The organism is Geodermatophilus sp. URMC 64 (assembly GCF_053502555.1).
The window spans coordinates 3,265,121-3,322,791 of the sequence record NZ_CP199955.1; the positions used below are offsets into that span (position 1 = coordinate 3,265,121).

General features: G+C 74.4%; 53 protein-coding genes (2 of these 53 running past the window's edge). 11 read left to right on the plus strand and 42 right to left on the minus strand.

The window, feature by feature from the left end; translation table 11 throughout:
• The 12 genes from lgt to ACWIYF_RS15930 form a co-directional block, all read right to left on the minus strand.
• On the minus strand, nt 1-805 hold the 5' portion of the coding sequence (lgt, locus tag ACWIYF_RS15875) for a prolipoprotein diacylglyceryl transferase (protein ID WP_448623787.1). The gene continues 164 nt to the left of window position 1, outside the view; only the first 805 of its 969 coding nucleotides appear in the window; its start codon is at nt 803-805; its stop codon lies beyond the left edge, outside the window.
• Nucleotides 802-1,611, minus strand: a complete 810-nt coding sequence (trpA, locus tag ACWIYF_RS15880; protein ID WP_448623788.1) for a tryptophan synthase subunit alpha — start codon at nt 1,609-1,611, stop codon at nt 802-804. The genes lgt and trpA overlap by 4 nt, the downstream gene beginning before the upstream one ends.
• The gene (gene trpB, locus ACWIYF_RS15885) at nt 1,608-2,957 is read right to left on the minus strand and encodes a tryptophan synthase subunit beta (RefSeq protein WP_448623789.1); all 1,350 of its coding nucleotides are present in this window, start codon (nt 2,955-2,957) and stop codon (nt 1,608-1,610) included. The genes trpA and trpB overlap by 4 nt, the downstream gene beginning before the upstream one ends.
• 43 nt (nt 2,958-3,000) lie before the next feature.
• Entirely contained in the window at nt 3,001-3,834 is an 834-nt protein-coding gene (gene trpC, locus ACWIYF_RS15890; protein ID WP_448623790.1) for an indole-3-glycerol phosphate synthase TrpC, read from the minus strand.
• A 161-nt stretch (nt 3,835-3,995) separates the two neighbouring features.
• On the minus strand, nt 3,996-4,634 hold the full coding sequence (locus tag ACWIYF_RS15895; protein WP_448623791.1) for a Trp biosynthesis-associated membrane protein: 639 nt from the start codon (nt 4,632-4,634) through the stop codon (nt 3,996-3,998).
• On the minus strand, nt 4,631-6,130 hold the full coding sequence (locus ACWIYF_RS15900) for an anthranilate synthase component I (protein ID WP_448623792.1): 1,500 nt from the start codon (nt 6,128-6,130) through the stop codon (nt 4,631-4,633). Before ACWIYF_RS15900 ends, ACWIYF_RS15895 begins: the two co-directional genes overlap by 4 nt.
• Entirely contained in the window at nt 6,127-6,498 is a 372-nt protein-coding gene (gene hisI, locus ACWIYF_RS15905) for a phosphoribosyl-AMP cyclohydrolase (RefSeq protein WP_448623793.1), read from the minus strand. Before hisI ends, ACWIYF_RS15900 begins: the two co-directional genes overlap by 4 nt.
• A gap of 47 nt (nt 6,499-6,545) precedes the next feature.
• Nucleotides 6,546-7,244, minus strand: coding sequence for a hypothetical protein (locus ACWIYF_RS15910; RefSeq protein ID WP_448623794.1), 699 nt, complete (start codon nt 7,242-7,244; stop codon nt 6,546-6,548).
• Nucleotides 7,241-9,406 carry an FAD-binding dehydrogenase gene (locus ACWIYF_RS15915; RefSeq protein WP_448623795.1) on the minus strand — a complete coding sequence of 722 codons (2,166 nt, stop codon included), beginning with the start codon at nt 9,404-9,406 and terminating at the stop codon, nt 7,241-7,243. Before ACWIYF_RS15915 ends, ACWIYF_RS15910 begins: the two co-directional genes overlap by 4 nt.
• A gap of 36 nt (nt 9,407-9,442) precedes the next feature.
• Entirely contained in the window at nt 9,443-9,898 is a 456-nt protein-coding gene (locus ACWIYF_RS15920) for a hypothetical protein (protein WP_448623796.1), read from the minus strand.
• Nucleotides 9,899-10,042: 144 nt separating this feature from the next.
• Complete coding sequence (locus ACWIYF_RS15925; protein ID WP_448623797.1) at nt 10,043-11,857, minus strand: ABC transporter ATP-binding protein; 1,815 nt, start codon at nt 11,855-11,857, stop codon at nt 10,043-10,045.
• Entirely contained in the window at nt 11,854-13,626 is a 1,773-nt protein-coding gene (locus tag ACWIYF_RS15930) for an ABC transporter ATP-binding protein (protein ID WP_448623798.1), read from the minus strand. The genes ACWIYF_RS15925 and ACWIYF_RS15930 overlap by 4 nt, the downstream gene beginning before the upstream one ends.
• A gap of 104 nt (nt 13,627-13,730) precedes the next feature.
• Here ACWIYF_RS15930 and ACWIYF_RS15935 point away from each other — a divergent pair, with 104 nt between their 5' ends.
• Nucleotides 13,731-14,345 (plus strand): TIGR03085 family metal-binding protein, encoded by a 615-nt coding sequence (locus ACWIYF_RS15935; protein ID WP_448623799.1) that lies wholly within the window; start codon nt 13,731-13,733, stop codon nt 14,343-14,345.
• Between the two features lie 44 nt (nt 14,346-14,389).
• Here ACWIYF_RS15935 and ACWIYF_RS15940 read toward each other — a convergent pair whose 3' ends face one another.
• The 7 genes from ACWIYF_RS15940 to ACWIYF_RS15970 all read right to left on the minus strand — a co-directional run bounded on the left by ACWIYF_RS15940 (nt 14,390) and on the right by ACWIYF_RS15970 (nt 23,876).
• Nucleotides 14,390-16,909 carry a polynucleotide kinase-phosphatase gene (locus ACWIYF_RS15940; RefSeq protein WP_448623800.1) on the minus strand — a complete coding sequence of 840 codons (2,520 nt, stop codon included), beginning with the start codon at nt 16,907-16,909 and terminating at the stop codon, nt 14,390-14,392.
• A complete protein-coding gene (locus ACWIYF_RS15945) occupies nt 16,906-18,321 on the minus strand; it encodes a 3' terminal RNA ribose 2'-O-methyltransferase Hen1 (RefSeq protein ID WP_448623801.1) in 1,416 nt (471 codons plus the stop codon). The genes ACWIYF_RS15940 and ACWIYF_RS15945 overlap by 4 nt, the downstream gene beginning before the upstream one ends.
• Nucleotides 18,322-18,406: 85 nt before the next feature.
• Nucleotides 18,407-20,995, minus strand: a complete 2,589-nt coding sequence (locus ACWIYF_RS15950) for a DUF4062 domain-containing protein (protein WP_448623802.1) — start codon at nt 20,993-20,995, stop codon at nt 18,407-18,409.
• A 45-nt stretch (nt 20,996-21,040) separates the two neighbouring features.
• Nucleotides 21,041-21,832, minus strand: coding sequence for an imidazole glycerol phosphate synthase subunit HisF (gene hisF / locus ACWIYF_RS15955; protein ID WP_448623803.1), 792 nt, complete (start codon nt 21,830-21,832; stop codon nt 21,041-21,043).
• A 52-nt stretch (nt 21,833-21,884) separates the two neighbouring features.
• Nucleotides 21,885-22,277 carry a RidA family protein gene (locus tag ACWIYF_RS15960; protein WP_448623804.1) on the minus strand — a complete coding sequence of 131 codons (393 nt, stop codon included), beginning with the start codon at nt 22,275-22,277 and terminating at the stop codon, nt 21,885-21,887.
• Nucleotides 22,274-23,005, minus strand: a complete 732-nt coding sequence (priA, locus tag ACWIYF_RS15965) for a bifunctional 1-(5-phosphoribosyl)-5-((5-phosphoribosylamino)methylideneamino)imidazole-4-carboxamide isomerase/phosphoribosylanthranilate isomerase PriA (RefSeq protein WP_448623805.1) — start codon at nt 23,003-23,005, stop codon at nt 22,274-22,276. Before priA ends, ACWIYF_RS15960 begins: the two co-directional genes overlap by 4 nt.
• A gap of 10 nt (nt 23,006-23,015) precedes the next feature.
• On the minus strand, nt 23,016-23,876 hold the full coding sequence (locus ACWIYF_RS15970) for a helix-turn-helix domain-containing protein (RefSeq protein WP_448623806.1): 861 nt from the start codon (nt 23,874-23,876) through the stop codon (nt 23,016-23,018).
• Nucleotides 23,877-23,913: 37 nt separating this feature from the next.
• Here ACWIYF_RS15970 and ACWIYF_RS15975 point away from each other — a divergent pair, with 37 nt between their 5' ends.
• On the plus strand, nt 23,914-24,462 hold the full coding sequence (locus tag ACWIYF_RS15975) for a TIGR03086 family metal-binding protein (RefSeq protein ID WP_448623807.1): 549 nt from the start codon (nt 23,914-23,916) through the stop codon (nt 24,460-24,462).
• A gap of 60 nt (nt 24,463-24,522) precedes the next feature.
• Here ACWIYF_RS15975 and ACWIYF_RS15980 read toward each other — a convergent pair whose 3' ends face one another.
• Nucleotides 24,523-25,338, minus strand: a complete 816-nt coding sequence (locus ACWIYF_RS15980; RefSeq protein WP_448623808.1) for a mycofactocin-coupled SDR family oxidoreductase — start codon at nt 25,336-25,338, stop codon at nt 24,523-24,525.
• A gap of 85 nt (nt 25,339-25,423) precedes the next feature.
• Between ACWIYF_RS15980 and ACWIYF_RS15985 the strand changes: the two genes are divergently transcribed.
• The 3 genes from ACWIYF_RS15985 (at nt 25,424) to ACWIYF_RS15995 (ending at nt 27,546) form a co-directional block, all read left to right on the plus strand.
• Nucleotides 25,424-26,023: a nitroreductase family protein gene (locus tag ACWIYF_RS15985; RefSeq protein WP_448623809.1), complete on the plus strand. Its 600-nt coding sequence runs from the start codon at nt 25,424-25,426 to the stop codon at nt 26,021-26,023.
• 124 nt (nt 26,024-26,147) lie between these two features.
• Complete coding sequence (locus tag ACWIYF_RS15990; RefSeq protein ID WP_448623810.1) at nt 26,148-26,510, plus strand: DUF1707 SHOCT-like domain-containing protein; 363 nt, start codon at nt 26,148-26,150, stop codon at nt 26,508-26,510.
• 7 nt (nt 26,511-26,517) lie between these two features.
• Nucleotides 26,518-27,546 carry a molybdopterin-dependent oxidoreductase gene (locus tag ACWIYF_RS15995; RefSeq protein ID WP_448623811.1) on the plus strand — a complete coding sequence of 343 codons (1,029 nt, stop codon included), beginning with the start codon at nt 26,518-26,520 and terminating at the stop codon, nt 27,544-27,546.
• On the opposite strand, the gene ACWIYF_RS16000 is transcribed toward ACWIYF_RS15995, so the two are convergent.
• The 3 genes from ACWIYF_RS16000 to ACWIYF_RS16010 form a co-directional block, all read right to left on the minus strand.
• Complete coding sequence (locus tag ACWIYF_RS16000) at nt 27,547-29,841, minus strand: M28 family peptidase (protein WP_448623812.1); 2,295 nt, start codon at nt 29,839-29,841, stop codon at nt 27,547-27,549.
• Nucleotides 29,842-29,906: 65 nt separating this feature from the next.
• Entirely contained in the window at nt 29,907-30,545 is a 639-nt protein-coding gene (hisH, locus tag ACWIYF_RS16005; RefSeq protein WP_448623813.1) for an imidazole glycerol phosphate synthase subunit HisH, read from the minus strand.
• Between the two features lie 25 nt (nt 30,546-30,570).
• The gene (locus ACWIYF_RS16010) at nt 30,571-31,434 is read right to left on the minus strand and encodes an endonuclease/exonuclease/phosphatase family protein (RefSeq protein ID WP_448623814.1); all 864 of its coding nucleotides are present in this window, start codon (nt 31,432-31,434) and stop codon (nt 30,571-30,573) included.
• 93 nt (nt 31,435-31,527) lie between these two features.
• Between ACWIYF_RS16010 and ACWIYF_RS16015 the strand changes: the two genes are divergently transcribed.
• Both ACWIYF_RS16015 and ACWIYF_RS16020 read left to right on the plus strand, forming a co-directional pair.
• A complete protein-coding gene (locus ACWIYF_RS16015) occupies nt 31,528-32,745 on the plus strand; it encodes a DUF222 domain-containing protein (RefSeq protein ID WP_448623815.1) in 1,218 nt (405 codons plus the stop codon).
• Between the two features lie 61 nt (nt 32,746-32,806).
• Entirely contained in the window at nt 32,807-33,253 is a 447-nt protein-coding gene (locus tag ACWIYF_RS16020; protein ID WP_448628762.1) for a MaoC family dehydratase, read from the plus strand.
• A gap of 1 nt (nt 33,254) precedes the next feature.
• On the opposite strand, the gene ACWIYF_RS16025 is transcribed toward ACWIYF_RS16020, so the two are convergent.
• The 4 genes from ACWIYF_RS16025 to hisD are packed head-to-tail and all read right to left on the minus strand — an operon-like array spanning nt 33,255 to nt 36,564.
• On the minus strand, nt 33,255-33,485 hold the full coding sequence (locus ACWIYF_RS16025) for a hypothetical protein (protein ID WP_448623816.1): 231 nt from the start codon (nt 33,483-33,485) through the stop codon (nt 33,255-33,257).
• Between the two features lie 4 nt (nt 33,486-33,489).
• Nucleotides 33,490-34,086: an imidazoleglycerol-phosphate dehydratase HisB gene (gene hisB / locus ACWIYF_RS16030; protein WP_448623817.1), complete on the minus strand. Its 597-nt coding sequence runs from the start codon at nt 34,084-34,086 to the stop codon at nt 33,490-33,492.
• A gap of 5 nt (nt 34,087-34,091) precedes the next feature.
• A complete protein-coding gene (locus tag ACWIYF_RS16035; RefSeq protein ID WP_448623818.1) occupies nt 34,092-35,204 on the minus strand; it encodes a histidinol-phosphate transaminase in 1,113 nt (370 codons plus the stop codon).
• Nucleotides 35,205-35,259: 55 nt separating this feature from the next.
• Nucleotides 35,260-36,564: a histidinol dehydrogenase gene (gene hisD / locus ACWIYF_RS16040; protein WP_448623819.1), complete on the minus strand. Its 1,305-nt coding sequence runs from the start codon at nt 36,562-36,564 to the stop codon at nt 35,260-35,262.
• 100 nt (nt 36,565-36,664) lie between these two features.
• Here hisD and ACWIYF_RS16045 point away from each other — a divergent pair, with 100 nt between their 5' ends.
• Nucleotides 36,665-37,513 carry an LON peptidase substrate-binding domain-containing protein gene (locus tag ACWIYF_RS16045; RefSeq protein ID WP_448623820.1) on the plus strand — a complete coding sequence of 283 codons (849 nt, stop codon included), beginning with the start codon at nt 36,665-36,667 and terminating at the stop codon, nt 37,511-37,513.
• Nucleotides 37,514-37,551: 38 nt separating this feature from the next.
• On the plus strand, nt 37,552-37,749 hold the full coding sequence (locus ACWIYF_RS16050; RefSeq protein ID WP_448623821.1) for a DNA-binding protein: 198 nt from the start codon (nt 37,552-37,554) through the stop codon (nt 37,747-37,749).
• Here the strand turns inward: ACWIYF_RS16050 and ACWIYF_RS16055 are convergent, their stop codons facing one another.
• Nucleotides 37,750-38,526, minus strand: coding sequence for a hypothetical protein (locus ACWIYF_RS16055; protein ID WP_448623822.1), 777 nt, complete (start codon nt 38,524-38,526; stop codon nt 37,750-37,752).
• 61 nt (nt 38,527-38,587) lie between these two features.
• Between ACWIYF_RS16055 and ACWIYF_RS16060 the strand changes: the two genes are divergently transcribed.
• Nucleotides 38,588-39,082: a nucleotidyltransferase domain-containing protein gene (locus tag ACWIYF_RS16060; RefSeq protein WP_448623823.1), complete on the plus strand. Its 495-nt coding sequence runs from the start codon at nt 38,588-38,590 to the stop codon at nt 39,080-39,082.
• Here ACWIYF_RS16060 and dnaE read toward each other — a convergent pair.
• From dnaE to lspA, 5 genes are all read right to left on the minus strand, one after another.
• A complete protein-coding gene (gene dnaE / locus ACWIYF_RS16065; protein WP_448623824.1) occupies nt 39,079-42,648 on the minus strand; it encodes a DNA polymerase III subunit alpha in 3,570 nt (1,189 codons plus the stop codon). The genes ACWIYF_RS16060 and dnaE overlap by 4 nt on opposite strands.
• A gap of 174 nt (nt 42,649-42,822) precedes the next feature.
• Nucleotides 42,823-43,269: a GNAT family N-acetyltransferase gene (locus ACWIYF_RS16070; protein ID WP_448623825.1), complete on the minus strand. Its 447-nt coding sequence runs from the start codon at nt 43,267-43,269 to the stop codon at nt 42,823-42,825.
• A complete protein-coding gene (locus ACWIYF_RS16075; RefSeq protein ID WP_448623826.1) occupies nt 43,262-44,065 on the minus strand; it encodes a CPBP family intramembrane glutamic endopeptidase in 804 nt (267 codons plus the stop codon). The genes ACWIYF_RS16070 and ACWIYF_RS16075 overlap by 8 nt, the downstream gene beginning before the upstream one ends.
• An 8-nt stretch (nt 44,066-44,073) precedes the next feature.
• Nucleotides 44,074-45,018: an RluA family pseudouridine synthase gene (locus ACWIYF_RS16080; RefSeq protein ID WP_448623827.1), complete on the minus strand. Its 945-nt coding sequence runs from the start codon at nt 45,016-45,018 to the stop codon at nt 44,074-44,076.
• A 43-nt stretch (nt 45,019-45,061) separates the two neighbouring features.
• Nucleotides 45,062-45,631, minus strand: a complete 570-nt coding sequence (lspA, locus tag ACWIYF_RS16085; RefSeq protein WP_448623828.1) for a signal peptidase II — start codon at nt 45,629-45,631, stop codon at nt 45,062-45,064.
• 338 nt (nt 45,632-45,969) lie between these two features.
• Between lspA and mqo the strand changes: the two genes are divergently transcribed.
• A complete protein-coding gene (gene mqo / locus ACWIYF_RS16090; RefSeq protein WP_448623829.1) occupies nt 45,970-47,475 on the plus strand; it encodes a malate dehydrogenase (quinone) in 1,506 nt (501 codons plus the stop codon).
• Here mqo and ACWIYF_RS16095 read toward each other — a convergent pair.
• From ACWIYF_RS16095 to ACWIYF_RS16135, 9 genes are all read right to left on the minus strand, one after another.
• Nucleotides 47,465-48,739, minus strand: coding sequence for a glycoside hydrolase family 32 protein (locus ACWIYF_RS16095; protein WP_448623830.1), 1,275 nt, complete (start codon nt 48,737-48,739; stop codon nt 47,465-47,467). The two genes, mqo and ACWIYF_RS16095, sit on opposite strands and share 11 nt — an antisense overlap.
• Entirely contained in the window at nt 48,736-49,962 is a 1,227-nt protein-coding gene (locus tag ACWIYF_RS16100) for a DUF4032 domain-containing protein (protein WP_448623831.1), read from the minus strand. Before ACWIYF_RS16100 ends, ACWIYF_RS16095 begins: the two co-directional genes overlap by 4 nt.
• Before the next feature lie 34 nt (nt 49,963-49,996).
• Nucleotides 49,997-51,097, minus strand: a complete 1,101-nt coding sequence (locus ACWIYF_RS16105) for a glycoside hydrolase family 36 protein (RefSeq protein WP_448623832.1) — start codon at nt 51,095-51,097, stop codon at nt 49,997-49,999.
• Between the two features lie 230 nt (nt 51,098-51,327).
• Complete coding sequence (locus ACWIYF_RS16110; RefSeq protein WP_448623833.1) at nt 51,328-52,260, minus strand: carbohydrate ABC transporter permease; 933 nt, start codon at nt 52,258-52,260, stop codon at nt 51,328-51,330.
• Nucleotides 52,257-53,240, minus strand: a complete 984-nt coding sequence (locus ACWIYF_RS16115; RefSeq protein ID WP_448623834.1) for a carbohydrate ABC transporter permease — start codon at nt 53,238-53,240, stop codon at nt 52,257-52,259. The genes ACWIYF_RS16110 and ACWIYF_RS16115 overlap by 4 nt, the downstream gene beginning before the upstream one ends.
• 82 nt (nt 53,241-53,322) lie before the next feature.
• Nucleotides 53,323-54,639 carry an ABC transporter substrate-binding protein gene (locus ACWIYF_RS16120; RefSeq protein WP_448623835.1) on the minus strand — a complete coding sequence of 439 codons (1,317 nt, stop codon included), beginning with the start codon at nt 54,637-54,639 and terminating at the stop codon, nt 53,323-53,325.
• Nucleotides 54,640-54,751: 112 nt separating this feature from the next.
• Nucleotides 54,752-55,876, minus strand: a complete 1,125-nt coding sequence (locus tag ACWIYF_RS16125; RefSeq protein ID WP_448623836.1) for an ABC transporter ATP-binding protein — start codon at nt 55,874-55,876, stop codon at nt 54,752-54,754.
• Between the two features lie 212 nt (nt 55,877-56,088).
• Complete coding sequence (locus ACWIYF_RS16130; RefSeq protein ID WP_448623837.1) at nt 56,089-56,679, minus strand: hypothetical protein; 591 nt, start codon at nt 56,677-56,679, stop codon at nt 56,089-56,091.
• 43 nt (nt 56,680-56,722) lie between these two features.
• A protein-coding gene (locus tag ACWIYF_RS16135; protein WP_448623838.1) for a potassium/proton antiporter crosses the window boundary here: on the minus strand, nt 56,723-57,671 show its 3' portion. Its footprint extends 563 nt past the window's final position; the window shows 949 of its 1,512 coding nt (coding positions 564-1,512); its start codon lies beyond the right edge, outside the window — the gene reads right to left on this strand; the stop codon is at nt 56,723-56,725.

Consider the following 57,671-nt stretch of genomic DNA (forward strand, 5'->3'; position numbering starts at 1 on the left):
TGATCACCTCGCGCGGCCGGCCGCGCTGCCAGACCAGGTACGCGACGGCCAGCAGGCCGACGACGATCGAGGTGAAGACGTTGAGCCGCAGGCCGAAGAAGTGCTCCGCGGTGTCGATGCGCAGCATCTCGATCCAGCCCCGGCCCAGGCAGTACAGCGCCACGTAGAGGGCGAACGCGCGGCCGTGGCCGAGCCGGAAGCGCCGGTCCGCCCAGACCACGATGCCCGCGGCGAGCAGGTTCCACACCAGCTCGTAGAGGAACGTCGGGTGGTAGGTGGCGACGTCCTCGTACCCGGCCACCCGGTGGGCCGGATCGATCTGCAGCGCCCAGGGCAGATCGGTCGGGCTGCCGTAGAGCTCCTGGTTGAACCAGTTCCCGAGCCGGCCGATCGCCTGGGCGACGAGGATGCCCGGGGCGATCGCGTCGGCGAAGGCCGGCAACGGGATCTTCCGGCGCCGGCAGGCGATCCAGGCGCCCACACCGCCGAGCGCGATCGCACCCCAGATGCCGAGGCCGCCCTCCCAGATGGCGAACGCCTTCAGCGGCTCGCCGCCCTCGCCGAAGTACGGCTCGGGGGTGGTGAGCACGTGGTAGAGCCGGCCGCCGACGATCCCGAACGGCACCGCCCACACGGCGATGTCGAGCACGTCACCGGGCGCGCCGCCGCGGGCCACCCACCGCTTCTCGCTGATCCAGCAGCAGACGACGATCCCGGCGATGATGCACAGCGCGTAGGCCCGCACGGGCAGCGGCCCGAGCTCCCAGACGCCCTGCGCCGGGCTCGGGATGGACGCGAGGGTCACGAGGTGCCCCGCCGGCGGACGCCCTCGGCGAGCTCGGCGGCCAGCCGGCCCGCGGCGGCGGTGGCGGCCGGCTCGTCGTCGGCGTCCAGCAGCACCCGCACGAACGCCGAGCCGACGATGACCCCGTCGGCGAACCCGGCCACCTCGGCGGCCTGGTCGCCGTTCGAGACGCCGAGGCCGACGCAGACGGCGAGGTCGGGCGCCGCGGCCCGGGTCCGGGCCACCAGCCGCTCGGCGGCGTCACCCACCGTGGCCCGGGTGCCGGTGACGCCCATCGTGGAGGCGGCGTAGACGAACCCGCGGCAGGCGGCCGTGGTCGAGCGCAGCCGGGCCTCGGTCGACGACGGGGCCACCAGGAAGACGCGGTCCAGGTCGTGCGCGTCGGAGGCGGCGATCCACTCCGCCGCCTCCTCCGGGATGAGGTCGGGCGTGATCGCCCCCGCTCCCCCGGCGGCGGCCAGGTCACGGGCGAACCGGTCGACGCCGTAGCGCTCGATGGGGTTCCAGTAGCTCATCGGCACCGGGACGGCGCCGGCGGCGGCCACCGCCTCCACGGCCCGCAGCACGTCGCGCATGCCGACACCGGCGCGGACGGCGACGTCCACCGCCTGCTGGATCACCGGCCCGTCCATGCCCGGGTCGCTGTAGGGGATGCCGACCTCGACGACGTCGGCGCCGTTCTCGACGGCGGCCACCATCGCCGCGATGGAGCCCGGCACGCTCGGGTAGCCGACCGGCACGTAGGCGACCAGCGCCGCCCGGTCCTCCGCCTTCGCCTTGGCGAGGACGTCCGCCAGCTGACTCACAGTTCCTCTCCCGCGTCCGGGCCGGCCACGGCCTCGTCGTTGGTCACGGCGCCCTCGGTGGGCTGCTGGTCGGTGTCCAGACCTGGGCCCGGGGCGGCGTCGTCGTGGTCGCCGAGCCCGAACCACCGCGAGGCGGTCTCGACGTCCTTGTCCCCGCGGCCGGAGAGGTTGACCAGCAGCAGGGCGTCCGGTCCCAGCTCGCGGCCGAGGACCAGCGCCCCGGCCAGCGCGTGAGCCGACTCGATCGCCGGGATGATCCCCTCGGTGCGGCAGAGCAGCGCGAACGCCTCCATCGCCTCGGCGTCGGTGACCGCGCGGTACTCGGCCCGGCCGATGTCGTGCAGGTAGGAGTGCTCCGGGCCCACACCCGGGTAGTCCAGACCGGCGCTGATCGAGTGCGACTCGATCGTCTGCCCGTTCTCGTCCTGCAGCAGGTAGGAGCGGGCACCGTGCAGCACCCCCGGCGTCCCTCCGGTGATCGTGGCGGCGTGCCGGCCGGTGTCGACGCCGTCCCCACCGGCCTCCAGGCCGACCAGCCGCACGCCCTCGTCGGGGACGAACGCGGTGAAGATGCCGATCGCGTTCGAGCCGCCGCCCACGCAGGCCAGGACGGCGTCGGGCAGCCGGCCCTCCCGCTCGAGCAGCTGGGCGCGCGCCTCGTCGCCGATGACCCGCTGGAAGTCGCGGACCATCGCCGGGAACGGGTGCGGGCCGGCGACGGTGCCGAAGACGTAGTTCGTCGTCTCGACGTTGGTGACCCAGTCGCGGAACGCCTCGTTGATCGCGTCCTTGAGGGTGCGCGAGCCGGTGGCGACCGGGATGACCTCGGCGCCGAGCAGCCGCATCCGGGCGACGTTGAGCGCCTGGCGGCGGGTGTCCTCCTCGCCCATGTAGATCGTGCAGGACAGGCCCATCAGCGCGGCCGCGGTCGCCGTCGCGACGCCGTGCTGGCCGGCACCGGTCTCGGCGATGACCCGGGTCTTGCCGATCCGCTCGGTCAGCAGCGCCTGACCCAGCACGTTGTTGATCTTGTGGGAGCCGGTGTGGTTGAGGTCCTCGCGCTTGAGCAGGACCCGCGCGCCGCCGGCGTGCTCGGCGAACTTCGGCACCTCGGTGATCGGGCTCGGCCGGCCGGTGTAGTCGCGCTGCAGCCGGTCGAACTCGGCGAGGAAGGCGGGGTCGACCCGCATGGCCTCGTAGGCCTCGGTCAGCTCGTCGAGCGCGGCGATCAGCGCCTCGGGCACGAAGCGGCCGCCGAAGATCCCGAAGTGCCCGGTCTCGTCCGGCCAGCTCGGGCGCGCCGGCACGAGTCGGTCCTCGGGCGGGTGCAGCGAGCTGGTCGTCATGCGCCGATTGTCCCGTGTGGGGGGCCCTTTGCGGCGCAGGGGGTCAGCGGGTGGTGCGGGGAGTCGCCGGGTGCGACCCGGCGGTGACCAGGTCGGCGACCGCCTGTCGGGCGTCGCCCGCGGTCACCAGCCCCTCCCCCACCAGGACGGCGTCGGCGCCGGCGGCCGCGTAGCTGATCAGGTCGTGCGGGCCGCGGACGCCGGACTCGGCCACCTTGACCACGCCGGAGGGCAGCCCGGGAGCGATCCGCTCGAAGGTCGACCGGTCGACCTGCAGGGTGGTCAGGTCGCGGGCGTTGACGCCGATCACCGAGGCGCCGGCGGCGAGCGCGCGGTCGGCCTCGGCCTCGGTGTGCACCTCGACCAGCGCGGTCATCCCGAGCGACTCGACCCGCTCGAGCAGGCCGAGCAGGGCGTTCTGCTCCAGGGCGGCGACGATCAGCAGGACGACGTCGGCCCCGTGTGCGCGGGCCTCGTGCACCTGGTAGCTGGAGACCACGAAGTCCTTGCACAGGACCGGGACGTCGACCGCGGCGCGGACCGCGTCGAGGTCGGCCTGCGACCCGCCGAAGCGGCGCCGCTCGGTGAGCACGCTGATGACCCGCGCGCCCCCGGCCTCGTACTGGCGGGCCAGCTCCGCGGGGTCCGGGATGTCGGCCAGGGCACCCTTCGACGGGCTCTGCCGCTTCACCTCGGCGATCACGCCCACGCCGGGGGCGCGCAGCGCGGCCAGGGCGTCGAGCGCCGGGCGGGCGTCGCGGCCGGCGGCCATGACCTCCGCCAGGGGCGTGAGCGCCTCGCGCGCGGCGACGTCCTCGCGGACGCCGGCCACGATCGAGTCGAGCACGTTGCCGTTGTGGCCGGGTGACACCGTCACGACGCCACCGTGCCGCGGAGTGGGCTTGCGCACACGCCTCCGGGGTTTCTCGAACTCTGCACGGGTACGTCCCCTCACCAGCCGGATCGGTGGACTCACTCTAGAAGGGGTCCGGGACCGCCCTGACCTGGGGGCGGGGCTGCGGCCTGCCCGCCGACCTGCTATTGCGTCCCGGAGCCGGGCGCGTCGGGCACCCGCCCGGGCGGGTCCGCGGTGGGGTCGAGGCCCCGGTCCAGCGCACGCCAGGCGTCCGCCGCGCGATCCTCCTCCGTCCGCTCGCGCGCCGGTCGTGCCGCGGCTGGTGCGCCCGGGCGCTCGTAGCGCCGTCCCATCGCGGGCCACGTGCGGCCCCGGAGGACGACGAGGACGCCGGTGCCGGCGGCGAGCAGGCCGGCGGCCAGGACGACGACCGGCCACGCGGGCGCGAGATCGGTGCGCGCGTCCGCGAGCGCGTCCCCGGGAACCGGCAGCCCGGCGGCGGCGACGTCGAGCCGGCCGGTGAGCGCGCCGATCCCCGACCAGGCCAGCCCCCCACCCGCGACGGCCAGCACCAGGCCGATGCCGGCCCGGGCGGCCCCGCGGACGGCGACCAGCGCGACGGCCGCGGCGAGCAGCAGCAGCCCCATCGCCGGCACCAGCGGCGCGGCGGCCGAGCCGGTCAACGCCCCGCCGACGGGCGGCAGCGGCGGCGGCCGGTCGACGGTCACCTCCGCCCAGCGCTGGCCGGCGGCGAACAGCGCCAGCCCGCCGGCGACCGCCGTCCCGAGGACCGCCGTCGTCAGCTGCCGTCCGGCACTCACCGGACCTCCCGGAGGCCCTCCGCCGTCGCGATCGCCGAGAGCACCGCCCGGGCCTTGTGCCGCGTCTCGGCCTCCTCGGTGGCCGGGTCGCTGTCGGCCACGATCCCGGCGCCGGCCTGCACGTACGCCCGCCCCTGGTGCAGAACCGCGGTGCGGATCGCGATCGCCATGTCCATGTCACCGCCGGCGTCGAGGTAGCCGACGGTGCCGGCGTACAGCGCCCGGCGGGTGGGCTCCAGGGACTCGATGATCTCCATCGCCCGCGGCTTCGGCGCCCCCGAGACGGTGCCCGCCGGGAACGTGGCGTCGAAGACGTCGAGGGCGTCGCGCCCGGGCTCCACCTGCCCGGAGACGGTCGAGACCAGGTGCATGACGTGGCTGTAGTGCTCGATCCGCATGAAGTCGGGCACCTCGACCGAACCCGGCACGCAGACCCGGCCCAGGTCGTTGCGCGCCAGGTCGACCAGCATCACGTGCTCGGCCCGCTCCTTGGGGTCGGCGAGCAGGTCGTCGGCGAGCTTGAGGTCCTCCTCCGGCGTCGCCCCGCGCGGCCGGGTCCCGGCCGGCGGGTGGACGACCGCCGAGGAGCCGGTCACCGTCACCAGCGCCTCCGGCGAGGAGCCCACGACGTCGAACGGCGTCTCCCGCCCCGCGAAGCGCAGCAGGTACATGTACGGCGACGGGTTGCTGGTGCGCAACACCCGGTACAGGTCGAGGGCATCGACGTCGGTGGCCAGCTCGAAACGCTGGCTGAGCACCACCTGGAAGGCGTCCCCGGCCCGGATGTGCTCGCGGATCCGCTCCACGCCAGCCTGGAACACCCCGGGGGCCATGTTGCTCTCCACCGGCGGCGCGTCGGCGGTCTCCAGGACGGCGACCCCCGGCGGGGTCGCCTTCACCAGGTCGGCGGCCATGGCGTCGAGCCGGGTCAGCGCGTCGTCGTAGGCGGCGGGCGAGCGGTCCAGCGCGTTGGCGATGAGCAGCACCGTGCCGTCGTGGTGGTCCAGGACGGCGAGGTCGGTCACCAGCATCATCGCCAGCTCGGGCATGCCGAGGTCGTCGGCGCTGCGCACCGGCAGCCGCTCGAGCCGGCGGACGACGTCGTAGCCGAGGTAGCCCACCAGCCCGCCGGTCAGCGGCGGCAGCTCCTCGGTCCGCGGCGAGCGCAGGGCCCGCGCCAGCGCGTGGACGGCGGCCAGCGGATCGGCCGGCAGGCCGTCGGTGAGCCCGGGGATCGGCTCGCCCAGCCACTGCGCGGCGCCGTCCCGCTCGGTGAGCACACCGGCGCTGCGCACGCCGACGAAGCTGAACCGCGACCACTGCTTGCCCTGCTCGGCCGACTCCAGCAGCACGGTGCCGGGGCGGCCCGCGGCGAGCTTGCGGTAGATGCCCACCGCGGTCTCGCCGTCGGCCAGCAGCCGCCGGGTGACCGGCACGACCGGCTGCTCGAGCCGCGCGAACTCCTCCCGGGAGGGACTCGTGACGCCGAGCCTCACGCCGCCACCTCCGCCGGCAGCGGCCGGTGGAAGCAGGAGCGCTCCCCGGTGTGGCAGGCCGGCCCCTCCTGGTCGACGAGGACGAGCAGCGCGTCGCCGTCGCAGTCCAGGCGCACGTCGCGGACCCACTGCCGGTGGCCGGAGGTCTCGCCCTTCACCCAGTACTCGCCGCGGCTGCGCGACCAGTAGGTCGCCCGCCCGGTGGTCAGGGTGCGGTGCAGCGCCTCGTCGTCCATCCAGGCGAGCATGAGCACCTCGCCGGTGTCGTGCTGCTGGACGACGGCGGCGACCAGGCCCCCGGGGTCGCGGCGCAGCAGCGCGGCGACGCCGGGGTCCAGGGCGGACTCGACGGGTGGGACGGCGGACATGGCGCCGATTCTCCCCGGACCGGGTCGGGGGCGGGTGCGCGGGCCGCTCAGGCCGGCGCCGCCGCCGCGTCGAACCAGCGGCGGCCGGAGCCCAGGAGCACCAGCCCGAGGCCGACCACCGGGCTCGCGGCGAAGAGCAGCGTGAAGGCGAGGAACGCGCTGCTCGGGTCGGCGCCGGGGATCTCGTCGGCGAGCGCGCTCAACCGGACCGCCCAGTACAGGCACAGCAGCACCTGCACGGCGAACCCGGCGACGAGCACCACCAGCGCCCGCCGCTTGCGGGTGTTGAGCGCCATCACCCCGCCGACGACGAGCAGCACGGCCGAGGCGACCTGGACGATCCCGAGGACGACGCCCTCGGTGGCCAGCGCGCCCATCTCGTCCGGGGCGGCGGACGGGTCCGCGTCGACCACCCCGGCGAACGAGGCGAGGAACACCACGTAGACCGAGGACAGCAGGACCAGCCCGCCCTGGGCGAAGGCGAGGACCCCGGCCGCGATGACCTGGCCCGGCTTCCTCGCGCGCGGCGGCGCCACCGGCCAGGGCGGCGGGTACCCGGGCGGGTAGGCGTAGGCCGGGGCGCCGTAGCCGTACGCCGGCGCCGTCCCGTGGCCGGGCGGCCCGTACGCCGGCTGCGCGTAGGCCGGCTGCGCGTAGGCCGGCTGCCCGGTGGCCGGCGGGCCGGCGTAGGGCGCCCCCGGCTCGGTGGGCGAGTCCGGGTCGGCCCAGGGGCTCGGTCCGCTCACAGCGCCCCCGCCACGGCGCGCCCGGCGGTCCGGCCCGAGAACAGGCAGCCGCCCAGGAAGGTGCCCTCCAGCGAGCGGTAGCCGTGCATGCCGCCACCGCCGAAGCCGGCGACCTCCCCGGCCGCGTACAGGCCGGGGAACACCTCGCCGCCGGGGCGCAGCACCCGGCCGGACAGGTCGGTCTCCACCCCGCCGAGCGTCTTGCGGGTGAGCAGGTTCAGCCGGACCGCGACCAGCGGGCCGGCGTCCGGGTCGAGCAGCCGGTGCGGCGGCGCGACGCGGATGAGCTTGTCGCCCAGGTAGTTGCGGGCGCCGCGGATCGCGGTCACCTGCAGGTCCTTGGTGAACGGGTTCGCGACCTCGCGGTCCCGGCAGACGATCTCGCCCTCGACCGTGGCCAGGTCCAGCGCCGGCTCGCCGCCGGTGATCCGGTTCATGCCGGCCACCAGCTCGGCCAGGGTGTCGGCGACGACGAAGTCCTCCCCCCGCTCGAGGAACGCCTTCACCGGCCCGGCGACGCCGGCCTTGACGCGGGTGAGCAGCAGCCTGACGTCCTTGCCGGTCAGGTCCGGGTTCTGCTCCGAGCCGCTGAGCGCGAACTCCTTCTCCACGATCTTGTGGGTGGCGACGAACCACGTGTGCTCGTATCCGGTCTGCCCGATGTGGGCCAGCGTGCCGAGGGTGTCGAAGCCGGGGAACAGGGGCACCGGCAGCCGCCGGCCGGTCGCGTCCAGCCACAGTGACGACGGCCCGGGCAGGATCCGGATGCCGTGCTTGTCCCAGACCGGCGAGTGGTTGGCCACGCCCTCGGTGTAGTGCCACATGCGGTCGCGGTTGACCACGCTGGCGCCGGCGGCCTCGGTGGCCTCGAGCATCCGGCCGTCGACGTGCGCCGGGACGCCGGAGAGCAGCCGCCGCGGCGGCGGGCCGAGGCGGGCCGGCCAGTTCCTGCGCACCAGCTCGTGGTTGCCGCCGATGCCGCCGGAGGTGACGACGACGGCCTGCGCGGCGATCTCGAAGGGCTCGACCTCGACCCGGGAGCTGGCCTCGCCCCGTGCCACGTCGCTGGGCTCCAGGACGTGCCCGCGCACGCCGGTGACCGCGCCGTCGGTGACCACCAGCTCGTCGACCCGGTGGCGGAAGCACAGCTGCAGCCGGCCCTGCTCGGCGGCGGCCCGCACCCGGCGGGCGAACGGCGCCACGATCCCGGGCCCGGTGCCCCAGACGATGTGGAAGCGCGGCACGGAGTTGCCGTGCCCGGTCGCGGTGTAGCCACCCCGCTCGGCCCAGCCGACGATCGGGAAGAACCCGATGCCCTGCTCCTTGAGCCAGGCCCGCTTCTCCCCCGCCGCGAACTGCAGGTAGGCCTCGGCCCACTGCCGCGGCCAGTGGTCCTCCTCGCGGTCGAACCCCGCGGTGCCGAACCAGTCCTGGCGGGCCAGCTCGAGGGAGTCGTGGACCCGCAGCCGGCGCTGTTCCGGCGAGTCGACGAGGAACAGCCCCCCGAACGACCACCAGGCCTGCCCGCCCAGCGAGCCCTCGGGCTCCTGGTCGAGCACGACCACGCGCTTGCCGGCGTCGGCCAGTTCGGCGGCGGCCACCAGCCCGGCCAGGCCGGCTCCCACGACGACGACGTCGGTCTGCGTTGTCACGACCGCGACGCTAGCGGGACCGTCCGCCTCCCCGCCGTCCCCGGGGGAGCGACGCGCCCGGCCGCTCCACACCCGCACCGGCCGGCGCAGGGTCAGCGCCAGGCAGCCGATCGGCCCGATGAGCAGCAGCAGCGGCTGCCACAGCGCCGTCCCGCCGGCCAGCGCACCGAAGAGCGCGACGAGGGCCAGCAGGCCCAGCAGCAGGACGACGCTCACCACGGTCAGCACGAGCCAGCCCCGGCCGCGGCCGACGACGACCAGGACCGCGCCGGCCATCGACAGTCCCGCCAGCAGCACGGGGACGGCGAGGTACCAGTCCCAGGTCGACCCCGGCGCGTAGAGCAGCCAGGCCAGGTATAGGTACTCGGCGGCGACCAGGAACGCGAAGACGGCGGCGAAGGGGGCCTCGAGCGGCCGTGTCCGCGCGGCGGGGGCGGCGGCCGGGCGCAGCGGCGCGGAACGCGGCGAGCGTCGCGCCGCCACCCGGGAGCGGGAGGAGGTGGACGGCATGGGGCGCAAGCGTAGGCCGGGGACCTGGTCAGCAGGTCACGGACGGCTGGACGTCGGCTGAGGTGTGCCCGGGTAGAGCCGGTGCCACCGCCGCAGCGACACCCACCGGCGGACCGGCGGCAGCGCCGCGAGCACCGCCGTCGCGGCCGAGATGAGCCAGGCGACGATCGTGGCCGCCGAGCCCGCCCCGCCGAGGCCGCCGAGGACGAGGCCGACGGTGAGCAGGGCGGTCATCAGGGCGGCCGACACCGTGAGCCCCAGCCACGCCCGGCCCAGCAGCAGCCGGACGGCGCCGACGAGCAGGCCGGCGACCCAGCCGATCGTGGCGATGAGGACCAGCCAGGTGGCGCCGCCCCCGTCGGAGCGGTCGGCCGCGAGGGCGAGCGCGCCGTTGCCGATGCCGAGCAGCAGGTACGCCGCGGGCAGCGCCAGCACCGCCGCCGTGATCGCCGCGAGGGGCGGGCGGCGCTCCGGATCGCTGGCGGCGGGCACGAGCCGAAGACTACGGCCGCGGCCCCCTCCTTGGCGTCCCCGAGCCACCGATGGTCCCGCGGCGAGATTCGCCTCGTCGTCGTCATCGACGCGGGGTCACGACACTCAGGCGAAAGTCGGCGCCGACTCCAGGGGGCCCTTCCGTCAGGCCACGGGCTCGGGCTGGCCCGCCGACGAGCGCCGCCAGGAGGCGTGCAGCCGGGCGTAGGGACCCTCGGCGCCCACCAGCTCCGCGTGGGTGCCGCGCTGCACGACCCGGCCGGCGTCGACGACCAGCACCTCGTCGGCCCGCTCGGCGGTGGAGAGCCGGTGCGCGATGGTCAGCGTCGTCCGGCCGTCGGTGAGCTTGTCCAGCGCCCGGGTGAGCCGCTGCTCGGTGGCCGGGTCGACCGCGCTGGTCGCCTCGTCGAGGACGAGCAGGTCGGGATTCGCGACGTAGGCCCGGGCGACGGCGACCAGCTGCCGCTCCCCCGCCGACAGCGACTCGCCGCGCTGGCCGACCGGGGTCGCCACGCCGTCCGCCAGGCCCTCGACCCACGCGCCGAGCCCGAGCTCGTCGAAGGCCGCGGCGACGTGCGCGTCGGTCATGCCGGGCTTGCCGTAGCGGACGTTGTCGGCGACGGTCGCGTCGAACAGGAACCCGTCCTGCGGCACCATCACCACCCGCTCGCGCAGGCTCGCGAACGCGACCTCCTTGAGCGGGACGCCGCTGAGCAGCACCTGCCCCTCGACCGGGTCCATCAGCCGGGTCACCAGCTTGGCGAACGTGGTCTTGCCGGAGCCGGTCTCGCCGACGATGGCCACCCGGCGGCGCGCGGCGATCTCGAGGTCGACGTCGTCCAGGGCCTTCGCGGCGCCCGGCGCGTAGCGGAAGGAGACGTGCGCGAAGCGCACGGACAGCGGCCCCTCCGGCAGGGTCCGGGCCCGCCCGGTCAGGGCCGGGTCGCGGACGTCGGGCTCGGTGTCGAGGACGTCGAGCACCCGGCGGAAGCCGGCGAGGGCGTTCTGCGCCTCGTTGAGCACCTCGCTGGCGGTCTGCACCGGGGCGACGAACAGGGTGACGAGGAACAGGAAGGCGACCAGCGTCCCGGCGGTGATGTGCCCGCCCACGCCGAGCAGCACGCCGACGATCACGACGGCGGCGTTGGCGATGGCCGCGACCAGCTCGCCGGTGACGTAGACGGCGGCGGTCGTCTTCTGCGCCCGCACCGAGGCGGCGTAGTGGCGGTCGATGGCCCGGTCGATGCGGGCGGCGGTGCGCTCGCGGACACCGTAGGCCCGCACGGTCGGGGCGCCGACGACCGACTCGGACACCGCGGCCAGCACGTCGCCGACCCGCTCCCGGACGGTGCCGTAGACGACCGCGAGCTTCTTGGCGAAGAAGCGCACCGCCACGGCCAGCGGCAGGAAGCAGACGATCACCAGGACGGTGAGCTGCCAGGAGTAGACCGACATGACGGCGATCGCCACGATCAGCTGGCCGACGCTGATCACGCCGAGCACGCCGCCCCACTGCATGAACACCGACAGCTGGTCGACGTCGCTGGTCACCCGGGAGACCAGCGAGCCGCGCCGCTCCCCCTGCTGGTGCAGCACGGAGAGGTCGTGCACGTGCCGGAACGCCCGCACCCGCAGGCCGGCCAGCGCGGTCTCCGTGGTCCGGAAGAGCCGGACGTTCATCCGGTACACGGCGACGGCGGTGATCAGCACGACGACCGCGCAGACGGCCACCAGCCAGCCCACCAGGCCGAGGTCGGGGCCGCCGGAGCCCGACAGCCCCTGGTCGATCGTCTGCTGCACCGCGATCGGGACGACGACGCGGCCGGCGGTGGCGATCAGGGCGAGCAGGAAGGTCAGCGGCAGCCCGCGGCGGAATTCGGGCATCATCCGCAGCCCGCGGCGCAGCGTGGCGAACGCGCCCTCGGTCTTCCTGTCGGCGGGGAGTTCGATCTCGCTCATGCCGCGGCCGCCTCCTGGTAGGCGCGGACCAGCGCGGCGTAGTCGGGGACGCTCGCCAGCAGCTCCTCGTGCGTGCCGCGCGCGGTCACCCGCCCGTGCTCCAGCCAGATCACCTCGTCGGCCAGGGCGATGGTGGCCTGCCGGTAGGCGACGACGACCACCGTCGACGGCGGGTCGGTGGCCCGCAGGGCGTCCAGGATGCGCTGTTCCACCGCGGGGTCGACGGCGCTGGTGGCGTCGTCGAGGACCAGCAGCCGGGGCTTCCGGACGACGGCCCGGGCCAGCGCCAGGCGCTGCCGCTGCCCGCCGGACAGCGAGGCGCCGCGCTCGCCGACGCGGGTGTCGAGGCCCTGCGGCAGCGCGGCGACGAACTCGTCGGCGGCGGCGGTGCGCAGCGCCGTCCACACCTCGTCGTCGGAGAAGTCGCCGCCGAGGGTGACGTTGCCGCGGACGGTGTCGTCGAAGAGGAAGGTGCCCTGCGGCACGAAGGCCGCCTGGCCGCTGACCTCGCCCTCGCGCAGGGTGCGCAGGTCGACGCCGTCGAGGAGGACGTGCCCGTCGGCCGGGTCGACCAGCCGGACGAGCAGGCCGGCGAGCGTCGACTTGCCCGACCCGGTGGGGCCGACGACGGCGAGCGTGCTGCCGGCGACGACGTCGAACGTGACGCCGGTGAGCGTGCTGCGGTGCGCGCCGTCGAAGGCGAAGTCGAGGCCGGCGACGGTGAGCGCGGCGCCCCCGGTGCCCCGCGGGGCGGCGTCCGGGCCGTGCGGCGTCTCGCCGGTGGCCTCGAGCACCGGGGTGACCCGGTCGAAGCCGGCCAGCGCCCGCGGCAGGTCGGCGAGCACCCAGCCGATCGCCCGGATCGGCAGGGTCAGCAGGCTGAACAGGTAGGCGACGGAGACCAGCGCGCCGGCGTCGGTGGCGCCGTCGGCGACCCGGCTGGCGCCGATCAGCAGGATCGCGAGGATGCCGAGGTTGGGCAGCGACTCCAGCAGCGGGTCGAACAGGCCGCGGACCCGGCCGACGGCGACCAGGCCGTCGCGCAGCTCGAAGGCCCGCTCCTCGAAGCGGCGGGTCTCGGTGTCCTCCCGGCCGAGGGTCTTCACCACCAGGCCCGCGTCGAAGCTCTCGTGGGCGATCTCGCTGACCTCGGCGCGCAGCTGCTGCGCCCGCTGCATGCGCGGGCTCATCACCTGCGAGTAGACGACGTTGGTGAGGAAGACCAGCGGGAAGACGACGAGGCCGACCAGCGCCAGCCACGGGTCGGTGAGCACCAGCGCGGTCACGGTGATCGCGATCATCACCAGCGAGCCGCAGGCGAACGGCAGCGGGGCGACGAAGAACCAGGCGCTCTCGACGTCGGAGTTGGCGTTGGACAGCAGCTGCCCGGTGGGGTGGCGCTGGTGCCACGACAGCGGCAGCCGCAGGTACTGGCCGGTGACCCGGCGGCGGTAGTCGGCCTGCAGCCGGTACTGCATGACGCCGGCGAACAGCCGCCGGCCGAGGATGCCGAGGATCTTCAGGACGGCGACCGCGACGATCGCGGTCGCGGCGAGGGCCAGGGCGCCGGCCGTCGTCCGGCCGTCCCGGAACGCGGGGAGGATCACCCGGTCGGCGACCTCGCCGACGACGTAGGCGCTGGCCACCGTCATGGCGGCGTAGACGCCGCTGCCCAGCAGGGCGAGGGCGAACATCCCGCGCTGCTCCCTGATGGCGCGCGCGACGTGGCGCAGTCCGCGCCGCACGACGGCGTCTCGGCGGCGGGGCACAGCTCTCCTCAGGTCGTGCGGGACGGCTTCCCGACTGTACGTGATCGTTAGGGACGCTAACCGGTGTCGCGGCGGTGGCGGGGCACCGTGGCTAACGTGGCGGGATGAGCAGCTCTTCCCGGCCGCTGGCCGAGCGCGAGCGCGCCGACCTCGCCGACCTGCTGGAGGCGCTCGGCCCCGACGCGCCCACGTGCTGCGCGGGCTGGGACACCGCGCACCTGGCCGCCCACCTGGTCGTGCGGGACCGCCGTCCGGACGCGCTGCCCGGCTACGGCCTGGAGCGGCTCTCCCCGGTGCTGGGCAGCTGGGCCCACCGGGTCGAGGACCGGCTGCGCGGGTCCACCGGCTACACCGACGTGGTGGCGCGGGTCCGGTCGGGACCGGCGGCGTACCTGCCGATGGGCTGGCCGGGCGTCGGGACGCTGCTGAACACCACCGAGTTCGTCATCCACCACGAGGACGTCCGGCGGGCGCGCCCCGGCTGGACGCCCCGCCGGCTGTCCCGGGCCGACCAGGACCAGCTGTGGCGGGCGGTGAAATTCCTGGCCCGCCAGGCCGCGGGCCGGGGCCGGACGCTGGTGCTGCGCCGCGCCGACGTCCCCGGCGCGGAGAAGCGGATCGGCAGCGGCGAGCGGGAGAAGGTGCTCACCGGCGAGCCGCTGGAGCTGCTGCTGTGGCTCAGCGGCCGCAAGGACGTCGCCCGCGTCGCGGTGTCGTGATCCGGAGGAGATCCGTGCGGGTCACGCGCACGGATCTCCTCCGCTCACAGCCGGGGGTCGACCGGCTCGGACTCCAGTGCGAGGACGGCGAACACGCACTCGTGCACCCGCCACAGCGGCTCGCCGCGGGCGGCCCGCTGCAGCCCCTCGAGGCCGAGGGCGTACTCGCGGTGCGCCAGCCCGCGCTTGCGGCCCAGCGCGCGCACGCGCAGCCGGTCGAGGTTCTCCGGGCGGGTGTAGTCCGGGCCGTAGATGATCCGCAGGTACTCCCGGCCGCGGACCTTCAGCCCCGGCTGCACGAACCCGCGGCGCCCCCGGGTCAGGTTGGCCGCCGGCTTGACCACCATGCCCTCGCCGCCGGCCGCGGTCAGCTCGGCCCACCAGGCGGTCGCCGCCTCCTCCGCGGCCGGGTCGGTGACGTCGACGAACCGGTGCGTCGTCGGCCGGAGCAGCTCCGGGTCGGCGGCGACCAGGCGGTCGGCCAGCGCCAGGTGCCAGGCGTGCTCGCGGTCGGCGAAGGCCGCACCCTCGGCGGCGAGCAGCTGGAACGGCGCGACCGAGATCCCGGCCAGGCCGTCGGTGGGCCAGCAGTACCGGCGGTAGGCGTCGGCGAACGCGCGGGCGTCGGCGTCCCGCTCCCGCTGCCGGTCCAGCAGTTCGGTCACCTCCAGCCCCCGCGCGGCCGCGGCCTCCAGCACGGCGACCGCGGCGGGCAGGGCGGTCCGGGCCGCGGCGCCGACCGCCGCGTACTGGGTGCGGATCAGGTCGCCCGCCTTCGCCGACCACGGCAGCAGCTCGGCGTCGAGCAGCACCCAGTCGCTGCCCAGCTCGTCGAACAGCCCCGCCGTCCGGACGGCGGCGGCCAGCCCGGCGAGCAGCTCGGCGGTCAGGGCCGGCCCGAAGAACGACCGCCCGGTCCGGGTGTGCACCGCTCCCCCGCCGTCGGCCCGGACCAGCGCGACCGCCCGCGAACCCATGTGCTTCTCCTGGCAGACGACCCGCGCGACGCCCTCCCCGCGGTAGTAGGCGAACGCCTCGGCCGGGTGCTCCAGCAGCCCGGGCAGCGCGGAGGTGGCGACCGGGCTCATCGTCGGCGGCAGGTACAGCAGCTGCTGCGGCGCGATCGCGAACCGGCTCATCACCTCGATCGCGGCCGCGGCGTTCTCCGCCCGCACGGTCACCCGCCCGGCGACGCGCGTGTCGACGACCCGCTTGCCGAGCACGTCGTCGACGTCGAGGACGTCGTCCGCGCGGGCCGGCGCGGCCGCGGCGGCCGCACCCTCCGGCAGGAACGGCCGGGCCGGCACGTAGTAGGTGCGGTGCGCCGGGACGGCGACCACCTCCCGCTCCGGATAGCGCAGCGCGGTGAGCCGGCCGCCGAACACGCAGCCGGTGTCGAGGCACAGGGTGTTGTTCACCCACTCCGGCTCGGGCACCGGCGTGTGGCCGTAGAGCACCATCGCGCGGCCGCGGTACTCGGTCGCCCACGGGTAGCGGACCGGCAGGCCGAACTCGTCGGTCTCCCCCGTCGTGTCGCCGTAGAGCGCGAAGTCGCGCACCCGGGCGCTGGCCCGCCCGTGCAGCTTCTCCGGCAGGCCGGCGTGGGCGACGACCAGGTTGCCGCCGTCCAGGACGTAGTGGCTGACCAGCCCGTAGCAGAACCGCTCGACCTCCGCGCGGAACTCCTCGCTCTCCTCCTTCAGCTGGGCGAGGGTCTCCTCCAGGCCGTGGCTGATCCGCACGTTGCGCCCGCGCAGTGCCCGCACCAGCTTGTGCTCGTGGTTGCCCGGCACGCAGAGGGCGTGTCCCGCGGCGACCATGCCCATGACCAGCCGCAGCACGCCCGGGGAGTCCGGGCCGCGGTCGACCAGGTCGCCGACGAGGACCGCCGTCCGCTCGTCGGGGTGGACGGCGTCGACGGGGCGGCCCTCGTCGTCCCGGACGAGCCCGTAGCCGAGCGCGGTGAGCAGCTCCTCGAGCTCGGTGCGGCAGCCGTGCACGTCGCCGATCACGTCGAACGGGCCGGTCAGCTCGCGGCGGTCGTTGAACTGCTTCTCGTGGACGATGGTCGCGGCCTCGACGTCCTCCGGGGTGGCGAGGACGTGCACCTTGCGGAACCCCTCGCGGCCGAGGCCCTTCAGGCCGCGGCGCAGGTCGGCCCGCTGCCGCCGGACGACACCTGGGTCGAGGTCGCGGTCGGCGCGTTCAGCGGTCCGCTCCAGCAGCACCCCTTCCGGCAGGTCGAGCACGATCGCGACCGGCAGGACGTCGTGCTCGCGGGCGAGCTGGACGAGGGACGCGCGGTCCTCGCGCTTGACGTTGGTCGCGTCGACCACGGTGAGCAGCCCGCGGCGCAGCCGGACGCCGGCGATCGCGTGCAGCACCTCGAAGGCGTCCGGCGTCGCCGCCTGGTCGTTCTCGTCGTCGGCGACCAGGCCGCGGCAGAAGTCGCTGGAGAGCACCTGGGTGGTGGGGAAGTGCCGGCGGGCGAACGTGGACTTGCCGGAGCCGGAGGCGCCGATCAGCACCACCAGCGCGAGGTCGGGGACGGCGAGCTCGCTCACGCGGCGACCTCCGCCGGGGTGCGGGTGAACACGGCCATCTGGGTCGGCGGGCCGACCTCGGGGTCGTCGGCGCCGACGGGGACGAACCGGACGGCGTAGCCGTGCCGGCCGGCGACGCCGGAGGCCCACGCGGCGAACTCCGCGCGGGTCCACTCGAACCGGTGGTCGCGGTGCCGCATCGTGCCCGCCGCGAGGTTCTCGTAGCGGACGTTGTGCTCGACGTTCGGCGTCGTGACGATCACCGTGCCGGGCGCGGCGTCGGCGAAGACGGTCCGCTCCAGGGCGGGCAGCCGGTCGGGGTCGAGGTGCTCGACCACCTCCATGAGGACGGCGGCGTCGTAGCCGCGCAGCCGGGCGTCGGTGTAGGTCAGCGCGCCCTGGCGCAGCGTGATGCGGGCGCGCTGCCGCTCGGGCAGCCGGTCCAGGCGCAGCCGGCGGGCGGCCTCCTCGAGGGCGCGGGCGCTGACGTCGACGCCGACGATCTCGGTGAGCTCGCGGTCGTTCAGCAGCGCGGAGAGCAGCGCCCCGTTGCCGCAGCCGAGGTCGAGGACGCGGGTGGCGCCGGCGGACCGGAGCGCGGCCAGCACCGCGCCGTGCCGCTGCAGGACCAGGGGCACCGGGCGGTCGGGGACGTCGGCCGGGTCCGGGACGGCGTCGTCCAGCCGGTCGGCGTCGAGGTCGTCGACCTCGGCCAGCCGGGCCATGGCCTCGCGGGCGAGGCTCGTCCGGTGGGCCAGGTAGCGGCGGGTGATCAGCTCGCGCTCGGGGTGGCCGGCCAGCCAGCCGCCGCCGGCGCGCAGCAGCTTGTCCACCTCGTCGGTGCTCACCCAGTAGTGCTTGGCGTCGTCGAGCACGGGCAGGCCGACGTAGAGGTGGTTGAGCGCGTCGGCCAGGCGCAGCGTGCCGGTCAGCCGCAGGTCGAGGTAGCGCGAGTCGCCCCACTCGGGGAACCGCGGGTCCAGCGGCACCGGCCGGGCGTCGATCCGCCAGCCCAGCGGCGCGAAGAACTGGGCGGCCATCCCCGCTCCGCCGCGGCAGGACAGCGCGGGCAGGTGCACCTCGAGCGGGATCGCCGTCTCCGCGAGCTCCGGCCGTTCCTTGCTCACGCCGCGGCGGGCGCTGGCGAACGCCTTGCCCAGGGCGACGGCGAGCAGACTGGATGCGGCGTACGGGCGGTCGTTGACGTACTGGCCGAGGCTGAACCCCTCGGTGCCCCGTGAGCCGCGGACCAGCGCGATCGGGTCGACCTCGAGCAGCAGCGCGACCGTGCAGCGCTCGCCGGTGGCCTCGGGGTAGAAGACGTGCGCCGTCCCGGCCGAGACCTCGACCGTCTGCGCCCGCGCCGGGTTCTTGTGCAACAAGAAACCCAGGTCGGTGGCGGGCGCGTGGGTGGTCGACAGCGTCAGGAGCACCGCTGGAGTCTCGGCAGCCGGTACGCGATCGTCCAGTCGTTTGCGGAGGGGATCCGCGCGCGTGACGCGCACAGATCTCCTCCGCTCAGCGAGACGACGGGGAGACCGGCGCGCAGGCGAGCGCCACCAGGTCCTCGGGTGGTAGCCGCAGGCCCTCCTCGAAGGCCGCCTCGAAGGCCGCGGGGCCGAGCGCCGCCCGCAGGTTCGACTCGGTCTCCGCGTGGGACGACTGATCGGTGAGCCACACGCCGACGCCGATCGACCGGCGGACGGCCTCGGCGCCGCCGAAGAGCGTGGTCCCGACCCGGGCGTCGCCCTCCTGGAGGGCGACGGCGGCGAGCCCCTCCAGCGCCCGGGCCTTCACCTGCCGGTCGGCATTGCCGGTCGCCGCGAGCGCCTGGCGGAAGGCCCGCCGCGCGGCCTCGGTGCCGCCGAGCTCCGAGTGCGCCCACCCCAGGTTGACCAGCGCGTAGCCGAGCAGGGGATGGGATCCCCACATCCCCTGGAACGTTTCGGAGCGCTGGATCCGGACGCTCTCCTCCAGCAGGTCGAGGGCTTCCTCGGCGCGTCCGGACACGACCAGCACGCGGCCGAGCGCGAACAGGGCGAAGGCCAGCTTCCAGGGCCGGCCCTCCCGGCGGAGGACGGCGACGGCCTCGCGTTCCAGGCGCTCGCCCGCTCCCACGTCCCGGCCGGCCACGACGACGCCGAGGAAGATGCCGTCCGCGGCCGCCCGGGCCTCGTCGCCGAGCTGCTCGTGGAGCCGGCGGGCCTCCTGCAGCGCCTGGAGGGTGGTCGCCGGGTCGCCGTGGCCGAAGGCCAGGGACCCCCGGACGTACTCGGCGACGGCGCGCCCCTCCTCGCCCAGCGCCGGGGAGCCCAGCGCCGCCTCCATCCAGCCGATGCCCTCGTCGAAGACCGACCACCCCCACCAGATCGGCCACAGTCCTTCACCCATGCTCGCCACGCGATCGGGTTGTCCGGTGTCGCGGAACCAGGCCAGCGCCGCACGGATGTTGTCGGCGTCCGCGGCGAAGCGCTCCCAGGAGCGCGCACCCGGGGCGTTGTGGATGCCGACGACGGACGTCCGCGCCATCTGCTCGAAGTACTCGGCGTGCAGGGTCGCCGCGACGTCGGCCTGGCCGGAGGACTCGAGCTGCTCCAGGGCGAATTCCCGCACCGTCTCCAGCATCGCGAACGACGGGACGCCGTCGACCGGGCGGCCGGTGCGGATCAGGCTCTTGTCCGCCAGCGACAGCAGGCCCTCGAGGGCGTCCCCTCTGCGCTCGTCCTGCCCGCAGACGGCCTCGACCGCGTCGAGGAAGAAGCCCCCGGAGAAGATGCCGACCCGCGCGAAGAGCGCCCGCTCGTCCTCGTCGAGGAGGTCGTAGCTCCACTGGATGGTGGCCCGCACCGCCCGCTGGCGGGCGGCGACGTCCCGCGGGCCGCCGGTGAGCAGGGTGAGCCGGTGGTCCAGCCGGCGCAGGATCACCTCCGGGTCGAGCGTCCGCACCCGCGCGGCGGCCAGCTCGATCGCGAGCGGCAGACCGTCGAGCCGTCGGCAGATCTCGGCGACGAGACACGTCCGGCGGTCGTCCAGCTCGAGCTGCGCGCCGGCCGCGCGTGCGCGGTCGAGGAACAGCTCGACCGCTTCCGAGTCGCGGCAGCCCACCGCCTCGCGGGGATCCCCGAAGGGCAGGGGCGGGACGGAGATGACGTTCTCGCCGGTGAGGTGGAGGACCTCGCGGCTGGTCGCGAGCACACGGACACCGGGGGCCTCGGCGAGCAGCCGCACGATCAGCGGTGCCGCGTCGACCACCTGCTCCATGTTGTCGAGCAGCAGCAGCATCCGCCGGGTACGCAGCACGTCGATGACGGCGTCGAGCGGCGAGCGGCCGAAGGTCTCCGGCAGGCCCAGTTCCGTGGCGATCGCCGCGGGCACGAGATCGGCCTGGCGGACGGCGGCGAGGAGCACGGGCAGCACGCCGTCGGGGAAGGACTCGGCCAGCTCCGCGGCGACCGCCATGGCCAGGCGCGTCTTCCCGATGCCGCCCGGGCCCACGAGGGTGACCAACCGGACGTCGTCGGACGTCAGCAGGCGACGCAGCTCGGCGAGTTCGGGCCCCCGGCCGACGAAACGGTTCGTCGGCGCCGGCAGGTGCGCCGAACGCCGGGCCGGGACGGCGGGCGGCAGGTCCTCCGCCTCCTCCGGCGGACCGAACCGCTCACTGAGCAGCACGGCCAGGTCGTCGGCGACGAGTCCGGCCAGCTCGTCGGGTGTGCTGAAGCGCCGGTAGGACAGCCCCTCGTTCGCGATCCGGTCCAGCATCTCCGCGAGCCGCGGGTCGCGGTCGGGAGCCGGCGACTTGACGTAGATCAACCGCGGCTTGTCGCCGGAGGCGAGGTACTCGTCCTCCAGCCCCGACACCGTCTCCCCGGGCGCGATCCAGCCGTACTGCTGCCAGTAGATGCCGAGGAAGACGTGGCTCTGGTGCAGGTAGGCGAGGTAGAGCTCCTTCGGCGGGTGGGGCCGCGCCCCCAGCTCGAACAGGACCGGGGTGAGGTGCAGCGCCGCCACCGCGTCGCGGACAGCGGCGCGCTCGGCGGCCAGCTCCCGCATCGTGGAGCTGATGAAGACCCGGACCCGCTGGTCCGGCGTCTGGATCCTCGCCACGCCGCACCTCCGCGCCGGTCACCCTGGCCGCGGCGGTGCGCCGGGTCAAGGCGTCCGGTCGGCCTCCTGGCGCACGGGGACCCCGGCGGCGGCGAGCGCGGTCTTGACGTCGCCGACCCGCAGCCGGCCGAAGTGGAAGACGCTGGCGGCCAGGACGGCGTCGGCGCCGGCCTGCACCGCGGGCGGGAAGTGCTCGGCCGCGCCCGCTCCCCCGCTGGCGATCACCGGCACGCTCACCTCGCGGCGCACCGCCCGGATCAGCTCGACGTCGAACCCGGCGCGGGTGCCGTCGGCGTCCATCGAGTTGAGCAGCACCTCGCCGACGCCGAGCTCCGCGGCCTGGACCACCCACTCGACGGCGTCCCGGCCGGTGCCGCGCCGCCCGCCGTGCGTGGTGATCTCGAACCCGGAGTCGGTGACCGCGCCGTCCTGCACGCGGCGGGCGTCCAGCGACAGCACGAGCACCTGGTTGCCGAAGCGGTCGGCGATCTCGGCGATCAGCTCGGGCCGGGCCACGGCGGCGGTGTTGACGGCGACCTTGTCCGCGCCGTTGCGCAGCAGCCGGTCGACGTCGGCGACGCTGCGCACCCCGCCGCCGACGGTGAGCGGGATGAAGACGCTCTCCGCCGTCCGCCGGACGACGTCGTAGGTGGTCTCCCGGTCGCCGGAGCTGGCGGTGATGTCGAGGAAGGTCAGCTCGTCGGCGCCCTCGGCGTCGTAGACCCGGGCCATCTCCACCGGGTCGCCGGCGTCGACGAGGTCGACGAAGTTGACGCCCTTGACCACGCGGCCGGCGTCGACGTCGAGGCACGGGATGACGCGGACGGCGATGCTCATTCCGGGGTCCCCGCGGAAACGTGGAGCGAAGCGGAGCGTTTTCGTGGGGTGGTCATGCCGGGACCGCCCGCACGGCGTCGGCCTCGATCTCGACCAGCATCTCGGGGTCGATCAGCGCGGCGACCTGCACCATCGAGGTGGCCGGCCGGACGTCGCCGAACACCTCGCCGTGCGCCCGGCCGACTTCCTCCCAGCGGCTGATGTCGGTGACGAACATGCGGGTGCGGACGACGTCGGCCAGCGAGAACCCGGCCCGCTCGAGCGCGTCGCGCAGGTTGGCGATGGCCTGGCGGGTCTGCGCGCCCGCGTCGCCGGGGTGGACGACGACGCCGTCCACGGTCGCCGTCGTGCCGCTGACCCAGGCCGTGTCCCCGCGGACGACGACCCGGCTGTAGCCGACCACCGGCTCCCAGGGCGCCCCGGAGCCGAAGCGGAGCACGCTCATGCCGCGTCCTCGGTGACCTTCAGCGCCTCGGGCAGCGTGAACGCGCCGGCGTAGAGGGCCTTCCCCACGATGGCGCCCTCGACGCCGATCGCGGTCAGCCCCGCCAGCGCGCGGATGTCGTCGAGTGAGCTGACCCCGCCCGAGGCGATCACCGGGCGGGCGGTCGCCGCGCACACCTCGCGCAGCAGGTTCAGGTTCGGCCCGCGCAGCGTGCCGTCCTTGGTGATGTCGGTGACCACGTAGCGCGCGCAACCCTCGGCGTCGAGCCGGGCGAGGGTCTCGTAGAGCTCGCCGCCCTCGCGGGTCCAGCCCCGCGCGGCCAGCCGGGTGCCGCGGACGTCCAGGCCGACGGCGATCCGGTCGCCGTGCTCGGCGATCGCCCGCGCGCACCACTCCGGCGACTCGAGCGCGGCCGTGCCGAGGTTGACCCGGCGGCAGCCGGTGGCCAGGGCGGCGGCCAGCGACGCGTCGTCCCGGATGCCGCCGGAGAGCTCGACGTCGACGTCCAGCTCGCCGACCACGCGGGCCAGCAGCTCGCGGTTGGAGCCGCGGCCGAAGGCTGCGTCGAGGTCGACCAGGTGCACCCACTCCGCGCCGTCGCGCTGCCAGGCGAGGGCGGCCTCCAGCGGGTCGCCGTACGAGGTCTCGCTGCCGGCCTCGCCCTGGACCAGGCGCACGGCCTGGCCATCGGCGACGTCGACGGCGGGGAGGAGTTGCAGCTTCGGCACGGCGAACAGCCTAGGAGCCCGCCTCGGCGGACCGGTGCAGGGCGGCGAACTCCCCCGGCGTCATGGAGGTGACGCGGGCGAAGTCACGGGTGAAGTGCGGCTGATCGGCGTAGCCGAGCAGGGCGGCGACCTCGCCGAGGCTCGTCGACCGGTCGCGGAGCCGCTCGGCGGCCTCCTGCAGCCGGCGGCGCTGGATGAGCCACTTCGGCGTCAGCCCGAGCCGCCGGTACGCCAGCCGCTGCAGCGCCCGCTCCGACAGGTCGAACTCCGCGCAGACCTGGGCCACGCGGACGACGTCCCGGTTCGACTCCACGAAGGCCACCACCCGGTTGACCAGCTCCCCCTCCGGATCGACCGGCAGGAACGGCCGGAGCGTGTCGCCGTAGGCCGCCATGGCGGCCCGGTGCGCGTCGGGGGACCTGGGGTCGGCGGCCATCGCGGTCCGGACCCGGTCGACCAGCCGGCGTCCCCGGTGGCCGAGGACGTCGGTGATGTCGACGAACCGGTCGGTGTAGGCGGCCACCGCGGCGCCGGCGAGGAGGAACCCCGCGGCCGGCGCGCACATGACCCCGACGGCCCAGCCGTCGCCGGTCAGCGTGGTCGTGGACAAACCGGACACGACGCCGTAGAAGCGCGCGTACTCCGCGGAGACCACGAGCAGGCACACGGGGTACTGCAGGACCTTCTGCGGCGCCGCCGAGCCGGGCGGCACCGACCAGACCGGGATCCAGAACCGCTCGACGAGCCCCTCGAACCCGGGGGCGGCCTCGTACCGGAACATCACGTGCGACGAGTCGCCGGGATCCTTGAGATGGGCCCGTTCGATCCGGTCCACCGCGGCCGCGCCGGCCGGATCACTGTCGGTTTTCATCAAGACCGAGGGTGCCGCACTCCTTACGTTGCCGACCATGAACACCACCGCAACGGAGTACCGGGCGGCCCACGAGGCCCTGCTCGCCGTCCTCGACCGCGTCCCGCCGAGCGGCTGGACTTCCCCGTCGCCCTGCGCCGGCTGGACGGCCCGGGACGTGGTCGGGCACATGATCGACACCCAGCGCGAGCTGCTCACCGGCCACGGCATCGACATGGGAGAGGCACCCGGCGTCGACGGCGATCCGGCCGCCGCCTGGCGGGACCACGCCGAGCGGGTCGCCGGCCTGCTGGCCGACGACGCCGTCCCGGCCATCGCGTACGACGGCTACTTCGGGCCGACCACCCTCGGGCGGACCCTCGAGCAGTTCTACGTCTGGGACATGCTCGTGCACCGCTGGGACGTGGCGCGCGCCGCGGGGATCGACCCCGCGCTCTCCGAGCCCGAACTGGACCGCATCGAGCAGGGCGCGGACAGCTTCGGGGACGCGCTCTACATGGACGGCATCTGCACCCCGGGCGTCGAGGCGCCCCCCGGCGCCGGGCGCGCGGCGAGGCTGCTCGCCCGGCTCGGCCGGGCGGCCTGAGAAAGGACCCCCCTGCCCCCCACCGCTCGCACGCTCGCGGCGGGCCCCTGCAGGAGGGCCTCACATCTCGGTGACGCCGGCGTCCGGGGCGAGCTCGTGCGCGGTGACGAACCGCGACTCGTCCGAGGCGAGGAAGACGACGGTGTCGGAGACGTCCTCGGGCTGGGTGCCCTCGATCGGCAGCATGTTCATGAACATGGCGCCGAGCCGCTGGTCCTCGGCCATGGCCTTCCCCAGCACGGTCTGCATGTCGCCGGTGCCCATGGCGGTGGCCACACCGGTCGGGTGCACGCTGTTGACCCGGATGTCGTGCCTCGCCAGCTCCGCGGCGAACGCCTTCGCCATGCCGCGGACGGCGAACTTGCTGGTCGTGTAGTGGACCATGAACGGCTGCACCTTCAGCCCGGCCGCCGAGCTGATCAGGACGATCGACCCGCCGCCGGCCCGCACCAGGTGCGGCGCGCCGACCATCACGGTGTTCCAGACGCCGGTGACGTTGATGTCGATCGTGTCCTGGAACTGCTGCGGGGTGACGGCGTGCCAGGCGCTCGGCGTGCAGATCCCGGCGTTGGCCACGACCACGTCGAGCCGGCCGAGCTCGGCCACGGCGGCGTCGACCTCGGCGCGCATGCCCTCGAGGTCGCGGACGTCCCGGCGCACCGCGACCACCCGCCGGTCCTCGCCCTCGACCAGCCGCACCGTCTCGTCGAGGTCCTCGGGCTTCGGCTGGTCGTAGGGGATGCCGGGCAGCTCGCCCGGGGTGTCCAGGGCGATGACGTCGGCGCCCTCCCGGGCCAGCCGGACGGCGTGGCTGCGGCCCATGCCGCGCCCCGCGCCGGTGACGAAGGCGACCTTGCCCTCCAGGCGTCCTGCCACGGGTGTCCTCCTGAGTGCGCTGTCGGCGGTTGGGAGCCGCAACCTATCGGGCCGGTCCGGCAGAGTGGCGCCATGGAGTGCTGCGGTGGAATTCGCTGACGTCGTCCGGCGGCGGCACATGGTCCGCGACTACGACCCCGACCGGCCGGTGCCCGCGGAGCTGCGGGAGCGGCTGCTCGAGCACGCGATCCGGGCGCCGTCGGCCGGCTTCAGCCAGGGCTGGGCGTTCCTCGTGCTGGAGGCCGAGGAGGAGCGGACGCGGTTCTGGACGGCGACGACGACCGACGGGCCGCCCGACTCCTGGCTGACCCGCATGCGCCGGGCTCCGCTGCTGATCGTGCCGCTGTCGCACAAGGCCGCCTACCTCGCGCGCTACGCCGAGCCGGACAAGGGCTGGACCGACCGCGACGAGGCGCGCTGGCCGGTGCCGTACTGGGACATCGACACGGGCATGGCGGCGCTGCTGGTGCTGCTCACCGCCGTCGACGAGGGGCTGGCCGCCTGCTTCTTCGGGATCCAGCCCGAGCACCTGGCGTCCTTCCGCGAGGCCTTCGGCGTCCCGGCCGAGTACACCCCGATCGGCTGCGTGTCGGTCGGCTACGCGGGCACGGAGGACCGCCGCTCCCCCTCCCTGCGGCGCGGCCGGCGCGGGATCGACGAGGTGGTGCACCGCGGGCACTGGTGAGCCGGTCCTGTGCGTTGGCCGGGTACGTCGACCTGCGTAGGCGGGATACCGCTCCCGGGACGACGACGGCGCACAGGAACGCGGCGCACCATGGGCGCGCGGACTTTCGACAGGAGGCGGCCAGATGCCCGAGCCCCGGATGCGTGCCGGTGACGCCGACCGACAGCAGGTCGTGGAGAAACTCGGCCGGCACCTCGGCGAGGGCCGGCTGACCATGGACGAGTTCGACGAGCGGGTCGTCCGCGCGCACGCGGCGGTGTACCTGGACGAGCTGCCGGCGCTGACGGCCGACCTGCCCGAGCCCCCGGCGCCCGTTCCGGTGCGGCCGGTCCGGCGGCCGGGCCCGCCGCCGGCGGTGGCCGCCGTCCTGCTGGTGCTCGCCGCGGCGTGGACTGTGTCCCTGGTGGCCTACGGCGTCGCGCCGATCCTCCCGCTGATCCTGGCGTTCCTGTTCCTGCGCCACCAGCGCTGGAGCCGGCGCTGGTGAGTCCCGCGTGCTCCTGGGGCTGCGCCGCGCCGGGCGGCGCACCAACCTCGGGCTGCTGACGCTGCTGGTCGTCGCGGCGGGCACGGGGGTGCTCGCCTACGGCGTCGGGACGACGACGGCGGCGCGGATGGTGGTGGCCGTCCACGGGGCAGCCGGCCTGGGACTGCTGCTGCTCGTGCCGTGGAAGGCGGTCGTCGTCCGGCGGGCCTGGCGGCTGCCGCGGGAGCGCCGGGCGCCGGCCGCGGCGCTGTCGCTGGCGGGGCTGGTCGCCGTCACCGTCGGCACGGGCGTGCTGCACGCCGTCGGCGTGACCGGCGGCGGGCTGACGCTGCAGGTGCACGTCGCGGCGGCGGTGTGCGTGCTGGCGGTGCTGGTGCTGCACGCGTGGGGACGGCGGCAGCGCTTCCGGCGGGCGGACCTCGGCCGGCGGGCGCTGCTGCAGGCCGGCGGGCTCGGGGTGGGCGCCGCGGCGCTGTGGGGCGCGACCGAGGGCACGCTGCGGCTGACCGGTGCCCCGGGGGCCGACCGGCGCGCGACCGGCTCGGCCGAGCGCGGCAGCGGCGATCCCGCCGCGATGCCGGTGACGCAGTGGTTCACCGACACGGTGCCGTCCGACCGCCCCGGCGCGGTGGACGTCGTCAGCGGCGGCCGGCGGACGGCGGTGCCGGTGGCCGACCTCTCCCGCGGCGACCGGATGCGCGCCGTCCTGGACTGCACCGGCGGCTGGTACGCCGTCCAGGAGTGGGGCGGGGTGCGGCTGGACCGGCTGCTGGCCGAGGTGGCCGGCGACCTCCCGGACGGCGGCAGCGTCGACGTCGTCTCGGTCACGGGCTACCGCCGGCGGCTGCCGCTGTCCGACGCCGGCGCCCTGCTGCTGGCGACGTCGGCGGCCGGGCGGCCGCTGTCGGCGGGCCACGGCGCGCCGGTGCGGCTGGTCGCCCCCGGCCGGCGCGGCTTCTGGTGGGTGAAGTGGGTGGTGCGGGTCGAGGTGGTCGACGCCCCGTGGTGGCTGCAGTCGCCGTTCCCCCTGCAGTGATCAGCCGAGCGGGACGGTCGCCGAGACGAGCACCAGGTCGGAGCTGTGCGAGCCGGCCGCGTCGACGCCCGGCGGGCGGGGCGTGTACCCGGGCAGCCCGTCGAGACCGTTGCTGCCGTCCATCACCCGCAGGCCGAGGGCGCCGGCCGACTCCACGGTGACCACGACCTCGATGCCGTCGGCGGGCAGCGCGTGGAAGGACAGCCACAGCGACGCCTCGCCCAGCGCCTCCTCCGGCACGTCGCGGCCCTCGGCGCGGGCGCCCACCACGGTGCCGCCGCCGGTGTCCAGGTCCAGCACCACGAACCGGACGCCGTCCCGCTGCGGCCGGATCCGCAGGGTCACCTCGCGCCGCTCGCCGTCGCCCCGGTCGGCCAGGGTCTCGACCGCAGGGGCGGGCCGGGCCGCCACCTGGGCCTTGCCCGTCCAGTAGTCGTCCAGCTCGCGCAGGTACGGGTAGTTGGCGTCCAGCGGCCGGCGGACGTCCATGTAGTGCTCGGTGTAGGACCCCGGGTCGGACTCGGCCGACGCCCACCAGGCCTGCTCGGTGTCGGTGTCGAGCACGTAGACCAGCTGGCTGGGGACGGGGTTGCGCTCGTCGAACCGGTCCACGACCAGCCCGGCCGCGGTGCAGGCGGCGGCCACCAGGAGGGCGACGCCGGGGACGGCCACGGCACGCAGCCGGCGACCGTCGTCTGCGAACAGCAGCTCGGCGGCCGGCAGCAGGGCGAGCGCGCACAGCGTCGTCACCGCCGACGGAACGGCCGCCGACGACAGCCCGAGCGCCGGCAGGAACAGCGTCACGGTGGGCACGAGGACGACGACGGCGACCGCACCGGCGAGGAAGGCGGCCACCGGCCGGGCGGCCGGGGCGGTGACCAGCGCCGCCAGCGCGCCGGCGAGCGCGGGCAGCGCGGCCAGGTAGGAGCCGCCCGGCGCGACCGCGGCGAGCGCCCCGCCGACCAGCGCCAGCCAGACCAGCGCACCGGTGACCAGGGCGGGCGCGCCGATCCGCCGGCGCAGCGGCGCGTACCAGGTCAGCACCACCGCGAGCACGAGCGCGACCGTGGCGACCCGGTACCAGCCCGGCCGCCACGGATCCAGCATCGGGGCGTAGCCGGGGCGGATCAGGACCAGCACCGTCCACAGCGCCTGGGCGGCCAGCGGCGCCAGGGCGAGCGGGATCAGCGCGAGGGCCGTCCCGGCCGCCGTCCGGCCGAGCGAGCTGATCCCGCGGCGGGCGTTCACCAGGACCAGCAACCCGACCGCGGCGACCGCGGCGATGGCCAGCGGCCAGACCAGCGCGGCCGGGTAGCGCACCAGCTGCCCGAGCACCGGGAAGTAGGTCGCGTCGTCCTCCGCCGGCTCGGCCAGCGTGGTGAGGTCCCGGTCGGCGAGGTCGCGGGTGAGGGCGAGGGCCACGTCCCCCAGCCCCTGCAGGCTCGCCCGGTCCTGCCGGTCGGGGGTGTCCTGGGGCCCGTGGTAGGCGGCGGCGCCGTCGATGAAAGCGGTGTTCATCCCGGTGTAGCCGCCATCGGCGAGGAACGGGCTGAAGTCCGTGTCGTTGGGCAGCGCCCGGTACACCTCGACGGCGAAGCTGGTCGCCACCGGGTTCGGCACGGCGTCGGCGTAGACCGCGGCCAGGTCGGCGTTGCCCAGGGACGTCTCGAACATGATCGGCGGGCCGCCGGTGCCGCGGGCCTCGAAGTTGAGCACCACCCCGCCCCGGGCCAGCGGGTGCGAGGCGACGAACGCCTCGGCGCCGCAGAGGCACGCCTCCTCGGAGTCGGTGAGGACGACGACCACGTCGTTGCGCAACTGCGGGCCCTCTGCCAGGGCGCGGACGGTCTCCAGCAGCGCCGAGACACCGGCGCCGTCGTCGCTCGCGCCGGGGCCGGCCTCGGCGGAGTCGTGGTGCGCGGTGAGGAACAGCCGGCCGGTCGGCTCGCTGCCGGGGAGGACCGCGACGACGTTGCGGACGGTCGCCATCTGCGCGCCGTGGGTGTCCGAGTACCAGGAGCCGACGGCGTTCTGCACACGGGTGTCGAGCCCCAGGCCCGACAGCGTGTCGGTCAGGTACCGGACGACGTCGGCGTCCGCCGTGCTGCCGGCCACGTGGTTCTGCGCGCCGAGCCGCTGGACGTGGTCGAACGCGCGTTCCGCGCTGAACCGGTCGGCCGGGGCGTCGCGGGGCTCGGGCGCCGGCGGTTGCAGCGCGACGACGGTCCACGCGATCAACCCGAGCAGGACCGCGGCGACGACGAGGCCGCCGAGGCGGGAGGTGGACCGCAACACGCGCCTCCAGGTACGCCGGACGAGGACGGCGTCACCCTAGGTGGCGACGGAGGAGCGGACCGTCGTCAGGCCAGCGTGTCCAGCCAGTTCGTCAGCAGCTGGGCGCCGGCGTCGCCGCTCTTCTCGGGGTGGAACTGGGTCGCGGAGAGGGCGCCGTTCTCGACGCCGGCCACGAACCGGTCGCCGTGCTCGGCCCAGGTGACCAGGGGCCGGGCGATCGGCGACGGGGGGCCCTCGGTGCCGAGCGGGAACTCGCGGACGCCGTAGGAGTGCACGAAGTAGAAGCGCTGATCGGTGAGCCCGTCGAAGAGCACCGTGCCCTCGGGTGCCTGCACCGTGTTCCAGCCCATGTGCGGCAGGACGGGGGCCTTGAGCTGCTCGACCACGCCGGGCCACTCGCCGCAGCCCTCGGCGTCGTGGCCGTGCTCGACCCCGCGCTCGAAGAGGATCTGCATGCCGACGCAGATGCCCAGCACCGGGCGGCCGCCGGCCAGGCGCCGGTCGATCAGGCGCGGGCCGTCGACGGCGCGCAGCCCCGCCATGCACGCGGCGAAGGCGCCGACGCCGGGCACGACCAGACCGTCGGCATCGAGGGCGGCCTGCGGGTCGGCGGTCACCGTCACGTCGGCGCCGACACGGGCCAGCGCCCGCTCGGCGCTGCGCAGGTTGCCCGACCCGTAGTCGAGGACGACCACCTTCTTCACGCTGCCCACGGTACGTGCCAGCGGATCACCGGCCGCGTCGATTCCCGGCGGCGGAGGTGTCGGGCATCGCACGCTCGCGGAGCGCGAGGTCGGCGTAGACGCCGTAGTGGTCGCTGGGCTGCACGCCGTCGACCGGCTCGTGCACGCAGCGCCCGGCGTCGACGATGCGCAGCGTCGGGCCGTGGTCGCCGCAGCGGACGAGCACGTAGTCCACCCGCCGTCCCTGCGTCTCGCCGGGCTCGTCGATCGCGCGCAGCGGGTTGCGGGGGTCGAGCGTGTGCCCGGGCTCCTGCCCGTGCACGGCCTCCCACGCGTCGCGGTAGGCGGTGCTCACGCCGTCCAGAGACGTCCGGCCGGTGAGGAACCGCATGCTGCTCGTCTGCGGCTCGGCGTTGAAGTCGCCGCCGAGGACGACGTGCGCCGGTTCGGCCGCGACCAGTTCCTCGACGGCTCGCGCGACCGCCACCGCCTGCAGTTCCCGTTCCCGCTCGGCCCACCAGGGCCACGAGCTGCCGTGACTGCCCACGATCAGCCGGCCGACGGGGCTGTCGACCTCGGCGAGCACGGTCCCACAGCTGAAGTCGTGCGTGCGGTCGGTCAGGTGCAGGTCCACCTCGTGGACGGCGCGCACCGGCCACCGGCTGGCGACCGAGGACCCGTGGTGGGTGCCGTCGCCGACCAGGCCCTGCTGCTGGTGGACGAGGTGGTAGCCCTCCCCCAGCAGCTCGGCGGCCATGTCGTAGCCGTCGTCGACGATCGCCTCCTGGAGCGCGAGGACGTCGGCGTCCAGGGCGCGCAGGCTCTGGCGCAGCGCCTCCCGCCGCCGCGGCCAGTCGCCGTGCTGGGCGAACAGGTTCACCGTCGCCGCCCGGATGCCTGCCACGCTCACGCCGCCACGCTAGACCGCCGCCGAATCTGTGGACAGGCGGCTGACCTGCGACTTCAGGTCGCTCAGGCGGTCATGTAGCGGTATTATTCGTACATGTGTTCGAGCTCTTCCGGGGGCGGCGAGCTCCACGGGTTGACCGCGCCGGAGCTGCTCGACCGCACCCGGGCACTCGTCGCCGCGCGCAACCGGATCGACGCCGAGCTGGCCCGCACCGTGCGGCAGGCCGAGAACCAGCAGGCCTTCGCGCACGACGGGACGACGTCGCCGCAGTCGTGGCTGCGCGGGCATTGCCGGCTGTCTGCCGGCGCGGCCTCGCAGCTGGTGCGCAACGGCCGGGCGCTCGACCAGCTACCGGCGCTGGCCGCCGCGCACGCCTCGGGTGCGGTGACCGGTGATCAGGTGGCGGTGATCGGGCGGATCACCGCACCGCGCTACCTGCGGCTGCTGGCCGAGCAGGGCGGCGACCTCGCCGGCATCGACCAGGTGCTGACCGGGTTCGCCGCCACCCGGCGGCACGACGAACTCGCCCGGCTCGTCCATCAGGTGATCGCTCGGCTGGATCAGGACGGGCCGGAGCCCGATCCGACGGAGGAACGGTTCCTGTCCTTCGCCAAGCACGCCGACGGCAGCCTCACCGGCCGGTTCCACCTCGACGCGGTCGGCGGGGAGAAGGTGCAGGCCGCGCTGGAATCGCTCCGCCAGGCCCACCGGCCCGCCGGCGACCAGCGCTCGCACCCGCAGCAGCGGGCCGACGCCCTCGTCCAGCTCGCCGACCTCCACCTCGGCTGCGGCACGCTGCCGCTGCTGCGCACCGTCAAGCCGCACGTCGCGGTCCAGGTCGACCTGGAGGACCTGCTCGACCCCTCCACCGGCCCGCTCAGCGCCGACCTGGGGTTCGGCGCGGTCATCTCCGCGGCCCGGGCCCGCTGGGTGACCTGCGACGCCGACCTCACCCGCATCGTCCTCGGCCCCGAGGGACAGCCCCTCGACCTCGGCCGGACCATGCGCCTGGTGCCGCCGTGGCTGCGCAGGGCCGTCGAGGCCCGCGACGGTCACTGTGTGTTCGCTGGCTGTGACGCCCCGCACTACTGGTGCGAGGTTCATCACGTGATCCATTGGCTGTTCGGCGGCGAGACCGACCTGGAGAACGCCGGGCTGCTCTGCGAACGGCACCACACCCAGGTCCACCACGGCTTCCGCATCGAACGCGACACCGCCGGCCGCTGGCACACCTACCGCCCCGACGGCACCGAGATCCACGTCATCCGGCCGATCCCCACCGGCGACGGGGAGCTCGCTCGCGCCGGCTGAGCGGGCGCCCGCGCATCCGGCGCGATCAGCCGGAGCACGGCGGTTCTACCTTGAGCCGGTGGTGGAGCGCTGGTTCGAGGACTACGTCCCGGGCAGGACCGCCGAGTACGGCCCGATCCGGGTGGACGAGGCGCAGGTGATCGATTTCGGGCGGGAGTTCGATCCGCAGCCGTTCCACGTCGATCCCGAAGCGGCGGCCGCCGGGCCGTTCGGCGGTCTGATCGCGAGCGGCTGGCACACGTGCGCGCTGATGATGCGGCTGTTCGCGCAGGAGTACCTCTCGCCGGCGTCGTCGCTGGGATCGCCGGGCGTCGACGAGCTGCGCTGGGTCCTGCCCGTTCGCCCTGGCGACGAGCTGACGCTGCGCACCACGGTGGAGGAGGCTCGGCGCTCGGTCAGCAAGCTCGACCGGGGCATCGTGCGGACGCGCATCGAACTGGCCAACCAGGCCGACGAGGTGGTGCTGCGCATGGTAGCGACGAACCTCATCCGCACCCGGCCTGACTGAGTCAGATCAGGCGGAGGATGCCGGAGGCCGTCGCAAGCAGCGCGGCGATGAGCAGGACCACCGCGAGGACGACCTGCGGCGCCGAACGGCCGCGGGCCTCGGTGGCCCCGGGGCCGGCGGTCGCGCGGCCGGCGGGACGGCTGTCGTCGTCCTCCGCGCTCATCCGCCACATGCTCCAGGCGCCGCCGAGCAGGAAGCCGCCGGCGATCAGCAGGATCGGACCGAGGTCCACGGAACTACAGCGCGCCCTTGGTGGAGGGGACGTCGGTGACGCGGGGGTCCAGCGCCACGGCGGTGCGCAGGGCCCGGGCGAGCGCCTTGAACTGGCCCTCCACGATGTGGTGGGCGTCCCGGCCGGCGTAGAGCACTCGCACGTGCAGGCTGATCCGCGCGTTGAAGGCGAAGGACTCCAGGACGTGCTTCGTGAGCGAGGTCGGGTAGTCCGGCCCGATCATCGGCGTCATGTTCTCCGGCTCGGCGTGCACGAAGTACGGCCGGCCGGAGAGGTCCACCGCCGCCTGCACGAGCACCTCGTCCATGGGGATCGTGGCGTCGCCGTAGCGGGTGATGCCCTTCTTGTCGCCCAGCGCCTCGGCGAAGGCCTGGCCGAGGGCGATCGCGACGTCCTCCACCGTGTGGTGGGCGTCGATGTGCAGGTCGCCGTCGGCGCGGACGGTGATGTCGATGCCGCTGTGCTTGGCCAGCGAGGTCAGCATGTGGTCGTAGAAGCCGACCCCCGTGCTGATGTCGCCGGCGCCGGTGCCGTCGAGGTCGATCTCGACGACGAGCTTGGTCTCGCTCGTCGCCCGTTCGATCCGTGCAGTGCGGCTCATGGAGCTCAGTCTCCCAGAGGCGCGCGGAACCCCGGCGCCACCTCACCCAGGGCGGTGAGGAAGGCGTCGGTCTCCTCCGGCGTCCCGGCGGTGACCCGCAGCCACCCGGGCAGCCCCACGTCCCGCACCAGGACATCGCGGTCGAGCAGCGCCTGCCAGGCGGCGCGGGAGTCGGCGAAGCGGCCGAAGAGCACGAAGTTCGCGTCCGACGGCACGCTGGTCAGCCCCATGCCGGGCAGTGCGGCGACGATCCGGTCCCGCTCGGCCTTGACCGCCTCCACCGTCGCCAGCAGCGCGGGCGTGTGCGCCAGCGCCGTCCGGGCGGCCGCCTGGGTCAGCGACGACAGGTGGTACGGCAGCCGGACGAGCTGGATCGCGTCGACGACGGCGGGGTCGGCGGCGAGGTAGCCCAGCCGCAGCCCGGCCATCCCGAACGCCTTGCTCATGGTCCGGCTCACCACCAGCCGCGGCCGGCCCGACAGCAGGGTCAGCGCCGACGGCGTCCCCGCCCGTGCGAACTCCGCGTACGCCTCGTCGACGATCAGCACGCCCTCGGTGGCGTCGTAGAGCTCGGTGATCGTCTCCAGCGCCACCGCGGTGCCGGTGGGGTTGTTCGGGCTGGTCACGAAGACGACGTCCGGCCGCACCTCCCGCACCTGAGCGACGGCCTGCGCGGTGTCGATCGTGAAGTCGGCCCGGCGGTGCCCGTCGACCCAGCCGGTGCCGGTGCCCGCGGAGATGATCGGGTGCATCGAGTAGGACGGCGTGAAGCCCAGTGCCGTCCGCCCGCTGCCGCCGAAGGCCTGCAGCAGCTGCTGGAGCACCTCGTTGGAGCCGTTGGCCGCCCACACCTGCGCCGGCCCGACCGGCTCCCCCGACGTCCGGGTCAGATAGGCCGCGAGGTCCGCCCGCAGCCCGACGGCGTCCCGGTCGGGATAGCGGTTGAGGTCCCGCGAGGCCTCGGCCAGCGCCGCGCCCAGGTCGGCGAGCAGCGCCGGAGGCAGCGGGTACGGGTTCTCGTTGGTGTTGAGCCGGTGCTTCACGGCCAGCTGCGGGGCGCCGTAGGGCGTGCGGCCCCGCAGCTCCGGTCGCAGCGGGAGCGCGTCGAGGTCGGTCATGCCGGGGTCCCCGCGGAGACGTGGAGCGCCAGCGAAGCGTCTTCGTGGGGTTGGCTCATGTGCGCGTGCGGGCCCGGACGGCGGCGGCATGCGCGGGCAGGTCCTCCGCGCCGGCGAGGGCGTCGATGTGCGGCGCGACCTCGGCCAGCGCCCGCTCGTCGTACTCGACGACGTGCACGCCGCGCAGGAACGACTGCACCGACAGGCCGCTGGAGTGCCGCGCGCAGCCGCCGGTGGGCAGCACGTGGTTGGAGCCCGCCGCGTAGTCGCCGAGGGACACCGGCGACCACGCGCCCACGAAGATCGCGCCCGCGTTGCGCACCCGCAGCGCCACCTCGCGGGCATCGCGGGTCTGGATCTCCAGGTGCTCGGCGGCGTAGGCGTCGACGACCTTCAGGCCGGCGTCGAGGTCGTCGACGAGCACGATGCCGGACTGGCTGCCGTCGAGCGCGGTGGTGATCCGGTCCGAGTGCTTGGTGGCGGCCACCTGCCCGGGCACCAGCTCGAGGACGGCGTCGGCCAGCGCCTCGCTCGTCGTCACCAGCACCGCCCCGGCCAGCGGGTCGTGCTCCGCCTGGCTGATCAGGTCGGCGGCGACGTGCACCGGGTCGGCGGTGTCGTCGGCGAGGATCGCCACCTCGGTGGGCCCGGCCTCGGAGTCGATGCCGATCAGGCCGCGCAGCAGCCGCTTGGCCGCCGTCGTGTAGACGTTGCCCGGGCCGGTGACCAGGTCGACCGGCTCGCAGGAGCCCGCGCCGTAGCCGAACATCGCGATCGCCTGCGCGCCGCCGACGGCGTAGACCTCGGTGACGCCGAGCAGGGCGCAGGCGGCGAGGACGCCGGGATCGGGCAGCCCGCCGTGGTCGCGCTGCGGCGGCGAGGCGACGGCGATCGACTCCACGCCCGCGATCTGCGCCGGGACGACGTTCATCACCACGCTGGACAGCAGCGGCGCCAGCCCGCCGGGCACGTAGAGCCCGACCCGGCGCACCGGCAGCCAGCGCTCGGTGACGGTGCCGCCGGGGACCACCTGGGTGGTGACGTCGGTGCGCCGCTGGTCGGCGTGCACCTTCCGCACGCGGGAGATCGCCTCCTCCAGCGCGGCGCGCAGCGTGGGGTCGCACGCGGCGAGGGCACCGTCGAGCGCTGCCTGCGGGACGGCGAAGTCCTCCAGGTCGACGCCGTCCAGGCGCGCGGTGATCTCACGGACCGCCTGGGCGCCGCGCAGGCGCACGTCCTCGCAGAGCGGGCGCACGGTGGCGAGCACCGAGTCGATGTCGGTGGCCGCCCGGGGCAGCAGGCCGGTGAGCTCACGCATCCCCGGCAGCGCGTTTCCACGCAGGTCGATGCGGCCGAGCACGGGACACCTCCGGGATAGCGAACGCCGGCTCCCAGGGTAGCCAGGGGCACGCACCGGCCCCTCCCCCGGCCGCGTGCCGCCGCCCGTAGGCTCGGCTGCCGTGGGCGAGCTCATCCCGCTGTTCCCGCTGGGCTCACCCCTGTTCCCCGGCGTGGTGCTGCCGCTGAACATCTTCGAGCCGCGCTACCGCCGGCTGGTGCACGACCTGATCGCCCTCCCGGCCGGCAGCGACCGGCGCTTCTTCGGCGTGGTCGCGATCCGGCAGGGCTGGGAGGTCGAGCAGGTCGCCCCCGCGGAGGCGCTCTACGACGTCGGCTGCGCGGCGCGGCTGCAGGCCGTCCGGCCGCAGCCGGACGGCGGCTTCCGCATCGTCACGGTCGGCGGCGAGCGGTTCCGCCTGCTCGACGTCGTCGTCGGCGACGACCCGCCCTACCTGCAGGGCGAGGTCGAGTGGCTGGCCGACGAGGAAGCGGCCCAGGAGGCGGCGGCCGACACCGAGGGCCTGGTCGGGCCGGCCGGCGCGGACGTGGCCGCCGACGTGGCGCGCTCGTCCATGGCGGTGCTCGTCCGCGGGGTCCGGGATCTGTTCACCCGCTACGTGGCCGAGGTGGCGGCGCTGCGCGGCGGAGGCTGGGCCCCCGGGGACGACGAGGACGTCGACCCCGACCTCGCCGATCCCTCCGGCGGCCCGGAGCGGCTGCAGGTCGGCGCCCAGACGGCGGCGCTGCTGCGCGAGGTGGCCGACGACCCGCGCGCGCTGTCCTGGCTCGTGGCCTCCGCGGCGCTGCTCACGACCGAGGACCGGCAGGCGCTGCTGGCCGTCTCCGCGACCCGCCGCCGGCTGGCCGCCGAGTCCCGGCTGCTGCGCCGCGAGCTGACCCTGCTGCAGACGCTCGGGGCGGTGCCGGTGCCGCTGCAGGAGTTCGCCACGCCCATGACGGTCAACTGAGCCGATGAGATCTCACCGGCCGGCCGGTCCCCGCTGACGTGACCGACGACGACCTGCCCCGGGCCATCGGCCGCCCCGCGACCGGGGCCCTGCACGCGGCCGGCATCACGCGGCTGTCCCAGCTGCCGGACCACCGGGAGAAGGAGCTGGCCGCGCTGCACGGCGTGGGCCCGAAGGCGCTGCGGCTGCTGCGGGCGGCCCTCGCCGAACGCGGCCTGTCGTTCGCCGCGGAGTGATCAGTCCCGCGGCCGGCCCGGTGCCGGGTCGACCGGCGACCAGGCCAGCGCAGGCTCGCCAGCGACCGGGCGCTCGGCGGCCGGCTGCCCGACCGGCCGGCCGAGGTCGTCGCGGCGGGTGAACAGCGTGGCCACCAGGTAGGCCAGGACGGCGCAGAACGGCCCCGCGGCCAGCGCCGGCAGCGAGCCGAGGGTGAGGCTGGTCGTCACCCTCGCCCCGACGTCGGAGAGCTCGGCCTGGGTGGGGGCCGGCCCCAGCAGCTCACCGAGCTGCCAGGCGATCCCGGCCGCGGCCGAGGCGCCGACCGCGAGCGCCAGCAGCACGGCCACGCCCCGTCGGCGGCGCAGGAACGCCCAGGCCAGCACGCCGGCGAGCAGCCCCACCGCGGCGAGCAGCAGGGCGAAGACGGCGTCGTCCGCGGCCAGCAGCTCGGCCGGCGGGTTGCCGATCGCCACGGGGCCGTCGGCGGTGATGCGGAAGTCGGCGCGCGGCGCGAGCGCCCACCACAACAGCCCGATCGGGAACCCCGCGACCGCCAGCGCCGCGACCAGCAGACCCGCCGGGCGCAGGTCGCCGCGGATCTCCGACCAGGCCGACCACGGCCGCCGGGCCGCGAGAGCGGGTGCGCCGTCCGGCCCGGTCAGTCCGCCGAGGGCGGCCGAACGGGCGGCGGCGCCCGGGTCGACGGGGCGCGACGACGGCGGACCGACGGGTGGCCACGCGGCCCCGGCACCGGCTGCGGAGGCGGCCGACGGGTCGTCCGGGGCGTCGCTCATGCCCCCAGTGAACCCCGGCCGTCGGGGAGACGGCGCGAGGGGCACGCGGTTAGCCTGCCGCGTGCGCGGGTTCGGCGGGATGACCGCGGCGGAGGTCGTCGCCGTGCTGGATGCCCTCGCGGCCGCCGGCTGCCCGGCGTGGCTCGAGGGCGGGTGGGGCGTCGACGCGCTCGCCGGGCGGCAGACCCGGGCGCACCGCGACCTCGACCTGGCCGTCGACGCGACCCAGGAGGCCGCCGTCCTGGCCGCGCTGGGGGACCTCGGCTACGCGGTCGAGACCGACGAGCGGCCGACCCGCGTCGAGCTCGCCGCCCCCGGCCGGGGCTGGGTCGACGTGCACCCGGTGACCTTCGACGCCGACGGCACCGGCATCCAGGTCGGCCCGCACGGCGAGCGCTGGGTCTACCCGGCCGCCTGCTTCACCACCGGGACCGTCGCCGGGCGCGCCGTCGGCTGCATCTCGGCCATGCAGCAGATCGCCTGGCGCTCCGGCTACGAGCTCCGCGCCGTGGACCACCACGACCTCGCGGTCCTGCACCGGCTGGTCGCCGGCTAGAGGATCGCGACGCTGGTCGGGCCGAGCAGGGCCTTGATGTCGCCCATCAGCGCGGTGCTCGGGCGCACCCGCAGGCCCTGGTCGAGGCGCAGCACGGTCTCCCGGCTGCCGTTGACCAGCTTCAGCTGCACCTCGGTCGTGCCCGGGTGGCTGCCGAGCACCTCGCGCAGCCGCTCGACGACCGGCGGGGTGCAGCGCGTGGCCGGCATGGACACGAGCACCGGCCCACGCGGCCCTTCGGTGAGCTCGGGGATGCTGATCTCGGAGGCGAACAGCGAGGGCTGGTCGTCGCGCCGGTTGATCCGGCCCTTGACCACGACGATCTGGTCGCGGACGACCTTCTCCGAGTACTCGGCCCACGTCTTCGGGAAGAACAGCACCTCGATGCCGGACTCGAGGTCCTCGACCGTGGCGATCGCCCAGGGCGCGCCCTGCTTGTTGGTCCGCGGCCCCACGGCTGTGAGGATCCCGGCGATCGTGACGTTCGCGCCGTCCTCGACCCCGCCGGCGTTGATCTCGGCGATCGGGGTGTCGGCGTGCGACGCGAGCACGTGCTCGACGCCGTGCAGCGGGTGGTCGGAGACGTAGAGGCCGAGCATGTCGCGCTCGAAGATCAGCCGCTCGGACTTCGACCAGTCCGCCGTCGGGATCGTGATGTCCAGGGCCCCGCCGAACGGGTCGTCCGCGCCGTCGCCGGCGCCGAAGCCGCCGAACAGGTCGAACTGGCCCTCGGCCTCCTTGCGCTTGAGCGCCATCGCCATCTCGACGGCGTTGGCGTGCACGGCGACCAGGCCCTGCCGCGAGTGACCGAGGGAGTCGAAGGCGCCGGCCTTGCACAGCGACTCGATGACCTTCTTGTTGCAGACGACCGCGTCGACCTTGCGCAGGAAGTCGGAGAAGTCCTTGAACCGGCCCTGCTCCTCGCGGGCACGGGCGATCGCCTCGACGACGTTGTGCCCGACGTTGCGGATCGAGGCCAGGCCGAAGCGGATGTCGGTGCCGACCGGGGTGAAGTCGGCGGCCGACTCGTTGACGTCCGGCGGCAGCACCTTGATGCCCATGCGCCGGCACTCGGCCAGGTAGATCGGCCGCTTGTCCTTGTCGTCGCCGACGCTGGTGAGCAGCGCGGCCATGTACTCGGCCGGGTAGTTCGCCTTGAGGTACGCGGTCCAGTAGGAGACCAGGCCGTAGGCGGCCGAGTGGGCCTTGTTGAACGCGTAGTCGGCGAACGGGACGAGGATGTCCCAGAGGGTCTTGATCGCCGCGTCGGAGTAGCCGCGCTCCTTCATGCCGGCCTCGAAGCCGACGAACTCGGCGTCCAGGACCGACTTCTTCTTCTTGCCCATTGCGCGGCGCAGCAGGTCGGCCTTGCCGAGCGAGTACCCGGCGACCTTCTGCGCGATCGCCATGACCTGCTCCTGGTAGACGATCAGGCCGTAGGTCGTGCCGAGGATGTCCTCCAGCGGCTCGGCGAGCTCCGGGTGGATCGGCGTGATCTCCTGCTGGCCGTTCTTGCGCAGCGCGTAGTTGGTGTGCGAGTTCGCGCCCATCGGACCCGGCCGGTAGAGCGCGCCGACCGCGGAGATGTCCTCGAAGTTGTCCGGCCGCATGAGCCGCAGCAGCGAGCGCATCGGCCCGCCGTCGAACTGGAAGACGCCGAGCGTGTCACCGCGGGCCAGCAGCTCGTAGGTGGCCGGGTCGGTGAGGTCCTTGCTGATCTCGTCGAGGTCGATCGGCTCCTTGCCGTTTGCGACGATGTTGCGCAGCGCGTCGTCGATGACCGTGAGGTTGCGCAGGCCCAGGAAGTCCATCTTCAGCAGGCCGAGCGTCTCGCAGGTCGGGTAGTCGAACTGCGTGATGACGGCGCCGTCGGCCTCCCGGCGCATGATCGGGATGCTGTCGATCAGCGGGTAGCGGCCGATGATGACGCCGGCGGCGTGCACGCCCCACTGCCGCTTCAGCCCCTCGAGCTTGCGGGCCTGGTCGACCACCTCCTGCGCGCCCGGGTCGGACTCGTAGCGGGCCCGGAACTCCGCGGCCTCCTTGTAGCGCGGGTGGGCCGGGTCGAAGATGCCCGACAGCGGGATGTCCTTGCCCATGACCGCCGGCGGCATGAGCTTGGTCAGCTCGTCGCCGACCGAGTACGGGCGGTCGAGCACCCGGGCGGCGTCCTTGATCGCGGCCTTCGCCTTGATCGTCCCGTAGGTGACGATCTGGCTGACCCGCTCCTCGCCGTACTTCCGCGAGACGTACTGGATGACCTCACCCCGGCGGCGGTCGTCGAAGTCGATGTCGACGTCGGGCATGGAGACGCGCTCGGGGTTGAGGAACCGCTCGAAGATCAGCCCGTGCGCCAGCGGGTCGAGGTCGGTGATCCCCATGGCGTAGGCGGCCAGGGAGCCGGCGGCCGAGCCACGGCCCGGACCGACCCGGATGCCGTTGTCCTTGGCCCAGTTGATGAAGTCGGCGACCACGAGGAAGTACCCCGGGAAGCCCATCTGGGTGATGATCCCGACCTCGTAGTCGGCCTGCTTGCGGACGTGGTCGGGGATGCCGTTCGGCCACCGCTTGTGCAGCCCCCGCTCGACCTCCTTGACGAACCAGGAGGTCTCGTCCTCCCCCGCCGGCAGGGGGAAGCGCGGCATGAGGTCGGCGCCCTCGGTGAACTCGATCTCGCACTGCTCGGCGATCAGCAGCGTGTTGTCGCAGGCCGCAGTCAGCTCACCGGGGAACAGCGCGCGCATCTCGGCGGCGCTCTTGAGGTAGTAGCCGTCGCCGTTGAACTTGAAGCGGTTGGTCTCGTTCAGCCGCGAGCCGGTCTGGATGCACAGGAGCGCGTCGTGCGCCTCCGCGTCCTCCTTGTGCGTGTAGTGCAGGTCGTTGGTGGCCAGCAGCGGGATGCCGAGGTCCTTGGCGATCGCGAGCAGCTGCGGGCGGGTCTTCTTCTCGATGGACAGGCCGTGGTCCATCAGCTCGGCGTAGAAGTTCTCCCGCCCGAAGATGTCCTGGAAGTCCGCGGCCGCCTGGCGGGCGCGGTCCTCCTTGCCGGCCCGCAGCCACATGTTGACCTCGCCGGACGGGCAGCCGGTCGTGGCGATGAGGCCCTTGCCGTAGGTCTCGAGCAGCTCGCGGTCGAAGCGCGGCTTGCGGTACTGGCCCTCGAGGCTGGCCAGCGAGGAGATGCGGAAGAGGTTGTGCATCCCCTCGGTGGTGCGGGCCAGCAGGGTCATGTGCGTGTAGGCGGCCTTGCCGCGCGAGGAGCCGCCCTCGCCGTCCTCGTCGATGAGGTTGTCGCCGAAGTCGAACGGGGCGCGGTCGAACCGCGAGCCGGGCGTGTAGTAGCCCTCCATGCCGATGATCGGCTTGACCCCCGCGGCGTTGGCCTGCTTGTAGAAGTCGTAGGCGCCGAACACGTTGCCGTGGTCGGTCATCGCCAGGGCCAGCATCCCCTGTTCGGCGGCCGCCTTGGTGACCTCCGGCAGCTTCGCCGCGCCGTCGAGCATCGAGTACTCGGTGTGCACGTGCAGGTGCACGAACGAATCCTTCGACGGGCTGCTGCTGCTCACGGGCGGTCCTGCTCCTCAGTGGTCGTGCGTGCCCACCGTCGGTGATCCGGCGGGCGACCGGCGGGGAAGACCGGCGGTGCGGGGGAATCGGTGGGCGGTACCTCGATCCTCGCACTGAGGAGGGTCTACGCCGAGGGTCTGACAGAACGTGTCGGACACAGGCGGACCGATCAGTCACACGTGTTCGTCGGGCAACTCTCGCCGCATCGTGATGTGCGCGATGCCCGCCTCCTGGTACTCCTCGCCGACCGCGGTGTAGCCGGCCCGCTCGTAGAAGCCGCGGGCGGTGATCTGGGCGTGCAGCTCCACCCGCCGCAGGCCGCGCAGCACCGCCTGCCGGTGCAGCTCGGCGAGGACGGCGGCGCCGTGCCCGCGGCCGCGGACGGCCGGGTCGGCGGCCATCCGGCCGATCACCGCGACCCCGTCGCGCTCCAGCAGCCGCCCGGTGGCGACCACCCGGCCATCGGCGTCCCTGCTCACCGCGTGGACGGCGGTGGCGTCGGCGTCGTCCTGCTCGATCTCCGGGGGGACGCCCTGCTCCTCGACGAAGACGCGGGTGCGCAGCGCCGCGATCGCCGGCCGGTCCGCCGGGCCGGCAACCTCGGCCCGCGGCTCAGCCACCGGTCACCTCCCGGGCGCCGCGGACGAACGGCGGCAGCACCGACGCCGGCAGGAGCAGGAAGCGCAGGTCGATGACCGCGTGCAGGAGCACGGGCAGCAGCAGGGAGCCGGTCTCCAGGTACAGCGCGGCGAGGACGCCGCCCAGCACCGCGGTGGTGACGATCCCGGCCACGCCCTGGTAGGCGTGCGCCAGCCCGAACGCGGCGGCCGCGACGACCACGAGGACGAGCAGCGGCGGGCGGCCCAGCAGCGCCGCGACGACCGCCAGGAAGACGCCGCGGTAGAGCCACTCCTCGCAGATCCCCGCGGTCAGTCCCACGACGGTGAACAGCCGGCGCTCGCCCCGGGTCCGCGGCAGCAGCGCCAGCGTGGCGTGCACCGGCGGCTCGGCGTGCCGGCCGTCGCCCGGGCGGCGCAGCTGCTCGGCCGCGGCCCGCAGCGCCCCGGAGGCCATCGCCCGCAGCGACACGAGCAGGAAGGCCAGCACCAGCAGGACGGCGGCCGCGGTGACCGGGCCCGGCCACGCCTGCGGCCAGCGCAGCCCCACGGCCCCGAGGCCGACGCCCGGCGCGGCCGCCCAGACCACCGCGGCGACGACGGCCAGCCCCCACTCGAGGATCAGCAGCCGTCCGTAGAACGAGCGCCGCGCGGCCGGGTCCCGCTGCAGCCGCCCCTCGAACCGGCGGTGCAGGACGTAGCCCGCCACCGGCTCCCCGACCACGAGGTAGCCGGCGAGCAGGACCGCCGCCAGCGCGGCGGCGCCAAAGGCGTCCAGGGACTCGGGCAGCCAGTTCACGGCCGGGCTCAGGCCTCGGCACGCAGGATCGCGAGCGCGCCGGCCAGGTCGGCCGGGTACTCGCTGGTGAACTCCACCCACCGGCCGTCGGCCGGGTGCGGGAAGCGCAGCCGGACGGCGTGCAGCCACTGCCGGCCGACGCCCAGCCGCGCGGCCAGGGTGGGGTCGGCGCCGTAGGTCGTGTCGCCGACGCACGGGTGGCGCATCGCGGAGAAGTGCACCCGGATCTGGTGGGTCCGCCCCGTCTCCAGCGCGATGTCGACCAGGCTCGCGGCGGGGAACGCCTCGATCACCTCGTAGTGCGTGACCGACGGCCGCCCGCCGCTGACGACGGCGAACTTCCAGTCGTGCCGGGGGTGCCGGTCGATCGGGGCGTCGATGGTGCCGCGCGAGGGGTCGGGGTGGCCCTGCACCAGGGCGTGGTAGCCCTTCTCGACCGTCCGCTCCTTGAACGCCGCCTTGAGCGCGGTGTAGGCCCGCTCGCTCTTGGCGACCACCATGACGCCGGTCGTCGCGGCGTCCAGCCGGTGCACGACGCCCTGCCGCTCGGCCGCGCCGGAGGTCGAGATCCGGTAGCCCGCGGCGGCCAGTCCCCCGATCACCGTGGGCCCCTCCCAGCCGGGGCTCGGGTGCGCCGCCACGCCGACCGGCTTGTCGACGACCACGACGTCCTCGTCGTCGTACAGGACGGCGAGCCCCTCGACCGGCTCCGGCGGGGCCGGCTCGCCGGGGGGCGGCGGGAGCTCGACCTCCAGCCAGCTGCCCCCGCTCACGCGGTCGCCCTTGCCGCGCACCCGGCCGTCGACCTGCACGTTACCGGCGTCGGCGACCTCGGCGGCGGTGGTGCGGGAGAGCCCGAAGAGCCGGGACAGCGCCTGGTCGACCCGCTGCCCCTCGAGCCCGTCCGGCACCGGCAGGGCGCGGTACAGGCCGGAGGAGGTCACGGTGCCCATTGTGACCGGCGGGCGCGGCGCGGCGCCGCAGCCGCCCGGGCGGTCAGCCGCGCGCCGCGCCGCCGTCGTCGGCCCCGGCGCCCGAGACCGCCTTCGCGCGGCCGCGTGAGCCGTCGAACTCGATGCCGCGCAGGGCCAGCAGGGCGCCCAGGATGCCGCCGCAGACGATCGCCGAGTCGGCGACGTTGAACACCGGCCACACCCGGCCGTCGGGGGCGAACACCGAGACGAAGTCGACGACGCCGCCGCGCAGGAAGCCCGGGGCCCGGAAGACCCGGTCGATCAGGTTGCCGAGCGCGCCGCCCAGCACGAGGCCGAGCGCGACCGCCCAGCCGGTGGAGAACAGCCGCCGCGCGGTCCGCACGATCACCACCGCCACGACCACCGCGATCAGGCTGAACAGGATCGTCGCGCCCTCGGCGAAGGAGAACGCCGCGCCGGTGTTGCGCCAGAAGGTCAGGTACACCGCGCCGCCGAGCAGCCGGATGTTCTCGCCCTCGCCGATGGTCGCGACCACGAGGACCTTGGTGACGACGTCGACGGCGAGCACGGCCGCGGCCAGCGAGAGCAGCAGCCGCGTCCGCGGCCGGCGGGCGCCGGTGCCGGCGTCCACCGGCTGGTCCCCCGCGGCGTCGGGGTGCGGGTGCTCGGCCAGGACGGCGCTCCTGTGGTCGGTGCGGCCGGGACGCCGCGCTCCCCGACGACGATACGGCGGTCCGCGGGCGCCGCGGTCCCACGCGGGATCGCGTCGTCGCACCACCCGGAGGAGTGACGGCGACCCCGGCGACCGCCGCGAAACGGCCGTTCCGGAGCCGGAAACATGGCGCAGATCACGGGGCGGAGATTCCTCACACCGCCGAACCCGCATGTCAGAGCCCGGAACGGCCGACGATCGAACAGGCGCCTCCGGCGCTCGTCCCTCGTTCCGCCGCCACCGCAGGAAAGGCAGCCGTGACTTCCGACCCCGGCGTAGCAACCGACAGCGCGAACCCCGACGTCGTCCTCGTCGGCGGCGGCATCATGAGCGCGACGCTGGCCGCGCTGCTGGGGATCGTCGCGCCGCAGTGGAGCGTCACCGTGTTCGAGTCCGCCCCGGACGTCGCCGGCGAGAGCTCCGAGGCGTGGAACAACGCCGGAACCGGGCACGCCGCCCTGTGCGAGCTGAACTACACGCCGGCCGGCCCCGGCGGACGGGTCGACCCGTCCAGGGCCCTCGCGATCAACGAGCAGTTCCAGGTCTCGCGGCAGTTCTGGTCGCACCTGGTCCGCGAGGGCATGACCGAGGGTTCGCCCAAGGCGTTCATCACCCCGGTGCCCCACGTCGGCTTCGTCACCGGCGAGGACGGCCGTGCCTACATGCGCGCCCGGTACGAGGCCCTCGCCCGCCAGCCGCTGTTCGACGGCCTGGAGTACGCCGAGCACCAGGCCGACCTGGCCGAGTGGCTGCCGCTGATGATGGAGGGCCGCGACCCGAGCCAGGTCATGGCCGCCACCCGCTCGTTCGCCGGCACCGACGTCAACTTCGGCGCGCTCACCCGGTTCCTGCTCGAGGACGCCGAGCGCCGCGGCGTGCAGGTCCACTGCGACCAGCGGGTCTCCGGCCTCGCGCGGGAGACCGACGGCCGCTGGCGGGTCACCGTCCGCGACACGGTCACCGGCGAGAAGCGGGTGCTGCGCACCCGGTTCGTGTTCGTCGGCGCCGGCGGCGGCGCCCTCCCCCTGCTGCAGAAGGCCGGCATCCCCGAGATCCGCGGTTTCGGCGGCTTCCCGGTCAGCGGCATGTTCCTGCGCACCAACTCCCCCGAGCTGGTCTCCCGGCACCAGGCCAAGGTCTACGGCCAGGCCGCCGTCGGTGCTCCCCCCATGTCGGTCCCGCACCTGGATCTGCGGCTCATCGACGGCGACTACTCGCTGCTGTTCGGCCCGTACGCGGGCTTCTCGCCGAAGTTCCTCAAGGCCGGCTCGATGTTCGACCTGCCGAAGAGCGTGAAGCCGGACAACCTCGGCTCGATGCTCGGCGTCGCCCGCACCGAGATGGCGCTCACCCGGTACCTGGTCCGCGAGCTGCTGCAGTCCCGCGACGCCCGCCACGGCACGCTGACCGGGTTCGTCCCCGGGGCGGAGCAGCACGACTGGGACCTGATCACCGCCGGCCAGCGGGTCCAGGTGATCAAGCGCGACCCGGTGACCGGCCGCGGCGTGCTGCAGTTCGGTACCGAGCTGGTCGTCGGCGGCGACGGCACCGTCGCCGGCCTGCTGGGCGCCTCCCCCGGCGCCTCGACCGCGGTGTCGGCGATGCTCACGCTGCTCGAGCGGTGCTTCCCCGACCGGATCGCCGCCTGGCGGCCGGCGCTGCAGGAGGCCATCCCCTCCTACGGGCGGTCGCTGGCCGACGACCCGGCGCTGCTCGCCCAGGTGCGGGCCGAGACGATGCAGACCCTGGAGCTCAACGGCTGACCGGCATCCCGTGCACGGTCAGGTGGCGCACGCCCCGACCGGACACGGTCACCGGCACCGGGCCCGTTGCCGGATCCAGCCGGACCACGGCCCCCTCCCCCGTGACGAAGAGCTCGGCGAGCTCCGCGTCGACGAGCAGCCGGAGTTCGGTCGGCGGCCGCATCGGAACCCGCTCGTCCGCGCGCCCGGGACGCCGGAGCACCACGGCGTCGGGTCCGACGTCGAGGGTGAGCAGGTCGCCCACGGCCAGCCGCCCCGGTCCGTCGAGGTGGGCAACGACGTCGAGGAACGGCTCGAACGGCCCCAGCACGTCGCCGTCGGCCGGCGTCCCCTCGGCCAGGACGCCGGTGCGCAGCCCGTCGACGTCCGGGTGTGGCGCCACCGCGACCCGGTCGCCGTCGAGGGAGAGGACGACGGGCAGCGACAGCACCCCCGCCCACGCGGGCCCCGGCGCCGCCGGCTCGCGGACCCACGACAGCGCGCAGCGCCGGCCGGCGGCGTCGGCGAAGGTGGTCGTGGCGTAGACCGCGTCCGTGGCGGTGAACCGCTGCCAGGCCCGCGCGGTGAACCGGCGGCCGTCGTAGTCGCCGACCGCGCAGGCGACCCGCCGCGGTTCGCCGGCGTCCCACACCGAGACCAGCAGCACCCAGGCGCCGTCCAGCGGGAACAGCTGCACGCACTCCCACACCGAGCCGGTGGCCGGCTGCTCCGTCCCGGGCCGCCCGGCCAGGAGGCCGTCCAGGGACCAGTGCCGCAGATCGGACCCGCTGTACTGGAGCGCGACGGCCGTGCCGTCGTCCCGCCCGCCGCCGACGACCATCCGCCACGTGCCGCCGTCCCGGAAGACGAAGGGGTCGCGGAAGTGCCGCAGGCCCGGCGGCGGGCCGGGCAGCACCGGTCCGGCGGGGTCGGGCGTCCACGTCCGCCAGGCCGGGTCGCCGGTCGCCAGGGCGACCGCGCCGAGGTCGAGCGCGCCGGCGCGCACGCTGGTGTAGACGATCACCGGGACCCCGTCGGCGACGACGACCGAGCCCGACCAGCAGCCGTCCTCCCCGGGCCCCGGGGCCAGCGCGGTGCCCACCCAGGCCCAGCGAACGAGGTCGGGCGAGCGCAGCTGCCCCCACCGGCAGGCCGGCGCCCACTCCGGCGCGTCCGGGTTGTACTGGACGAACAACTCGTAGCGGCCGTCGTGCCAGGTCACCCCGAGCGGGTCGTTGATCCAGCCCGAGGGGGCCGTGACGTGGAAGCCGGGGCGCCCCGTCACGAGGGCTCGGTGCTGACCGGCGCGGGCGTCACCAGCTCCTCGGGCACCTGGGGCAGCACGTTGGTGATGTAGTCCGCGGCCGCGGCCGTGGTGCCGACGTCGCGGCCGGCGGCCTCGGAGAGGAACCAGCGGTGCTCGAGGATCTCGTGGAAGATCTCCGCCGGGTCCAGCCGGCTGCGCAGGTGCGGCGGGATCGACTCCAGGACCGGCTGGTAGACCTCGCGCAGCCAGCGGGTGGCGGCCACCGCCAGCGGCACCCGGCGCTGCTGGACCTGCTCCATCCAGCCGCGGAAGCTGGCGATGTCGGCCAGCAGTCGGCGGGCCTGGTTCTCCCACACGTCCAGCCCGGTCAGCGCCATCAGCTCGCGGCGGTGCCGGCCCGGCTCGGCGACCCGGGTGGTGAGCTTCAGCCGGCTGCCGCCCTTCGGGTCGTCGATCAGCTCGACCTGGTCGACGTCGAAGCCGAGCTCGTTGAGCCGGCGGATCCGCTCGGCGATCCGCCACCGCTGCTCGTCGCGGCGCATGAGCTCCTCGTCGGTGAGCTCGTGCCAGAGGTGGTTGTAGCGGCGCACCAGGTCGTCAGCGACCTCGAGCGGATCGAGGTCCTCGGCCAGGCAGTCGCCGGCCTGCAGGTCCATCAGCTCCGCGGCCACCCGCTCGTGGGCCAGCTCCAGGTCGTACTCGCGCTGACCCGTCGAGAGCCGGTCGTGCAGCTCGGCGGTCTCGGCGTCGACCAGGTAGGCGGCCAGCGCCCCGGCGTCGAAGCGGAAGAGGGTGTTCGACAGCGAGCAGTCGCCCCACATGAACCCGGCGAGGTGCAGCCGGGCGAGCAGCTCCACCTGGGCGTCCATCAGCCGGTCGGTCATGTGCGCCCCGCGCGGGTTGGCGAACAGCGCGCGGAAGGAGGAGGAGTAGTCGAGGAACCGGGTGACCAGGATGGCCTCCAGGTCGTCGGGCCGGTCCACGACGACGCCGAGGACCTCGACGGCGGGGACGCCGAGCTCCTTCAGCCGCCGCAGCAGCGAGTACTCCTTGCGGGCCAGCCGCTCGGTGATCTCCTTGAGCGCGAACACCTCGCCACCCTCGGCCACGAACCGCACGACGTGCCGGGACAGACCGCGCTGCGGGATCTCGGTGAGCCGGTCGTCGGTCCACTCCTCCAGTGGCCGGTCCCACGGCAGGTCCAGCAGGCCGGCGGCCGCGTCGGCCGGGGGGCTGAACACGAAGTGCACGGCGAACCTCGGAAGCAGGTGCGGATCAGGGGACGAGCGGCGCGACCAGGCCCGGCTGCAGCAGCCGCCGGGTGACCTCCAGGCCCCAGTCGTCCAGGCCGCGCAGCCGGTCGCTGCTGCTGCGCAGCCCGCTGTACGCCTCGACGATCGGCGCCCAGTCCTCGCGCCGCTCCACGTGCGGACCGGCGACCAGGCAGTCGGCGTCGTTGACCCAGAAGCGGCCCTGCTGCCAGGCGCGCCACCGGCTGTTCATGGCCGCGGCCCGCTGCGAGGGCTGGGAGAGGTCGCCGTCGAGGGGCTCGAAGTGGTGGGCGATGTCCGGGCCGACCCGCATGCCGTCGACCAGGCCGACGCTGGGCAGGATCGGCGCGCCGCAGCCCAGCAGGAACGCGTCCGGCCCGATCGCCTCGCGGATCACCCGCAGCCCGTGCCGGTAGGCGTCCACCCCGGTGACCGAGGCGTCGGCGCGGTGACCCTCCATGGCCCCGGCGTAGGTGAAGTCGATCTTGAAGTAGTCGATCCCGGTCGCGCGGAGGCTGCCGAACACCTCCCGCAGGTAGCCCTCGGCGCCTGGGTGCGTGACGTCCAGGCAGGCCAGCTGCTGCCCCCAGCCCCGACCGGGGTCGGCGCCGCCGATCAGCCGGTCCGGGTGCGCGCGGGCCAGAGCCGAGCGCTCGCCCACCATGAACGGGGCCACCCAGATCCCGGCGCGGCGCCCGGCGCTCCGGATGTCGCCGACCACGTGCTCCAGCGAGGCGAACCGGTCGGAGAGGGCGAGCCAGTCGCCGATCTCGGCCTGGTACCCGTCGTCGATCTGCACGACGTCGAGCGGCAGGGCGAGCTCGTCGATGGCGGCGAGGTTCTCCTCGATGTCGGCCTGGGTGACCCGCTCGAAGTAGTGGTACCAGGAGCACCAGACCGTCGGCGGCGGCCGCAGCGGGCCCACGCCGGCGGCCTCGGCGAACGCGCTCCCCCACCGGGCGAGGACGGCGTCGAGCCCGCCGCCGTCCTGGTCGACGGTGTGGACGAGGTCGGGCGTCCCCCTGACCACGACCTCGCCGCCGACGACCTCGGCGTGCACCGCCGGGACGGCCCCCTCCGGGGAGGACGCGGCGAAGACGTGCACGCCCTCCCCGGTACCCGGGTCGACCGCGAGCAGGCCCTCCCCCCAGAAGGCCTCGTGCGGCGCGGTCCGCTCGGGGTGGTAGTTGCCGACCCGCCGGGCGTCGCTGACCGGCCGGAAGGGCCGGTCGCCGAGCCGGTAGGCGGTCGTGGGGCTCCACGACTGCCAGCCGTGCTCGTAGACCAGCGCCCGCTCCCGGTCGACGGCGACGCGAGCGAGGACGTCTCCGGAGGTCAGCCCTTCACCGACCCGGCGGTCAGGCCGCGGACGAAGTACCGCTGCAGCGACAGGAACACGATGACCGGGACGAGCATCGTGAACAGGCCGCCCGCGGTGAGCAGCTGCCAGCCCTGGCCCTGCTGGCCGAGCAGCTGGTTGAGCGCGACCGGCAGCGGCTGGTTGTCGCCGGCGCCGATGAAGACGAGCGCGTTGAGCAGGTCGTTCCACACCCACAGGAACTGGAAGATCGCGAACGACGCCAGCACCGGGGTGGACATCGGCAGGATCAGCCGCCAGAAGGTCTGGAAGTGGCTCGCGCCGTCGATCTTCGCCGACTCGATGACCTCCTTCGGCAGCGTCGCCATGTAGTTGCGGGTGATGTACACGGCCAGCGGCATGCCGAAGCCGATGTGCGCCAGCCAGATGGCGAGGAACGTGCCGCTGATGCCCAGGTTGCCGTAGATCTGAAGCAGCGGGACGAGGGCCACCTGGGTCGGCACGACGAGCAGGCCCACGATCAGGATCAGCAGGAGATCCCGGCCGGGGAACTGCATGAACGTGAACGCGTAGGCGGCGAACGCGGCGATGAGGATCGGGATGATCGTCGCCGGGATGGTGATGGCGAGGCTGTTGACGAACGCCGTCCCCATGTCGGCGAAGTCGAAGACGTCGCTGTAGTTCTCCAGCGTCAGCCGGGTGAGGCTCGACGGGTTGGTGAAGATCGTCCACCAACCCGTCGAGTTGGCGTCGTCCTGCGGGCGGAACGACGTGATGGCCAGGCCGAACGTCGGGATGACCCACAGCAGGCAGATGATGACGACGGCGATCTTGACCCAGATGGAGGCGCGCGCGGTCGGGTCGTGCTTGCGCCCTCGTCCGGTCCGGGCGCCGACGGCCGTCGGTTCCTTGGGGACCTGGACCGGGGCGACGGTCTGGCTGCCGGTCATCGGGCGGCCTCCTCGGCGCGGAACTGACGGATCTGGAAGACCAGGATCGGGATCATGACGATGAGCAGCATCACGACGATCGCCGCGGCGTAGCCGGCGTTGTTGTTGGTGAACAGCTGGTTGAAGAAGTCGACGGCGATGATGTTGGTGTTGAAGTTGCCGTTCGTCATCACGTAGACGATGTCGAAGCTCTTCAGCACCGTGATCAGCACGGTGATGAACACCGTGATGATCGTCGTGCGGATCTGCGGGACGATGATCTTGAAGAAGATCGCGCCCTCCCCCGCGCCGTCGAGCCGGGCGGCCTCCAGCGTCTCGGTGGGCACGCCCTTGATCGCCGCGGAGAGCAGCACCATGGCGAACCCGGCCTGCACCCACAGCAGGATCACCATGAGCAGGAAGCTGTTGAACCGCAGCGTCGTGAGCTGCAGCCAGTTGACCGGCTCCCCGCCCAGACCGGTCCAGATGCCGTTGAGCAGGCCGACCTGCCGCTGCCCCGGCGGGTTGGCCGCGTAGACGAACCGCCAGATGGCCGCGGCGCTCACGCCGCCGATCGCCATCGGCAAGAAGACCAGCGTCTTGGCGAACTTCTCGCCGCGCGGCCGGAGCCGGTCGGCGAGGGTGGCGATGAGCAGTCCCAGCACGATGGTTCCGGCCGGGACGATGATGATCCACAGCAGCGTGTTGAACAGGGTGTTCTGGAAACTCGAGGAAGCCAGCAGGTTCCCGTAGTTGTCCAGGCCGACGAACTGGGTGCTCGCGGCGTTGGCGAAGCTGTACACGACCGTCTGGATGGTCGGGTAGATCAGGTACAGGCCGATCGCCGCCAGGGCGGGCAGCAGGAAGAGGTACGGCTTGACCCGGTCCTCCCAGCGGCCGGGTAGCAGCTCGGCGAGCTTGTTGAGCAGGTAGTACACGAGGACCGCGCCGACCACGCCGCCGACGACGGCGATGAGCGCGTTCAGGATCTTGATCGTCACGGGACCCTCCCGTCAGGGCGGTGCGGGGCAGGGGTGACCTCGCCGGTGCCGGCGGCGAACCGCCGGCACCGGCGAGCGGGCGTCAGGCCGGCCAGCTGTTCTCGATGTTGTCGAGCGCCGTCTTGGCGTCCTCCTGACCGCTGATCCACGAGGTCATCTCGCGCCAGAACGTTCCGGAGCCCACCTCACCGGGCATCTGGTCCGAACCGTCGAACCGCCACTCGCTGGCCTGGTTCTGGATCTCGGCGAAGGTCTTGGCCGTCTCGCTGGTGTAGCCGTTGAGGTCGGCGTCGGTGCGCGGCGCCATGTAGGAGTTGGACTGGGCGATCGCCGCGTTCTGGAACTCGGTCGACGTCAGGTACTCCATCACCTGCTTGGCCGCGTCGTTGTCCGCGCTGAACAGGCCGGCCATGTCACCGCCGCCGAGCACCGGCTTCGAGTCGGGCGTCGTGCCGGGCATGGCGAACACGCCCACCGTGGAGTCCAGGTTCTCCACGACGTTGTCGGGGAAGAAGCCGGGCTGCACGAGGAAGTTGCCCTGCCGGTACATGTAGCAGCCGGGCGGGGTGTCGAACATGACGTTGCCGGCGGTGCCGAACGCGTTGGACGCGACGGATTGCCGGCCGCCGTTGACGTGGCCGTCGGCGAGGACCAGCGCCTCCATCTGGTTGAGGACGTCGAGCACCTGCGGGTCGTTGAACGGGATCTCGTGGTTGACCCACTGGTCGTAGACGTCGCCGCCGTAGTTGATCAGCATGAGGTTCTCGACCCAGTCCGTCGCCGGCCAGCCGGTGGACGCCTCGGCGCCGATCCCGAAGCACCACGGCGTGGTCCCGGTACCGGCGATCGTGTCGGTCAGCTGGGTCAGCTCGTCCATGGTCTGCGGGCCCTCCGCCGAGAGCCCGGCCTGCTGCGCCGCCGCCTGGGGGTAGTAGACGATGCTCTTGACGTTCGAGCTCATGAGCACGGCGTACTGGGTGCCGTCCGAGGACTGCCCGGCCTCGAGCGCGCCCGGCACCATGTTCGTCTCGAGGTCGTTCATGTCCAGGACGTCGGACAGGTCGGCGAGGTCGCCCCGGTCCGCGATGGACCGCATGATTCCCGGCTGCGGGAAGATCGCGATGTCCGGCAGCTGGTTGCCCTGCACCCGGGTGTTGATGAGCTGGTTGAAGTTCGCGGTCGGCGAGAACTTGATGTCGATGTCGTTCTCTTCGGCCCAGGGCTGGACGACGGCGATGAAGTCGTCCGACTGCTGGCCGGTGAAGCCGTACATGACCTCGATGCTGTTGCTGGTGTTCCCGCTGCCTCCCCCGCCGCCACCGGAGCTCAGGCAGCCGGTGGTGAGGACGGCGACGGCACCGGCGGTGGCCACCGCCCCGAACGTGGATCTGATGCGCATGTGCACTCCTTCGGACACTTGCTGGTCTGAGCGGCGTGGGGAAGCGGCGGTGCGACGGGACGGGTCGGGGCGGCCCGGCGCCGGGATCGGCGCCGGACCGCGGCGGTCGGGGTCAGGCGGAGGGCACCCGGCTGTCGCTGGAGATGCGGCGGCCGCTCTCCGCGCTGAAGACGTGCAGTTCCTCGGGCGCGATCTGGATGTGGATCGTCTCGCCCTTCATGGGCGGGCGCTTGGCGTCGACGCGGATCGTCATGAGCTTGTCGCCGCCGCCGGCGCCCTGGCCCGCGTGCAGCGTGCCGTAGGCGTAGGCGTCGGAGCCGAGCTCCTCGACGACGACGACCTCGAAGGGGAAGCCCTCGCCGTCGCCGACGACGCGGACCGCCTCGGGGCGGAAGCCGACGGTCGCGGTCTGGGCGCCCTCCCCGGACAGGGACGAGAGCACGTCCCGCTGCAGGGGCAGCGTCCGGTCACCGATGCAGGCGCCGTCCTGCAGCAGCGGCAGGTCGACGATGTTCATCGCCGGCGAGCCGATGAAGCCGGCGACGAAGACGTTGTCGGGGCGGTCGTAGAGCTCGCGCGGCGTGCCGACCTGCTGCAGGTAGCCGTCCTTGAGCACGCAGACGCGGTCGCCCATCGTCATGGCCTCGACCTGGTCGTGGGTGACGTAGACGGTGGTGACCCCGAGCCGGCGCTGCAGCGCGGCGATCTGCGTGCGGGTCTGCACGCGCAGCTTCGCGTCGAGGTTCGACAGCGGCTCGTCCATCAGGAAGCACTGCGGGTGACGGACGATCGCCCGGCCCATGGCGACGCGCTGCCGCTGGCCGCCGGAGAGCGCCTTGGGCTTGCGGTCCAGGTAGGGCTCGAGGTCGAGGATCTTCGCCGCGTCCTCGACGCGGCTGCGGATCTCCTCCTTCTTCATGCCGGCGATCTTGAGCGCGAAGCCCATGTTGTCGGCCACCGTCATGTGCGGGTACAGCGCGTAGTTCTGGAACACCATCGCGATGTCCCGCTCCTTGGGCGGCAGGTGCGTGACGTCCCGGTCCCCGATCCGGATGGAGCCCTCGGTCACCGCCTCCAGCCCGGCGAGGGCGCGCAGCGAGGTGGACTTGCCGCAGCCGGAGGGGCCGACCAGCACGAGGAACTCACCGTCGGCGATGTCGAGGTTGAGGGCGTTCACGGACGGCCGTTCAGCACCCGGGTACTGGATGGTCGTGTGGTCGTACGTGATTGCGGCCATCGGGTCGGTCCTCTCCGCTCTGCCGGTGCACCCGGAGAACCGCGCAGGCCCGACCGCTCGGCCCGGCCGCCTGCTCGACCTCCTGATGCGTTCACGGGAACCTTGGCACGCACCTGTGGTGCGTGCCACAGGGAGGACCGCAACCGATGCGGACCGTTACCTGCTGGTGATCTTTCTCGCTCACCGGCCGTTCGACGAGGCCGGCCGCCCGGTCAGCCCGCCCTGACGACCGGGCCCGAGAGCTCGTATCCGCGCAGCCCGGGGCGGACGGCGCACAGCGTCGCGGCGACGTCGAGGACCGGCCCGGCGCGCGCCAGGTCCACCCGGCGGGTGGTCGGTCCGCCGTCCTCGCGGCGCAGCCGGACCTCGGCGGTCAGGCCCGGCAGGCCGCCGTCCCCCGCGGAGCAGGTCAGGCGGACCGACAGCGGGATCAGCGCCGCGCGTCCCGGGTCGACCCGGTGCTCGCCGTCGCCGCGGATGCGCAGCCGGCCGGTGACCGCCGCCACCGAAGTCACCGTCAGCGGGCGGGCGCCGTCGTTGCGCACGGCGACGTAGTAGAGGACCGAGCCGCCCGGCGGGGACGTCGGGTTGATCTCGACCTCGAGCGACGCGGCGATGCGCACCTGCTGCCGCAGCGCGCGATCGGCGGCCCAGCCGCGCGCCGCGAGCAGTCCCGCGCCCACCAGGACGGCGACGGCGAGGACGACCGCCGCCCGGCGCCACCGCCGCGGCAGGGCCGCCCAGCGCCGGCGCCACCGGATCGGCTCGTCCCCGCTCTCCAGGAGGTCGAAGCCGGCGGGCACGGCGCCATCGTCGGCCGCCGCGGTCCCGGCGGCCAGGCCGCGCTCAGTCCGCCTCGCCCGCGGCGCCGCTCTCCCCGCGCCAGCTGGCCAGCCGGCCGGCCCGGCTGACCGCCCGCAGCCGCCGCTCGGCCTCGGCCCGCGACCGCCGGGCGGAGACCAGCAGCGCCTGGTCGCCGCGCATCAGGCGGGTGGTCTCGTCCGGCACGAACGAGCGCCCCTCCCGGACGATCAGCACCACGGCGGCGTCCTCGGGCAGCCGCAGCTCCGGGAGGTAGACACCGTGCAGCCGCGAGCCCGCGGGGATGGTCATCTGCATGAGGTCGGCGTCGAGCTCCTCCAGCGGCGCCGACTCCACCTGCACGTCGCGGGGGGTCAGCGGGGTGGCGATGCCGAGCCGGCGCGCCACCCAGGGCAGCGACGTGCCCTGCAGGAGCGTGAAGACGACGACGAGCACGAACACGGTGTCGAAGACCACCGCCGCCCCGGGCACGCCGGCGGTCAGCGGGAAGGTGGCCAGGACGATCGGGACGGCGCCGCGCAGCCCCGCCCAGGAGACGAACGCCTGCTGCGGCCAGGGCATGCGGAACCAGACCAGGCTGGCGGCGACCGACAGCGGCCGCGCCAGCAGCAGCAGCGCCAGCCCGATCAGCAGCGCCGGCGCGACCGCTCCCGTCAGCCGCTCGGGGGAGACCAGCAGCCCGAGCAGCACGAACAGGCCGATCTGGGCGAGTGAGGCCATGCCCTCGGCGAAGCCGATGCTCGCCGCCCGGTGCGGCAGGGGGGCGTTGCCGAGGACGACGCCGCACAGGTAGACGGCCACGAAGCCGGAGGTGTGCGCGAGCGCGGCCGAGGAGAAGGCGAGCACGCACAGGGCCAGCGTGGCCAGCGGGTAGAAGCCGGACAGGGGCAGGGCCGAGCGGCGCAGGAGCTCGACGCCGGCGAACCCGAGCAGGACGCCGATCGCCGCGCCGCCGAGCAGCTCGCCGGCGATG

Excerpts from the sequence above, each read along its gene's own strand:
- ACWIYF_RS16120 (WP_448623835.1), bottom strand. The coding sequence starts at position 54,639 with ATGCGCATCAGATCCACGTTCGGGGCGGTGGCCACCGCCGGTGCCGTC.
- ACWIYF_RS15975 (WP_448623807.1), top strand. The coding sequence starts at position 23,914 with ATGAACACCACCGCAACGGAGTACCGGGCGGCCCACGAGGCCCTGCTC.
- ACWIYF_RS15970 (WP_448623806.1), bottom strand. The coding sequence starts at position 23,876 with ATGAAAACCGACAGTGATCCGGCCGGCGCGGCCGCGGTGGACCGGATC.
- ACWIYF_RS15915 (WP_448623795.1), bottom strand. The coding sequence starts at position 9,406 with ATGCCGTCCACCTCCTCCCGCTCCCGGGTGGCGGCGCGACGCTCGCCG.
- ACWIYF_RS15990 (WP_448623810.1), top strand. The coding sequence starts at position 26,148 with ATGCCCGAGCCCCGGATGCGTGCCGGTGACGCCGACCGACAGCAGGTC.
- hisB (WP_448623817.1), bottom strand. The coding sequence starts at position 34,086 with ATGAGCCGCACTGCACGGATCGAACGGGCGACGAGCGAGACCAAGCTC.
- hisI (WP_448623793.1), bottom strand. The coding sequence starts at position 6,498 with ATGTCCGCCGTCCCACCCGTCGAGTCCGCCCTGGACCCCGGCGTCGCC.
- ACWIYF_RS16080 (WP_448623827.1), bottom strand. The coding sequence starts at position 45,018 with ATGGGCACCGTGACCTCCTCCGGCCTGTACCGCGCCCTGCCGGTGCCG.
- ACWIYF_RS15935 (WP_448623799.1), top strand. The coding sequence starts at position 13,731 with ATGAGCAGCTCTTCCCGGCCGCTGGCCGAGCGCGAGCGCGCCGACCTC.
- ACWIYF_RS15925 (WP_448623797.1), bottom strand. The coding sequence starts at position 11,857 with ATGAGCGAGATCGAACTCCCCGCCGACAGGAAGACCGAGGGCGCGTTC.
- trpB (WP_448623789.1), bottom strand. The coding sequence starts at position 2,957 with ATGACGACCAGCTCGCTGCACCCGCCCGAGGACCGACTCGTGCCGGCG.
- ACWIYF_RS16035 (WP_448623818.1), bottom strand. The coding sequence starts at position 35,204 with ATGACCGACCTCGACGCGCTCCCGCTGCGACCGGAGCTGCGGGGCCGC.
- ACWIYF_RS15960 (WP_448623804.1), bottom strand. The coding sequence starts at position 22,277 with ATGAGCGTGCTCCGCTTCGGCTCCGGGGCGCCCTGGGAGCCGGTGGTC.
- hisF (WP_448623803.1), bottom strand. The coding sequence starts at position 21,832 with ATGAGCATCGCCGTCCGCGTCATCCCGTGCCTCGACGTCGACGCCGGC.
- ACWIYF_RS16125 (WP_448623836.1), bottom strand. The coding sequence starts at position 55,876 with ATGGCCGCAATCACGTACGACCACACGACCATCCAGTACCCGGGTGCT.
- ACWIYF_RS16110 (WP_448623833.1), bottom strand. The coding sequence starts at position 52,260 with ATGACCGGCAGCCAGACCGTCGCCCCGGTCCAGGTCCCCAAGGAACCG.
- ACWIYF_RS16015 (WP_448623815.1), top strand. The coding sequence starts at position 31,528 with ATGTGTTCGAGCTCTTCCGGGGGCGGCGAGCTCCACGGGTTGACCGCG.
- ACWIYF_RS16055 (WP_448623822.1), bottom strand. The coding sequence starts at position 38,526 with ATGAGCGACGCCCCGGACGACCCGTCGGCCGCCTCCGCAGCCGGTGCC.